At 72.1% G+C, this 56,520-nt stretch carries 47 protein-coding genes, 11 tRNA genes, 1 other RNA gene, 1 pseudogene and 1 riboswitch (1 of these 61 only partly in view); of the genes and pseudogenes, 30 read left to right on the forward strand and 30 right to left on the reverse strand.

Annotated features, from left to right (window positions below; all coding sequences use genetic code 11):
* Positions 1-255 precede the first annotated feature (255 nt).
* The 8 genes from AC0B9F_RS36140 to AC0B9F_RS36175 all read right to left on the reverse strand — a co-directional run bounded on the left by AC0B9F_RS36140 (position 256) and on the right by AC0B9F_RS36175 (position 5,018).
* Positions 256-1,173, reverse strand: a complete 918-nt coding sequence (locus AC0B9F_RS36140) for an RNA polymerase sigma factor SigF (RefSeq protein WP_472009815.1) — start codon at positions 1,171-1,173, stop codon at positions 256-258.
* A 386-nt stretch (positions 1,174-1,559) separates the two neighbouring features.
* On the reverse strand, positions 1,560-2,405 hold the full coding sequence (locus AC0B9F_RS36145) for an RNA polymerase sigma factor SigF (protein ID WP_472009817.1): 846 nt from the start codon (positions 2,403-2,405) through the stop codon (positions 1,560-1,562).
* Positions 2,406-2,592: 187 nt separating this feature from the next.
* On the reverse strand, positions 2,593-2,886 hold the full coding sequence (locus AC0B9F_RS36150) for a Dabb family protein (RefSeq protein ID WP_472009819.1): 294 nt from the start codon (positions 2,884-2,886) through the stop codon (positions 2,593-2,595).
* 15 nt (positions 2,887-2,901) lie between these two features.
* Positions 2,902-3,081: a hypothetical protein gene (locus AC0B9F_RS36155; protein ID WP_472009821.1), complete on the reverse strand. Its 180-nt coding sequence runs from the start codon at positions 3,079-3,081 to the stop codon at positions 2,902-2,904.
* A gap of 189 nt (positions 3,082-3,270) precedes the next feature.
* Positions 3,271-3,355 (reverse strand) — tRNA-Ser (locus tag AC0B9F_RS36160).
* A 45-nt stretch (positions 3,356-3,400) separates the two neighbouring features.
* Positions 3,401-3,832, reverse strand: a complete 432-nt coding sequence (gene tadA, locus AC0B9F_RS36165) for a tRNA adenosine(34) deaminase TadA (RefSeq protein WP_472009902.1) — start codon at positions 3,830-3,832, stop codon at positions 3,401-3,403.
* A 59-nt stretch (positions 3,833-3,891) separates the two neighbouring features.
* Positions 3,892-4,425 carry a tRNA adenosine deaminase-associated protein gene (locus AC0B9F_RS36170; protein WP_472009823.1) on the reverse strand — a complete coding sequence of 178 codons (534 nt, stop codon included), beginning with the start codon at positions 4,423-4,425 and terminating at the stop codon, positions 3,892-3,894.
* A gap of 392 nt (positions 4,426-4,817) precedes the next feature.
* Positions 4,818-5,018: a hypothetical protein gene (locus tag AC0B9F_RS36175; RefSeq protein ID WP_472009904.1), complete on the reverse strand. Its 201-nt coding sequence runs from the start codon at positions 5,016-5,018 to the stop codon at positions 4,818-4,820.
* Between the two features lie 163 nt (positions 5,019-5,181).
* Between AC0B9F_RS36175 and upp the strand changes: the two genes are divergently transcribed.
* Positions 5,182-5,817, forward strand: coding sequence for a uracil phosphoribosyltransferase (gene upp, locus AC0B9F_RS36180; protein ID WP_472009825.1), 636 nt, complete (start codon positions 5,182-5,184; stop codon positions 5,815-5,817).
* A 51-nt stretch (positions 5,818-5,868) separates the two neighbouring features.
* Here the strand turns inward: upp and AC0B9F_RS36185 are convergent, their stop codons facing one another.
* On the reverse strand, positions 5,869-6,504 hold the full coding sequence (locus tag AC0B9F_RS36185; protein ID WP_472009827.1) for a LytR C-terminal domain-containing protein: 636 nt from the start codon (positions 6,502-6,504) through the stop codon (positions 5,869-5,871).
* Positions 6,505-6,637: 133 nt separating this feature from the next.
* Positions 6,638-6,934: a type II toxin-antitoxin system VapB family antitoxin gene (locus AC0B9F_RS36190; protein WP_004943146.1), complete on the reverse strand. Its 297-nt coding sequence runs from the start codon at positions 6,932-6,934 to the stop codon at positions 6,638-6,640.
* 107 nt (positions 6,935-7,041) lie between these two features.
* Between AC0B9F_RS36190 and AC0B9F_RS36195 the strand changes: the two genes are divergently transcribed.
* Complete coding sequence (locus AC0B9F_RS36195) at positions 7,042-8,790, forward strand: helicase HerA-like domain-containing protein (protein WP_472009829.1); 1,749 nt, start codon at positions 7,042-7,044, stop codon at positions 8,788-8,790.
* A gap of 7 nt (positions 8,791-8,797) precedes the next feature.
* Here the strand turns inward: AC0B9F_RS36195 and AC0B9F_RS36200 are convergent, their stop codons facing one another.
* Positions 8,798-9,394, reverse strand: a complete 597-nt coding sequence (locus AC0B9F_RS36200) for an HhH-GPD-type base excision DNA repair protein (RefSeq protein WP_472009831.1) — start codon at positions 9,392-9,394, stop codon at positions 8,798-8,800.
* A gap of 536 nt (positions 9,395-9,930) precedes the next feature.
* Between AC0B9F_RS36200 and AC0B9F_RS36205 the strand changes: the two genes are divergently transcribed.
* The 4 genes from AC0B9F_RS36205 (at position 9,931) to AC0B9F_RS36220 (ending at position 14,384) form a co-directional block, all read left to right on the forward strand.
* Positions 9,931-11,580, forward strand: coding sequence for a copper resistance CopC/CopD family protein (locus AC0B9F_RS36205; protein ID WP_472009833.1), 1,650 nt, complete (start codon positions 9,931-9,933; stop codon positions 11,578-11,580).
* A 75-nt stretch (positions 11,581-11,655) separates the two neighbouring features.
* Complete coding sequence (locus AC0B9F_RS36210) at positions 11,656-12,471, forward strand: pyrroline-5-carboxylate reductase family protein (protein ID WP_472009835.1); 816 nt, start codon at positions 11,656-11,658, stop codon at positions 12,469-12,471.
* 78 nt (positions 12,472-12,549) lie between these two features.
* Positions 12,550-13,758, forward strand: coding sequence for a sensor histidine kinase (locus AC0B9F_RS36215; protein ID WP_472009836.1), 1,209 nt, complete (start codon positions 12,550-12,552; stop codon positions 13,756-13,758).
* A complete protein-coding gene (locus AC0B9F_RS36220; RefSeq protein WP_472009837.1) occupies positions 13,755-14,384 on the forward strand; it encodes a response regulator in 630 nt (209 codons plus the stop codon). Before AC0B9F_RS36215 ends, AC0B9F_RS36220 begins: the two co-directional genes overlap by 4 nt.
* A gap of 212 nt (positions 14,385-14,596) precedes the next feature.
* Here the strand turns inward: AC0B9F_RS36220 and AC0B9F_RS36225 are convergent.
* A tRNA-Ser gene (locus AC0B9F_RS36225) sits at positions 14,597-14,684 on the reverse strand.
* A 72-nt stretch (positions 14,685-14,756) separates the two neighbouring features.
* On the opposite strand from AC0B9F_RS36225, the gene ffs reads away from it, so the two are divergent.
* From ffs to AC0B9F_RS36255, 6 genes are all read left to right on the forward strand, one after another.
* Positions 14,757-14,855, forward strand: an RNA gene (gene ffs, locus AC0B9F_RS36230) — signal recognition particle sRNA small type.
* A gap of 80 nt (positions 14,856-14,935) precedes the next feature.
* A complete protein-coding gene (locus tag AC0B9F_RS36235) occupies positions 14,936-17,476 on the forward strand; it encodes a DNA polymerase III subunit gamma and tau (RefSeq protein WP_472009839.1) in 2,541 nt (846 codons plus the stop codon).
* A gap of 128 nt (positions 17,477-17,604) precedes the next feature.
* Complete coding sequence (purD, locus tag AC0B9F_RS36240; protein WP_472009841.1) at positions 17,605-18,858, forward strand: phosphoribosylamine--glycine ligase; 1,254 nt, start codon at positions 17,605-17,607, stop codon at positions 18,856-18,858.
* Between the two features lie 292 nt (positions 18,859-19,150).
* Complete coding sequence (locus AC0B9F_RS36245) at positions 19,151-21,031, forward strand: hypothetical protein (RefSeq protein WP_472009906.1); 1,881 nt, start codon at positions 19,151-19,153, stop codon at positions 21,029-21,031.
* 233 nt (positions 21,032-21,264) lie between these two features.
* Positions 21,265-22,767, forward strand: coding sequence for a N,N-dimethylformamidase beta subunit family domain-containing protein (locus tag AC0B9F_RS36250; RefSeq protein ID WP_472009843.1), 1,503 nt, complete (start codon positions 21,265-21,267; stop codon positions 22,765-22,767).
* Between the two features lie 105 nt (positions 22,768-22,872).
* Entirely contained in the window at positions 22,873-23,772 is a 900-nt protein-coding gene (locus AC0B9F_RS36255) for a phosphoribosylaminoimidazolesuccinocarboxamide synthase (RefSeq protein ID WP_472009845.1), read from the forward strand.
* A gap of 139 nt (positions 23,773-23,911) precedes the next feature.
* Here the strand turns inward: AC0B9F_RS36255 and AC0B9F_RS36260 are convergent.
* From AC0B9F_RS36260 to AC0B9F_RS36295, 8 genes and pseudogenes are all read right to left on the reverse strand, one after another.
* Positions 23,912-23,984: transfer RNA gene (locus AC0B9F_RS36260), tRNA-Gly, on the reverse strand.
* A 23-nt stretch (positions 23,985-24,007) separates the two neighbouring features.
* Positions 24,008-24,616: a response regulator gene (locus tag AC0B9F_RS36265; RefSeq protein ID WP_472009847.1), complete on the reverse strand. Its 609-nt coding sequence runs from the start codon at positions 24,614-24,616 to the stop codon at positions 24,008-24,010.
* Positions 24,613-25,887 carry a histidine kinase gene (locus AC0B9F_RS36270; protein ID WP_472009849.1) on the reverse strand — a complete coding sequence of 425 codons (1,275 nt, stop codon included), beginning with the start codon at positions 25,885-25,887 and terminating at the stop codon, positions 24,613-24,615. The genes AC0B9F_RS36265 and AC0B9F_RS36270 overlap by 4 nt, the downstream gene beginning before the upstream one ends.
* A gap of 31 nt (positions 25,888-25,918) precedes the next feature.
* Positions 25,919-26,698 carry an ABC transporter permease gene (locus AC0B9F_RS36275; RefSeq protein ID WP_472009851.1) on the reverse strand — a complete coding sequence of 260 codons (780 nt, stop codon included), beginning with the start codon at positions 26,696-26,698 and terminating at the stop codon, positions 25,919-25,921.
* Positions 26,695-27,644, reverse strand: a pseudogene (locus tag AC0B9F_RS36280) (ABC transporter ATP-binding protein). Before AC0B9F_RS36280 ends, AC0B9F_RS36275 begins: the two are co-directional and overlap by 4 nt.
* A 131-nt stretch (positions 27,645-27,775) precedes the next feature.
* Positions 27,776-27,848, reverse strand: a tRNA-Gly gene (locus tag AC0B9F_RS36285).
* Positions 27,849-27,928: 80 nt separating this feature from the next.
* A tRNA-Gly gene (locus AC0B9F_RS36290) sits at positions 27,929-28,000 on the reverse strand.
* A 412-nt stretch (positions 28,001-28,412) separates the two neighbouring features.
* The gene (locus AC0B9F_RS36295; protein WP_361636330.1) at positions 28,413-28,730 is read right to left on the reverse strand and encodes a histone-like nucleoid-structuring protein Lsr2; all 318 of its coding nucleotides are present in this window, start codon (positions 28,728-28,730) and stop codon (positions 28,413-28,415) included.
* A gap of 309 nt (positions 28,731-29,039) precedes the next feature.
* Here AC0B9F_RS36295 and purS point away from each other — a divergent pair, with 309 nt between their 5' ends.
* The 7 genes from purS to purM all read left to right on the forward strand — a co-directional run bounded on the left by purS (position 29,040) and on the right by purM (position 36,374).
* The gene (gene purS, locus AC0B9F_RS36300; RefSeq protein WP_103783996.1) at positions 29,040-29,303 is read left to right on the forward strand and encodes a phosphoribosylformylglycinamidine synthase subunit PurS; all 264 of its coding nucleotides are present in this window, start codon (positions 29,040-29,042) and stop codon (positions 29,301-29,303) included.
* Positions 29,300-29,980 (forward strand): phosphoribosylformylglycinamidine synthase subunit PurQ, encoded by a 681-nt coding sequence (purQ, locus tag AC0B9F_RS36305; protein ID WP_363268251.1) that lies wholly within the window; start codon positions 29,300-29,302, stop codon positions 29,978-29,980. Before purS ends, purQ begins: the two co-directional genes overlap by 4 nt.
* Positions 29,977-32,235, forward strand: a complete 2,259-nt coding sequence (gene purL / locus AC0B9F_RS36310; RefSeq protein ID WP_472009853.1) for a phosphoribosylformylglycinamidine synthase subunit PurL — start codon at positions 29,977-29,979, stop codon at positions 32,233-32,235. The genes purQ and purL overlap by 4 nt, the downstream gene beginning before the upstream one ends.
* Before the next feature lie 127 nt (positions 32,236-32,362).
* Positions 32,363-33,160: a maleylpyruvate isomerase family mycothiol-dependent enzyme gene (locus tag AC0B9F_RS36315; protein WP_472009855.1), complete on the forward strand. Its 798-nt coding sequence runs from the start codon at positions 32,363-32,365 to the stop codon at positions 33,158-33,160.
* A gap of 47 nt (positions 33,161-33,207) precedes the next feature.
* The gene (locus AC0B9F_RS36320; RefSeq protein WP_472009857.1) at positions 33,208-33,675 is read left to right on the forward strand and encodes an META domain-containing protein; all 468 of its coding nucleotides are present in this window, start codon (positions 33,208-33,210) and stop codon (positions 33,673-33,675) included.
* Positions 33,676-33,736: 61 nt separating this feature from the next.
* On the forward strand, positions 33,737-35,266 hold the full coding sequence (purF, locus tag AC0B9F_RS36325) for an amidophosphoribosyltransferase (protein WP_472009858.1): 1,530 nt from the start codon (positions 33,737-33,739) through the stop codon (positions 35,264-35,266).
* 43 nt (positions 35,267-35,309) lie between these two features.
* The gene (gene purM / locus AC0B9F_RS36330) at positions 35,310-36,374 is read left to right on the forward strand and encodes a phosphoribosylformylglycinamidine cyclo-ligase (RefSeq protein ID WP_472009860.1); all 1,065 of its coding nucleotides are present in this window, start codon (positions 35,310-35,312) and stop codon (positions 36,372-36,374) included.
* A gap of 153 nt (positions 36,375-36,527) precedes the next feature.
* On the opposite strand, the gene AC0B9F_RS36335 is transcribed toward purM, so the two are convergent.
* On the reverse strand, positions 36,528-36,785 hold the full coding sequence (locus AC0B9F_RS36335) for a DUF3073 domain-containing protein (protein WP_472009862.1): 258 nt from the start codon (positions 36,783-36,785) through the stop codon (positions 36,528-36,530).
* Between the two features lie 314 nt (positions 36,786-37,099).
* Positions 37,100-38,206, reverse strand: a complete 1,107-nt coding sequence (locus tag AC0B9F_RS36340; RefSeq protein ID WP_472009864.1) for a Leu/Phe/Val dehydrogenase — start codon at positions 38,204-38,206, stop codon at positions 37,100-37,102.
* A 243-nt stretch (positions 38,207-38,449) separates the two neighbouring features.
* Here AC0B9F_RS36340 and AC0B9F_RS36345 point away from each other — a divergent pair, with 243 nt between their 5' ends.
* Both AC0B9F_RS36345 and bldC read left to right on the forward strand, forming a co-directional pair.
* Positions 38,450-39,292: a DUF8083 family protein gene (locus AC0B9F_RS36345; protein ID WP_472009866.1), complete on the forward strand. Its 843-nt coding sequence runs from the start codon at positions 38,450-38,452 to the stop codon at positions 39,290-39,292.
* Positions 39,293-39,872: 580 nt separating this feature from the next.
* A complete protein-coding gene (gene bldC, locus AC0B9F_RS36350) occupies positions 39,873-40,079 on the forward strand; it encodes a developmental transcriptional regulator BldC (RefSeq protein WP_003949541.1) in 207 nt (68 codons plus the stop codon).
* 439 nt (positions 40,080-40,518) lie between these two features.
* Here the strand turns inward: bldC and AC0B9F_RS36355 are convergent, their stop codons facing one another.
* The 7 genes from AC0B9F_RS36355 to AC0B9F_RS36385 form a co-directional block, all read right to left on the reverse strand.
* On the reverse strand, positions 40,519-40,800 hold the full coding sequence (locus AC0B9F_RS36355) for a DUF6274 family protein (RefSeq protein WP_472009868.1): 282 nt from the start codon (positions 40,798-40,800) through the stop codon (positions 40,519-40,521).
* Positions 40,801-41,015: 215 nt separating this feature from the next.
* A tRNA-Asp gene (locus tag AC0B9F_RS36360) sits at positions 41,016-41,090 on the reverse strand.
* A 92-nt stretch (positions 41,091-41,182) separates the two neighbouring features.
* A complete protein-coding gene (gene hrpA / locus AC0B9F_RS36365; RefSeq protein WP_472009870.1) occupies positions 41,183-45,127 on the reverse strand; it encodes an ATP-dependent RNA helicase HrpA in 3,945 nt (1,314 codons plus the stop codon).
* Positions 45,128-45,364: 237 nt separating this feature from the next.
* A tRNA-Phe gene (locus tag AC0B9F_RS36370) sits at positions 45,365-45,438 on the reverse strand.
* 24 nt (positions 45,439-45,462) lie between these two features.
* Positions 45,463-45,537, reverse strand: a tRNA-Asp gene (locus AC0B9F_RS36375).
* A 60-nt stretch (positions 45,538-45,597) separates the two neighbouring features.
* Positions 45,598-45,670: transfer RNA gene (locus AC0B9F_RS36380), tRNA-Glu, on the reverse strand.
* Positions 45,671-45,751: 81 nt separating this feature from the next.
* Positions 45,752-47,293, reverse strand: a complete 1,542-nt coding sequence (locus AC0B9F_RS36385; RefSeq protein ID WP_472009872.1) for a metallophosphoesterase family protein — start codon at positions 47,291-47,293, stop codon at positions 45,752-45,754.
* Positions 47,294-47,376: 83 nt separating this feature from the next.
* Here AC0B9F_RS36385 and AC0B9F_RS36390 point away from each other — a divergent pair, with 83 nt between their 5' ends.
* The 4 genes from AC0B9F_RS36390 (at position 47,377) to AC0B9F_RS36405 (ending at position 51,235) form a co-directional block, all read left to right on the forward strand.
* Positions 47,377-47,727: a metallopeptidase family protein gene (locus AC0B9F_RS36390; RefSeq protein WP_363268238.1), complete on the forward strand. Its 351-nt coding sequence runs from the start codon at positions 47,377-47,379 to the stop codon at positions 47,725-47,727.
* A gap of 188 nt (positions 47,728-47,915) precedes the next feature.
* Positions 47,916-48,452, forward strand: a complete 537-nt coding sequence (locus AC0B9F_RS36395) for a hypothetical protein (protein WP_472009881.1) — start codon at positions 47,916-47,918, stop codon at positions 48,450-48,452.
* Positions 48,453-48,707: 255 nt separating this feature from the next.
* Entirely contained in the window at positions 48,708-50,873 is a 2,166-nt protein-coding gene (locus AC0B9F_RS36400) for a DEAD/DEAH box helicase (protein WP_472009882.1), read from the forward strand.
* Between the two features lie 289 nt (positions 50,874-51,162).
* Positions 51,163-51,235: transfer RNA gene (locus AC0B9F_RS36405), tRNA-Lys, on the forward strand.
* An 80-nt stretch (positions 51,236-51,315) separates the two neighbouring features.
* Here AC0B9F_RS36405 and AC0B9F_RS36410 read toward each other — a convergent pair.
* The gene (locus AC0B9F_RS36410; RefSeq protein ID WP_472009884.1) at positions 51,316-52,446 is read right to left on the reverse strand and encodes a dihydrofolate reductase family protein; all 1,131 of its coding nucleotides are present in this window, start codon (positions 52,444-52,446) and stop codon (positions 51,316-51,318) included.
* Positions 52,447-52,544: 98 nt separating this feature from the next.
* Between AC0B9F_RS36410 and AC0B9F_RS36415 the strand changes: the two genes are divergently transcribed.
* From AC0B9F_RS36415 to AC0B9F_RS36435, 5 genes are all read left to right on the forward strand, one after another.
* Positions 52,545-53,048, forward strand: coding sequence for a MarR family winged helix-turn-helix transcriptional regulator (locus AC0B9F_RS36415; protein WP_472009886.1), 504 nt, complete (start codon positions 52,545-52,547; stop codon positions 53,046-53,048).
* 137 nt (positions 53,049-53,185) lie between these two features.
* Positions 53,186-53,836 carry a GTP cyclohydrolase II gene (locus AC0B9F_RS36420; RefSeq protein WP_472009888.1) on the forward strand — a complete coding sequence of 217 codons (651 nt, stop codon included), beginning with the start codon at positions 53,186-53,188 and terminating at the stop codon, positions 53,834-53,836.
* Positions 53,837-53,989: 153 nt separating this feature from the next.
* Positions 53,990-54,063 (forward strand) — tRNA-Met (locus tag AC0B9F_RS36425).
* A 370-nt stretch (positions 54,064-54,433) separates the two neighbouring features.
* A complete protein-coding gene (locus AC0B9F_RS36430; RefSeq protein ID WP_472009908.1) occupies positions 54,434-55,555 on the forward strand; it encodes a PP2C family protein-serine/threonine phosphatase in 1,122 nt (373 codons plus the stop codon).
* A gap of 239 nt (positions 55,556-55,794) precedes the next feature.
* Positions 55,795-55,951: riboswitch (cyclic di-AMP (ydaO/yuaA leader) on the forward strand.
* 11 nt (positions 55,952-55,962) lie between these two features.
* On the forward strand, positions 55,963-56,520 hold the 5' portion of the coding sequence (locus tag AC0B9F_RS36435; RefSeq protein ID WP_472009890.1) for a M23 family metallopeptidase. 477 nt of this gene lie beyond the right edge of the window; only the first 558 of its 1,035 coding nucleotides appear in the window; its start codon is at positions 55,963-55,965; the stop codon falls past the right edge of the window.

The following is a 56,520-nucleotide window of genomic DNA, read 5'->3' on the forward strand; positions in this document are numbered from 1 at the left end:
GGTGTCCGCCCGCAGCGGCCGGCACCGGGCAACGGCACGTTCGTCGGAAACGGGCGGCCGGACCGAGGACGGACACCCCCCACCCCGGCCCCGACCCACAACGAACCGCAGGCGCGACGCACGCCACGACGTAACAGCAACGGGCCGCCGCAGGCATCAAAAGGGGCGCGGGGCTGTGCCGATATGCGGCTCCGCCGCGTGGGCGCGATCAGCCACCAGGCGCCCGCAGACGAACAGCCACCGCGCCGCAGACGCTCAGTCCGAGATAAGCCCGTCCCGCAGCTGCGCCAACGTCCGCGTAAGCAGCCGCGACACATGCATCTGCGAGATCCCGACTTCCTCACCGATCTGCGACTGCGTCATGTTCGCGAAGAACCGCAGCATGATGATCCGCCGCTCCCGCGGCGGCAGCTTGGCCAGCAGCGGCTTCAGCGACTCCCGGTACTCCACACCCTCCAGCGCGGTGTCCTCGTAACCCAGCCGATCGGCCAGCGACCCCTCGCCGCCGTCGTCCTCGGGCGCCGGCGAGTCCAGCGAGGACGCGGTGTACGCGTTCCCCACCGCCAGCCCGTCGACGACGTCCTCCTCGGACACGCCGAGCACGGCGGCGAGTTCGGCGACGGTCGGCGACCGGTCCAGCTTCTGGGACAGCTCGTCACTGGCCTTGGTCAGCGCCAGCCGCAGCTCCTGCAGCCGCCGCGGCACCCGCACCGACCACGACGTGTCCCGGAAGAACCGCTTGATTTCCCCGACGACCGTCGGCATCGCGAACGTCGGGAACTCCACGCCCCGTTCGCAGTCGAACCGGTCGATCGCCTTGATCAGCCCGATGGTGCCGACCTGGACGATGTCCTCCATCGGCTCGTTGCGGGAGCGGAACCGCGCTGCCGCGTACCGCACCAGCGGCAGATTCAGCTCGATCAGGGTGTCCCGGACGTAACCACGCTCCGGGCTGTTGGCGTCGAGGGCGGCGAGCCGCAGGAACAGGGAGCGGGACAGCGTGCGGGTGTCGATGTCCCCGGTGACCGGCGGGGCCGCGGGGGGCTCCGTCGGCAGGGCGGGGGCCGGCACGGCCTCGAGGGCCGAGGCGTCATCGAGAACGTCGAGCGTCTCCGGTGCTGTCTCGCCCTTCGTGAGCGTGAGCACCTTCGAGCTGCCCTGGTCTGCGGACATGCCACCCCCTTTGGGTCGCGGGACGGTCGCGGCGGACGCTCCCACACAAGGAACGCAGCCTTCACCTGAATACCGGAGCCGGAGCTTCGGCAAACGCTCTTCCCGCAGAATGTCACATGTCGGCAACGCGCCGTAGTGACATGTCGACATGCGAGACGCGAAACGCCCCTGGAAACAGGCGGCCTGACGGTCTGTCGGCCCGAAAACACGGCCATCAGCGCTGATGAGCGATTCGCTCGCGACGGTGACGGCTCGATCCGGCATTCGGTTGTGCGCCGGTAGCGCAAACGGGTGACGAAAACGCCCCACCCCGAACCAGACCCACCCCCCCCAGCCCCCCCCAGCCCCCCCAGACCCCTCAGACCCACCCACCCCCCGCGGAGCGGCTACGCCTCGATCCGGTTCGCCGACCGCAACCGCTGAAAACTGCGCGCCAGCAGCCGCGACACATGCATCTGGGAGACCCCGAGCTCGGCGCTGATCTGCGACTGGGTGAGGTTGCTGTAGTACCGCAGCAGCAGGATGCGCTGCTCGCGCTCCGGAAGCTGCACCAGCAGGTGCCGGACGAGGTCGCGGTGCTCGACGCCGTCCAGCGCCGGGTCCTCGTAGCCGAGCCGGTCGAGCAGCCCGGGCAGCCCGTCGCCCTCCTGCGCGGCCTCCAGCGAGGTCGCGTGGTACGACCGCCCGGCCTCGATGCAGGACAGCACCTCGTCCTCGCTGATGCGCAGCCGCTCGGCGATCTCCGCGGTGGACGGGGTGCGCCCGAACGCGGTGGTCAGGTCCTCGGTGGCGCTGTTGACCTGCACCCACAGCTCGTGCAGCCGGCGCGGTACGTGGACGGTGCGGACGTTGTCGCGGAAGTACCGCTTGATCTCGCCGATGACCGTGGGCATCGCGAACGTCGGGAACTGCACGCCCCGGTCGGGGTCGAAGCGGTCGATGGCGTTGATCAGTCCGATGGTGCCGACCTGGACGACGTCCTCCATCGGCTCGTTGCGGGAGCGGAAGCGGGCGGCGGCGTAGCGCACGAGCGGGAGGTTGGCCTCGATCAGCGCCCCGCGCACGCGGTTGTGCTCCGGGGTGCCCGGCGTGAGCTCCTTCAGCTGCGCGAAGAGCACCTGGGTGAGGGCCCGGGTGTCGGCGCCCCGGCTGCGCCGCGGGGCGGCGTCCTGGGGGGGTGCTTGAGGCGCAGTACTGGCCGGCACGGTCAACTCCACCTCGTCATCCGTCACTCATCCGAGAACTCATCCGTCAATTCATCCGTCAACTCATCCGTCAAAAGCGGTCATAGCATCACAAGACATGTCCACTGTGTGCAAGCACCGCATATCTACGTGTTGAGGTAAGAGGTGGGGCATAAAATGCCAAAACCCCGCACCCATGACGGGTGCGGGGCTGTCGGCGCGGGTGCCGGGTGGCTCAGTACGCGTAGTCGGCGATCACCCACGTGGCGAACTCGTGCCACAGGGCCACGCCCGCCTGGTGCTCGGGGTGCTCGACGTAGCGGCGCAGCGCGTCGGCGTCGTCGAAGCCGGAGTTGATCGCGAAGTCGTAGGCGATGGGGCGGTCGCTGATGTTCCAGCCCAGCTCCCAGAAGCGGATGTCGTCGATCTTGCTGTCGAGCGCCTCGAAGGCCTCGACGCCCTTGACGACTCGCGGGTCGTCGCGTTCGACGCCCTCGTTGAGCTTGAAGAGAACCAGGTGGCGGATCATGGGTACTCCCGGGTGTCAGCCCTTGCCTCCATGGGCGACCCACGTCATGAAGTCACCGATGGCCTTGGCGGCGTCCGATATGCCCTCGAACCCTATCTGGACGTAGTCCGCGGCTTTGGCGGGGTCCGTGATGATCAGGTACAGGACGAAGACCACGAGCGCATAGACGGCGATCTTCTTCGCGTTCACCGCCATCGCGGCCTCCCTGTCACCGATGTGTCCCGAGGGTCCCCTGTTGCCGGCGGTGAGTGTAACTTCACGTCGTATTTGAGGACCAACAGCCCGCGGGACACAGCAGAACCCGCACAGCAGAACCCGCACCAGCAGAACCCGCACAGCAGAACACCCCCTGTCCGTGATCCCACGGTCAGAGGGTGTTGTCAGCGGTAGCGGAGGGATTTGAACCCTCGGTGACTTGCGCCACACTCGCTTTCGAGGCGAGCTCCTTCGGCCGCTCGGACACGCTACCGAGGGAGACCTTACAGCACACCGGCCCGTGCTCAGAAATCGGTGTTCAGCGCGCGCGGAAGAAGGCCGTGAGCTGCTGCGCGCACTCCTTCGCCAGCACGCCCTCGATCACCTCGGGCCGGTGGTTGAGCCGCCGGTCGCGGATCACGTCCCACAGCGAACCGGCCGCGCCCGCCTTGTCGTCCCGGGCGCCGTAGACGACACGGTCCACCCGGGACTGGACGATCGCGCCCGCGCACATCGTGCACGGCTCCAGCGTCACCACGAGCGTGCAGCCGGTCAGCCGCCACTCCCCGAGCCGCTCGGCCGCCCGCCGGATCGCGAGGATCTCGGCGTGCCCGGTCGGGTCGCCGGTGACCTCGCGCTCGTTGTGCCCGGTGCCGAGCACGCTCGTGCCGTCGGGCGCGAGCACGAGCGCGCCGACGGGCACGTCACCGCTCCGGGCGGCGCGCTCCGCCTCGTCCAGGGCGAGCCGCATCGCGGGCCGCCAGGGGTCGCGCACCGGGTCCGGGGCCGGCGTGGTGTCGTACGGGACGGTCAGCGCACGGCCTCCAGGATGTCCGGGGCGCCCAGGGCGTCCGTGATCTCCGACAGGGCGTCGCCGTCCAGGGCCAGCAGCTCCTTGCCGCTGACGCCCAGGTCGTCCAGGAGCCCGGCGTCGCCCACCGGGCCGTTCGGCATGGCGTCGGCGCCGCCGTCCTCGTCCTTGGCGACGGCTTCCTCGGGCTCGCCGTCCTCGGTGCCGTCCAGGTCCAGGGAGTCCAGGTCGGTGTCGTCGTCACCACCCGGCTCCCGGCCCAGCAACTCGTCGGTGAGCAGCAGCTCGCCGTAGGAGCTGCGGGCGGCGACGGCGGCGTTCGAGACGAAGACCCGGGGGTCCTCCTCGCCGTCCACGCGGACGACGCCGAACCACGCGTCCTCCTGCTCGATCAGGACGAGCACCGTGTCCTCGTCGGGAGAGGATTCCCGGGCCAGGTCGGCCAGATCCGACAGGGTCTCCACATCGTCGAGCTCTGTGTCGCTCGCTTCCCACCCGTCTTCGGTGCGCGCGAGCAGTGCGGTGAAGTACACCGTGACTCTCCCACTGGTCTTAGGCGTGCCGGTTGGGGGTCCCCCCGGCGGAGGTCAGGGACGGGGAGAAGCTCGGGCTCCGAGCCCCACCCACTCGGAATCGTGGCAGAAACAAGGCGTTCAGGGGACGTCTTCGGCTCCCTGTGTCCGGCAGTTTTGCACGCGGGCCCGCGGGCACGTCCGTCCGGACTCACCAGCACACTCGTTGCCACCACCTGCGGATCGTACGCGGGTTTCACATCTCCTCCGCGCGTCCACCCCGGCAACGCGCGTACGGCCCACGGATCTTCCCGCGTGCGGCCCGCATCCGCGACGCGTCCGCGCGGTCGGCAGGCAGCGGGCGGTGGGCACGCGCCGGTCACGGCCGGAACAGGCCGGTCCGCTCGCGCGGCTCACCAGCGGAACGTGCGCATGCGCATCGCGTGGCGCAGCCGGGCCGCCTTGGCGCGGCGGGGCTGCACCCGGTCGCGCAGCTCCCGCGCCTCGGCCAGGTCCCGCAGGAACTGGGCGCGTCGGCGGCGGCGCTCGGTGTCGGTCTCGGGCGAGTCCCGCTGCGGGGGCTCGGGTGCGTTGCGGGACGTGCGGTCGGGCATGTCGGGTTCAGACAGGTCAGCCATGATTTCACCACCCCCGGTCCGTCTCCCCCACCTTCCCTCCGGCATGCGGTCCGATGCCAGCAGGCGGAAGAAAACGATCCGCAAAGGCTCACGCAGCGTGCGGACGCTGCGGCCGGTGCGCCCGGTTACTGTTGTGGACATGCGTCTCCACGTCGTCGACCACCCCCTGGTCGCCCACAAGCTCACCACGCTGCGCGACCAGCGCACCGACTCCGCGACCTTCCGCCGGCTCGCCGACGAACTGGTCACCCTGCTCGCCTACGAGGCGACCCGGGACGTGCGCACCGAGGCGGTCGACATCCAGACCCCCGTGGCCCGGACCACCGGTGTGAAGCTGGCCCGGCCGCGTCCGCTGGTGGTGCCGATCCTGCGGGCCGGCCTCGGCATGCTGGACGGCATGGTCCGGCTGCTGCCGACCGCCGAGGTGGGCTTCCTCGGCATGATCCGCAACGAGGAGACGCTGCAGGCCTCGACCTACGCCACGCGGATGCCCGAGGACCTCTCCGGCCGCCAGGTGTACGTCCTGGACCCGATGCTGGCCACGGGCGGCACCCTCGTCGTCGCGATCCGCGAGCTGATCAGGCGCGGCGCGGACGACGTCACGGCCGTCGTGCTGCTGGCCGCGCCCGAGGGCGTCGAGATCATGGAGCGCGAACTGGCCGGTGCGCCGGTCACGGTGGTCACGGCCGCGGTCGACGACCACCTCAACGAGCACGGTTACATCATCCCGGGCCTCGGCGACGCGGGCGACCGGCTGTACGGCGCAGCGGAGTAACACCGGGCGCGGAACGTAGGGGCTGCTGAGCACCGCCGTCCGGCGGAGCGTTCAGCAGCCCTTCTTCGTCCCGGTCGCCGCCGGCGTCCTCAGCTTCGTCAGGGCCTGGTCGGCGGCCGGCTTGGCGTCGAGGGACTTGAAGGCGTTGCCGAGGATGAGGTCGACCGCCGGGCCCTTGCGGGCGGCGTCGGTGCGGCGCTCGGCGCCGGCCAGCTGCGTGGCGAGTACCGGCAGTGAGCTGTTCAGGGACGACGCCGGGCCCAGCAGCACCGCGGCGCCGGGCACCTTCTTGTCGTACTGCTTGGCCGCGTTGCCCACTTCGCCGACGCGGAAGCCGCGCTTCTTCAGCTCGTCGGCGGTCTGCTTGGCGAGCCCGCTGCGGGGCGTCGCGTTGAACACGTTGACGGTGATCTGACCCGGCGCCGGCAGCGTGGCGGTGGTCCCGGGCGAGGCGCTCGCCCGGGCCGCGCAGGCCGCTTTGGTGCCGGCCGCCGTGGTCTTCTTGCCGCCGCCGGTGAAGACGTCGATGAGCTGCAGCGTGCCCCAGCCGATCAGGCCGAGCGCGGCGGCGCAGGCGACGGCGAGGAACACGAGCCTGCCGCGGCGCCGCGGGGGGCGCATGCGCGGGTACTTGTCTCCCGTGATCCGGTATTTACCGCCCATGCCGGGGGGAGTCAGCATGCTCATGGGCGCAGCGTAGTGCGCCCGGGCGGTGATTCCTACTAGATGATCATTCGATCCGCCCAGGAGAACCCGAAAGGGCCAAACCGTAACCGGACGGAGTCCCTCCGTCGGGTCGGTCACCGCTCCCGGGCGCTCGTCAGTCCAGTTCCAGGACGCGCGCGTGCAGCACCTGGCGCTGCTGGAGCGCGGCGCGGACCGCGCGGTGCAGACCGTCCTCCAGGTACAGGTCGCCCTGCCACTTCACGACGTGCGCGAAGAGGTCGCCGTAGAACGTCGAGTCCTCGGCGAGCAGGGTCTCCAGGTCGAGCTGCTGCTTGGTGGTCACCAGCTGATCGAGGCGGACCGGGCGCGGCGCGACGTCCGCCCACTGCCGGGTGCTTTCCCGGCCGTGGTCGGGGTACGGCCGGCCGTTTCCGATGCGCTTGAAGATCACACGGAAAGCCTACCGGTCCCGACGTTCCGGGCGCAGCCATGGAGGGGGAGTGCGACGCTGGAAAAGATGTTGCATAGCAGGGCGAAACGGAAACGAGGGGTCGGCCGATGAGCACCAGCGACGAGACCGGCGACGAGACCGGCGCGGCAGGCGCGAACGCCCCCTCCCCTTACCCCCGTTCGGGTGACGCCCCCTCCCCGCACCCTTCCCCGCCCCCTTCCTCGCCCTCGTCCCCCCACCCTTCCCCGCTCCCCGCCGAAGCCGCCGGGATCGCCGCCGGGTACGCCTTCACCGGTCCCGCGCTGGACCTCGGCGCCCTGCTGTGGGACGGCGCCTGTCAGCCGGACGCGCCGGTGCGCATCCCGCTGCCCGTGCTCAACCGTCACGGCCTGGTCGCCGGCGCCACCGGCACCGGCAAGACCAAGACGCTCCAGCTGATCGCCGAGCAGCTGTCCGCGCAGGGCGTCCCCGTCTTCCTCGCCGACGTCAAGGGCGACCTGTCCGGCATCGCCGCGCCCGGACTCGCGGGCGACAAGGTCCGCTCCCGCGCGGCCGAGGTCCACCAGGAGTGGACGGCGACCGGCTTCCCCGCGGAGTTCTACGCGCTCGGCGGCCAGGGGCACGGCATCCCCGTGCGGGCCACGGTCACCAGCTTCGGCCCGGTGCTGCTGTCGAAGGTGCTGCGGCTCAACCAGACCCAGGAGCAGTCCCTCGGCCTGATCTTCCACTACGCCGACACCAAGGGCCTGGAGCTGATCGACCTCAAGGACCTGCGCGCGGTCGTCGCCTTCCTGACCTCCGACGAGGGCAAGGCGGAGCTGAAGAACATCGGCGGGCTGTCCACCGCCACCGCCGGAGTGATCCTGCGCTCCCTGACCGCCTTCGAGGCGCAGGGCATGGCCGACTTCTTCGGCGAGCCCGAGTTCGACACGAGCGAACTGCTGCGTACGGCGTCGGACGGGCGGGGCGTCGTCTCCGTACTGGAGCTGGCCGCCGTGCAGGACAAGCCGCAGCTGTTCTCCACCTTCCTGATGTGGCTGCTCGCCGATCTCTTCCACGACCTGCCGGAGATCGGCGACGCCGACAAGCCGAAGCTGGTGTTCTTCTTCGACGAGGCGCATCTGCTGTTCCACGACGCCTCGAAGGCGTTCCTGGAGTCGATCACGCAGACCGTGCGGCTGATTCGCTCGAAAGGGGTCGGCGTCTTCTTCGTCACGCAGACCCCGAAGGACGTACCGTCCGACGTCCTCGCCCAGCTCGGCAACCGCGTCCAGCACGCGCTGCGGGCCTTCACACCGGATGACGACAAGGCGCTGAAGGCGACCGTGCGGACCTTTCCGGACTCCGCGTACGACCTGGAGGAGCTGCTCACCGGGCTCGGCACCGGGGAGGCCGTGGTGACGGTGCTGAGCGAGAAGGGCGCGCCCACGCCGGTCGCGGCGACGCGGCTGCGCGCGCCGGAGTCGTTGATGGCGCCCTACGAGACGGCCGCCCTCGAACGGGCGGTGACGTCCTCGCCGCTGTACGGGCGTTATGCACAGGCTGTGGACCGCGAGTCGGCGTACGAGAAGCTGACGGCTGCGGGGGAGGCGGGGGAGGCGGGGGATGCGGGGGATGCGGGGGCTGCGGGGGGTGGGGCGTCCGAGAGTCACCAGGAGGCGCCGGAGGCGCGGCGGGGAGAGAGGCGGGGGGCGGAGACGCGGGGGGCGCGGGGGGAGTCGTCGCGGGAGGAGCCTTCGGTGATCGAGCAGGTCGTGGGCAGCGGGATGTTCAAGTCTCTTGCGCGCTCCGTCGGCACGCAGATCGGCCGCGAGATCACGCGGTCCCTCTTCGGTACGGCGCGGCGGAGGCGGTAGCGCCTGCTCAACCGGTGGACGCCTGCTTCTTCGCCTTCGCCGCGGCCTTCATCTCCTGCTTGTGGGCGCGCACCTTCGCCAGCGACTCCGGGCCGGTGATGTCGGCGACCGAGCGGAAGGACTTCGGTTCGCCGTAGCTGCCGGCGGCCTCCTGCCAGCCCTCGGGGCGTACGCCGAGCTGCTTGCCGAGGAGGGCGAGGAAGATCTGTGCCTTCTGTTTGCCGAAGCCGGGGAGTTCCTCGAGGCGGCGCAGCAGCTCGCGGCCGTCGCCGACGCCCTTCCAGACGAGTTCGGCGTTGCCGTCGTAGTGGTCGACGAGGTACTGGCACAGCTGCTGGATGCGCTTGGCCATGGAGCCCGGGTAGCGGTGCACGGCCGGCTTCTCGGAGAGCACGGCGGCGAAGGCCTCCGGGTCGGTGGCGGCGATGTCGTGAGCGTCCAGGTCGTCGGCGCCGAGGCGGTCGGCGATGGTGCGGGGGCCTTTGAACGCCCACTCCATCGGGATCTGCTGGTCCAGCAGCATGCCGATCAGCGCGGCGAGCGGTGAGCGGCCGAGGAGCGCGTCGGCGTTGGCGTCCTGGGCGAGGTGCAGGGTGACGTCCATGTCTTCGATGATGTCGTGTGGGGGGTGGGTCGGCGCGTTGTGCCTGCGGCGCTGGGTTGTGTTTCGTCTGCGGGTTTCGTTGTGGCTGGTCGCGGTTGCCTGCGGCGCCGGGGCGTGTGTCGGGTGCGGGTGCCTGCGGCGCCGGGTGCCTGCGGCGCTGGGTCGTCGTTTGTCTGCGGGTTCGTTGTGGCTGGTCGCGCCGTTCCCCGCGCCCCTTTGATGCCTGCGGCGGCCCGTTGCGGTCCGGTGGGTGGTTGCTGTCGCGCCTTCTGTTCGTTGTGGGTCGGGGCCGGGGTGGGGGGTGTCCGTCCTCGGTCCGGCCGTCCGTTTCCGACGCGCTCGCTGTTGGTCGGTGCCGGCCGCTGCGGGCGGACACCCCCCACCCCGGCCCCTCGCCGCCGTCTGCGGGTGCAACGCCGTCGTGGCGCGCGGGGGCGGTGAGCGATTTCGTTCTCGTGCGCGTACCTGTGCGTGAGGGGTGCCGGTGGGAGGGGAGCGGGTGCGTGGGCGGTGGCGGGCGGCGGGTGGGGCGGGCCGTGCTGCTTGGTTTGCTGCTGGCGTTGTTCCTGGGGGGTGGCGCGGGGGTCGCCTTTGCGCATGCCGCGCTGCGGGACACCGACCCTGCCGACGGGTCCGTGCTGGCGACGGCCCCGGACCGGCTCACGCTGACCTTCACCGAGTCCGTGGCCCTGCTCGACGGCTCCTTCCGCGTTTTCGACCCCGGCAACCACCGGCTGCGCACCGGCGAGGCAGGGCATGTCCCTGGGCGTTCCGACACGGTGTTCGTCGCTCTGCCGGGCGGGCTGGGGCGGGGCACGTACACCGTGGCCTGGCGGGTGGTGTCCGCCGACAGCCACCCCGTCTCCGGCGCCTTCACGTTCTCCGTCGGCGCCCGCACCCCCGCTCCCCTGGACACCGGCACGACCGAGGACCGGGCCACCGGCGCGGTGTACGACCTTGCCCGCTGTGCCGCCTGCCTGGGCCTCGCCCTGCTCGTCGGCGGGGGCGTGTTCCGGGCGGTGTCGCCGGGGGCGGCGCGCGCTCCGGCGACGGCGGGGGCGTGGACACTGGCCGGCGCCACCGTCGTCCTGCTGCTCCTGCGCGCTCCCTACGAGGCGGGCACCGGGTTGTCCTCGGTCCTCGAACCGGCGGGGGCGGGGCGGACGCTGACCACGCGGCCGGGGCTCGCGCTGGGGGCGCGGCTGGGGCTGCTGGCGGCGGCCGCGGTGCTGCTGCGCAGGCGGCAGTGGGGGCGTGCAGGGCGGACGGTGGGCGCCGCTGTCGTCGTCGGCCTGGCTCTGACCTGGGCGCTCGTGGAGCACTCCGGTGCCGGGACGCAGGTTCCCGTCGCGGTCGTCTCGGCCGTACTGCATCTGCTCGCGATGTCGGTGTGGCTGGGCGGGCTGGTGGCGCTGTTGTGGACGCGCGAGGTGCCGGCGCCGGCCGTCGAGCGGTTCTCGCGGATCGCCTTCGGGTGCGTGGCCGTGCTGGTGGGGACCGGTGTCTACCAGTCCTGGCGCGGTCTGGGGTCCTTCGCTGCGCTCACCGGTACCGCGTACGGGCGGTTGCTGCTGGTCAAGCTGGTGGTCGTGAGTCTGTTGCTGGCGGGGGCGGCGTGTGCGCGGCAGTGCGCCGGGCGGCTGCGGGCGGCGGTCGTGGTGCCGGAGCGGGTGCCGGTCGTGGTGGGCGGGGCGCCGAGTCCGCCGGTGGCCGGGCGGCAGCGGCTGCGCCGGGCCGTGGCCGTCGAGGCGGGTCTCGGCTTTGTCGTCGTGCTGGTCTCGACGGTGCTCGCCGGTACGGCCCCGGGGCGGGCCGCGGCTGAGGCCGCCGTACCCGGACTGCCCGGCGCTTCGGTCACCGACGTGCCCTTCGACGTCGGCGCCCCGGGCGTCCACGGCAAGGTGCAGGTCACGCTGGAGGCGGGCCGGGTCGGCGACAACTCCGTGCAGGCGGTCGTCTACGGCCCCGACGGCGGTCTGGCTGCCGTACCCGAACTGCGGGTGTCCTTCACCCTGCCCGCGCAGCGGATCGGCCCCATCGACGCCCGGGTGACCGACCGGGGCGGCTACTGGACGGCCGACCGGGTCACCCTGCCGCTGGCCGGCACCTGGACGATGAAGGTGACGGTGCGGGTGTCGGAGACCGACCAGATCAGCGAGATACGTCCGGTGGAGGTCGCGCGGTGACGGCCGGGCCGGGCGCGGCACCCGGTCGGAGCACGCGCGGGCGCGCGGCGGCCCGGCGCCGGGGAGGCTGGGGGCATGCCCTCGCACCAGCGCATCGTCGTCGTCGGAGCCGGACACATGGGGTCCGTGCTCGTCCAAGGGCTGCGGGCGACCATGCCGGACGTGCCGCTGACCGTGGTCGAGGCGGCCGAGGAGCGGGCGGCGGCACTGCGGGCACAAGGGCTCGAGACGGCGCCGGAGTACCGGCCCCTGCCCGGTGACCTGGTCCTCCTCGCCCTTCCGCCGCAGGCCCTGGAGTCCTTCGCCGACGCCACGGCGCCCGGCACGTTCCGTGAGGTGACCGTCGTGTCGGTGATCGCGGGCGTGCCGATCGCCACGCTGAGCCGGCGGCTGGGCGCCCCGCACGTCGTACGGGCCATGCCGAACGTGGCCTCCCAGGTGTCCCAGGGCATGACCGTGCTGTGCGCCGGACCCGGTGTGGCGCCCGCCGAGGCCGCCCGCGCCGAAGGAGTGCTCGGCTCGATCGGCCGGGTGCTCGCCGTCTCCGACGAGGCGCTGCTGGACGACGCGACGGCCCTGACCGGCGGCGGGCCGGCGTTCGTGGCGTACATCGCGGCGGCGTTCCGCGACTTCGCCGAGGCCGCCGGCTTCACCGCCGAGCAGGGCCTGGACCTCGCCTGCCAGGTGCTGCGCGGCACCGCCGACCTGCTGGAACGCACCGGGCAGGACCCCGAGCAGGTCTACCGCTCCGTCATGACGCCGGGCGGCACGACGGAACAGGGCATCCTCGCCCTCCAGGAGCACGACCTGCACGGCATCCTCGTCACCGCGCTGCGGCGGGCGGCGCGGCGGGCACGGGAACTGGGGAACGGCAGTCAGCCGATCGGATGACCCCCAAGGCGCCGGGGCGGGGCGACAATGAAGGTGTTTGCCCAGTTCAGCGGCGTACCGGGGAGGTGAGGGACGGTCATGGACCCCACGGCCGCGGCCGCGTCCGGACTGCGGGGCGATCCCGGCACCCGCACCCTCGCCGTGATCATGCACACGGCGTTCTTCGTGCTGCTCGGCGCCTCGCTGGCCCGCTTCCTGCTGCGCCACCCCGGCGAGCCCCGCACCCCCTGGGTGCTGGCCCTGTCCCTCTTCCTCGCGTTGCTCTACGTCCTCGGTCCCGCCCTCGGTGCCCGCCTCACCGCACGCCGGCTGGCCTGGCTGACCGCGGTGGTCGCGGCCTGGGCACTGCTGGTGACGCTCGCCCCCAGCTTCGCCTGGTGCGCGGTGCCCCTCTTCTACACCGGGCTGCGCACCCTGCCGCCGCGCGCCGCGATCGTCCTCGTCGCCGGGCTCACCGCGCTCGTCGTCGCCGCCCAGCTGCGACTGGCGGGCTGGGCCGACCCGAACGTGCTGCTCGCGCCGCCGGCCGTCGCCGCGATCGCCACGGCCGTGTTCGTCGTCATGGAGCGCCAGGCGCGCCGTCAGCACGCGCTGATCGACGACCTGATCCGCACCCGCCGCGAACTGGCCGCCACCGAACGCCGCGAGGGCACCCTCGCCGAACGCGAGCGGCTCGCCCGGGAGATCCACGACACCCTCGCCCAGGGCCTGTCCAGCCAGCGGATGCTCCTCCAGGCCGCCGACCGGCTGTGGGACACCGACCCCGCCACGGCCCGCACCCACGTCCGCACAGCCGCCTCCGTCGCCGAACGGGACCTCGCCGAGGCCCGCCGCTTCGTGCACGACCTGGCCCCGGCGGACCTGGCGGAGGGCGGCGGACTGGTCACGGCCCTGCGGGCGGTCGCCGAACGCGCGGGCGAGGGGGAACTGACGGTCCGCGTGCACACGGAGGGCACCCCGGCGCACCCGCTGCCCGCCCTGGCCGAGTCGGCGCTGCTGCGCATCGCCCAGGGCGCACTCGCCAACGTCCGCGAACACGCCGGCGCCCGCACCGCGACACTGACCCTGACCTGCCTGGACGACCAGATCGTCCTGGACGTCGCCGACGACGGCCGCGGCTTCGACGCCTCCGCGACCGGTGAACGGCCGGCCGGCTCCGACCGCGGCCACGGCCTGCCCGCGATCCGCGCCCGGCTGCGCCAGCTGGGCGGCACCCTGACCATCGAGTCGACCCCGGGCGAGGGCACCGTGCTGTCGGCCGCGATCCCCCTGGAGCCGCCCGTATGAGCACCACCGTCCGTGTCCTGGTCTGCGACGACCACGCCGTGGTCCGCGCCGGGCTGCTCGCCCTGCTGGGCAGCGCCCCCGCCATCGAGGTGATCGGCGAGGCCGGCAGCGGAGAGGAGGCGATCGCCCTGGCCTGCAAACTGCGCCCGGACGTCGTCCTGATGGATCTCCAGCTCGGCGAGGGCATCGACGGCGTGGAGACCACGCGCCGCCTGGCCGCGGAGCCGGCCGCCCCGCACGTGCTGGTCCTCACCACCTACGACACGGACGCCGACATCACCCGCGCGATCGAGGCCGGCGCCACCGGCTACCTGCTCAAGGCCGAACGCCCCGAGGAACTGTTCGCCGCGATCCACTCCGCCGCGCAGGGCCGCACCACCCTGTCCGCCCCCGTCGCCGGCCGCGTCATGGCCCACCTGCGCAACCCGGCCCCCGCGCTCACCCCCCGCGAGGGGGACATCCTCACCCACCTCTCCCGCGGCCTCGGCAACCGCGACATCGCCCGCGCCCTCCACATCAGCGAGGCCACGGTCAAGACCCATCTGCGCCGCATCTACGACAAGCTCGGCGTCGACACCCGCTCGGGCGCGGTGGCGACGGCGAAGGAACGCAGGCTGGTCCCGTGAGCGTGCGGGCCTGTGAGCCCGTGACCACGGCGGCTGCGTCGAGCGTCCGGGCCGGCGGCGCACGCCGTACGGTCCGCCCGGCACCGCCCCCGCGTATGTGACCGCAGTCACGCTCCGCAGGGAAAACCGACGGAGGCGGAAGCCGGCACGGATACGTCGAAGGGCCCCACCGCGAACGGTGGGGCCCTTCGACATCGTGCCCGGTGAGGCACTGGCGGAGGATACGAGATTCGAACTCGTGAGGGGTTGCCCCCAACACGCTTTCCAAGCGTGCGCCCTAGGCCTCTAGGCGAATCCTCCGCCAGGAACATTACATGACCGAGGAGGGTGCTCGCGAACTCGTTCCCCCTGGCCCGCATCGGGTACGCTGTGCGCAGCCCCTCACGCGGCGCTATCTGACTGAACTCCCCCAGGGCCGGAAGGCAGCAAGGGTAGGTCGGCTCTGGCGGGTGCGTGGGGGGCGCTTGCGTTCGCCGGGTCCGGTGGTGCGGGACGGCTTCCGGTTCTGCGGGCGGAGCCCGTTGTCAGTGGGCGCCTATAACCTCGTAAGCGTGTCGTCTCTCGCGCTGTACCGCCGCTACCGACCGGAGACCTTCGCGGAGGTCATCGGGCAGGAGCATGTGACCGACCCGCTGCAGCAGGCGCTGCGGAACAACCGGGTCAATCACGCGTACCTGTTCAGCGGTCCCCGCGGCTGCGGCAAGACCACCAGCGCCCGCATCCTGGCCCGCTGTCTCAACTGTGAGCAGGGCCCCACCCCGACCCCGTGCGGGGAGTGCCACTCCTGCCAGGACCTCGCGCGCAACGGCCCCGGGTCCATCGACGTCATCGAGATCGACGCCGCCTCCCACGGTGGTGTGGACGACGCCCGTGACCTGCGCGAGAAGGCGTTCTTCGGCCCCGCCCGCAGCCGGTACAAGATCTACATCATCGACGAGGCCCACATGGTCACGTCGGCCGGCTTCAACGCGCTTCTGAAGGTCGTCGAGGAGCCCCCGGAGCATCTGAAGTTCATCTTCGCGACCACCGAGCCCGAGAAGGTCATCGGCACCATCCGGTCGCGGACCCACCACTACCCCTTCCGCCTGGTCCCCCCCGGCACGCTGCGCGAGTACCTCGGCGAGGTGTGCCAGAAGGAGGACATCCCCGTCGCGGACGGCGTCCTGCCGCTCGTCGTGCGGGCCGGCGGCGGTTCCGTGCGTGACTCCATGTCCGTCATGGACCAGCTCCTCGCCGGCGCCGGGGCGGACGGTGTGACATACGCCATGGCCACCTCTTTGCTCGGCTACACCGACGGCTCCCTGCTCGACTCGGTCGTGGAGTCCTTCGCCTCCGGTGACGGGTCCGCCGCCTTCGAGGTCGTGGACCGGGTCATCGAGGGCGGCAACGACCCGCGCCGCTTCGTCGCCGACCTGCTGGAGCGGCTGCGGGACCTCGTCATCCTCGCCGCCGTGCCGGACGCCGCCGAGAAGGGGCTCATCGACGCCCCGGCCGACGTCATCGAGCGCATGCAGGCCCAGGCGCGCTCCTTCGGCGCCGCCGAGCTCAGCCGCGCCGCCGACCTGGTCAACGACGGCCTGACCGAGATGCGCGGCGCCCACTCGCCGCGCCTGCAGCTCGAGCTGATCTGCGCCCGCGTCCTGCTCCCGGCCGCCTACGGCGACGAGCGCTCCGTCATGGCCCGCCTCGACCGCATCGAGCGCGGCGTGAACTTCTCCACGGGCGCCGGTATGCCGGCCATGGGATACGTTCCCGGGCCCGAGGCCCACGGGGGCGCGTTCCCCGGGGCCCAGGCGGGCGGGACGGGCGCGCTCGGCGCGCCTGTCGCGCCCGTCCCGCCCGGCGGCGGCCCGGCGGCGGCCCGCGCGGCGGTACGCGCTTCGGGCGGCGGCGGCGGTACGGGTCCGGGCGCCGTCCCTGGCTCGGGCGCGGTGCCCGGTCCGGGCGCGGTCCCGGCTCCGGGTCCCGGCGCGGGCGTCCCCGCTCCGGCCCCCGCGCAGGCCCAGGCTCCCGCTCCGCCCCCCGCCCAGGCCCCGGCTTCCGCTCCGGCCCAGGCTGCCGGTACGCCCGTGCGACCCGACGCCGAGGGCGCGCCCTCCGGCGGCCCCACCGCGCACGGCCCCACCGCGGCGCCTGCCGACTCCGGCGCCGCCCAGCACCCGCCCGCCGCTCCCGCCACTCCCGCGACCCCTGCGGCTCCCCCCGCCCCCGACGCGGCCTCGCCTCCTGCCACCCCCGCCCCGGCATCCGCTCCCGGTGCCTGGCCCACCGCCGCCTCGGCCGGTGGTGGGCGTCGTCCGGGCGGCTGGCCCACGGCCGCCCCGGCCGGCGGCGGCGCCCGCCCCGCGGCGGCTTCCCCCGGCTCCGGCGCCCCCGCTCCCACGGGCGGCGGCGGCACCGGTCACGCCGCCCCGGCCCCCGCCGCTCCCGCCGCCCCGGCCGCACCCCCCGCCGCGTCCCCGGCCGCCGGCGGGCTCGACCCGCGTGGGCTGTGGCCGAACATCCTGGAGGCGGTCAAGAACCGCCGCCGCTTCACCTGGATCCTGCTCAGCCAGAACGCCCAGGTCACCGGCTTCGACGGCACCACGCTCCAGCTCGGCTTCGTCAACGCGGGGGCCCGCGACAACTTCGCCGGCAGCGGCAGCGAGGACGTGCTGCGGCAGGCGCTGGCCGAGCAGTTCAACGTCCACTGGAAGATCGAGGCCGTCGTCGACCCCTCGGGCGGCTCGGCCCCGCCGCAGCCCGGCGGTCCGTCCGGCTTCGGCGGCGGCTCCTCCGGTCACGCCGGTGGCGGCTACGGCGGTGGTGGCGGCGGTGGTTACGGCGGCGGTGGCGGCGGCGCCACGGCCGTACAGCGTCCGGCGTCCGCGCAGTCGGCGGCCCCGTCGCCCGGAGCGGCGTCGTCCCCGCAGGGGTCCGCGTCGGCCCCGCCGGTACGGCGGTCCCCGGCGCCGGAACCGCCTCCGGTGTCCATCGAGGACGACATCCCCGAGGACGACGACCCGGACCTGAACGAGTCGGCGCTGTCCGGCTACGAGCTGATCGTCAAGGAGCTCGGAGCGACGGTCGTGGAGGAGTTCACCAACGAGTGAGCGGTCCGGCGGCGGGCGCGAGCGCCCAGCTCAGGGCCGTTCCTTCGGAGGAAAACACCAAGCGGGATGCCGTGGCCGCTCGGAAGCCCGCACAAGGCCGGCGCGCCGCCTGCCGTTAGGCTGACCCCGTGAAGGTCCTCGTCATCGGCGGCGGCGCCCGCGAACACGCCCTGTGCCGCTCCCTGTCCCTCGACCCCGCCGTGACCGCGCTGCACTGCGCTCCCGGCAACGCCGGCATCGCCGAGGTCGCCGAACTGCACCAGGTGGACGCCCTGGACGGCGCCGCCGTGAGCGCGCTGGCCGGTGAGCTGGGCGCCGACCTGGTCGTCGTCGGCCCGGAGGCTCCGCTGGTCGCGGGCGTCGCCGACGCCGTACGCGCGGCCGGCATCCCGGTCTTCGGTCCCTCCGGGGAGGCCGCGCAGCTCGAGGGCTCCAAGGCCTTCGCCAAGGACGTGATGGCGGGCGCCGGCGTTCCCACCGCGCGGTCCTACGTCTGTACGACCCCCGACGAGGTCGCCGAGGCCCTCGACGCCTTCGGCGCCCCCTATGTCGTCAAGGACGACGGGCTCGCCGCCGGCAAGGGCGTCGTCGTCACCGACGACCTCCAGACCGCCGTCCAGCACGCCGCGGCCTGTGACCGGGTGGTCATCGAGGAGTACCTGGACGGTCCCGAGGTCTCCCTCTTCGCCATCACCGACGGCCGGACCGTCGTCCCGCTCCAGCCCGCCCAGGACTTCAAGCGCGCGCTGGACGGCGACGAGGGCCCGAACACCGGCGGCATGGGCGCGTACTCCCCGCTGCCCTGGGCCGACCCCAAGCTCGTGGACGAGGTGATGCAGACGGTCCTGCAGCCCACCGTCGACGAGATGCGCCGCCGCGGCACCCCGTTCTCCGGGCTGCTGTACGCCGGTCTGGCCATCACCGGCCGTGGGGTGCGGGTCATCGAGTTCAACGCCCGGTTCGGCGACCCCGAGACGCAGGTGGTCCTGGCCCGGCTGCGGACGCCGCTCGCCGGGATCCTGATGGCCGCCGCCACCGGCACGCTCGCCGACCTGGCGCCGCTGCGCTGGAGCGACGACGCCGCGGTCACCGTGGTCGTCGCCTCCCACAACTACCCCGGCACCCCGCGCACCGGTGACCCGATCACCGGGCTCGACGAGGTGGCCGTGCAGGACGCCCCGCACGCCTACGTCCTGCACGCGGGCACCAAGCGGGACGGCGGCAGCGTGGTCAGCGCCGGCGGCCGGGTGCTGTCGGTCACGGCCACCGGCAAGGACCTCGCGGAGGCCCGCGAGCGGGCGTACGCCGCCGTCGGCCGGATCGGGCTCGACGGCTCCCAGCACCGCACGGACATCGCGGCGAAGGCGGCGGCAGAGGCGTAACGCCGCTCGCACCACCGCTCTCACCAGGCATGTTCAGGCCCCGGACTCCCTCATGGAATCCGGGGCCTGATCTTTGCTGTCCGTCACCCAGCTCTGACCAAAGCCATTCCATCGAGTGACCGATGGGCTTATCTGCTGACGTGAGGCGGGCCCCCAACTAGGGTGCGGCGCAATGGTTCCGGCACTTGGCCCACCGGCATTGCGATGTCAGTGGCGGGTGCCACAGTGGGGGAGTGAGCAAGTCCAGGAAGCCACGGCGACAGTCAGGGGGTGAGGTCCGGTCGTGACCGGTATGGGTGTGGAGGCAGGAGCGCAGGCCGCGCGGGCCCGGGCCCTGGCCGTGCTGCGGATCCGCAGCCGGGCGACCGCGGTGGCCCTGCTGCCCGCGGCCGTCGCGGTGATCCTCCTGGCCGGCGGTGCCACTGGGCATCTCGCGGGGCCCGGCTGGGACATCACCCGCTGGGTGGTCTCGGTGCCGGCGCTGCTCGTGCTGCTCGCCGCCGCCGGCATCGCCCTGGTGGTCACCCGCGCCCACCCCGCCGTCAGCCCGACCGTGCCGATCGCCGAGGACAGCGCGCCGGACCTGTACCGGCTGGTGCGCGACCTTGCCGACCGCCTGAACGTCCCGGCGCCCTCGGCCATAGCGCTCACCCCGGACTGCGACAGCTGGCTGGAGGAGCGCACCCACCCGCCGCACGGCCCGCCCGCGCCCGCCGCGGGCCCGGCGGACCGCGACGACCTCGCCGGGGCGGGAAAGCCTCTGCCCCACCGGCGCGCTCCCGGCACCGTCCTGGTCATCGGGTCGCCGTTCCTGTGGTGGATGCGGGTCGGCGAGCTGCGCGCCCTGCTCGCCCCGGTCGTCGCCGGTGCGGGGCCCGCGGCGCACCCCGACGTAGCCGCCGCCCGGCGCTTCGTGCGGGGACTCGACGCGGCGGTGGCCGTCGCCGCCACGCCGGGCCGGTGCCGGCTCCTCAAGGTTCCGTGCGCGCTCGTCGGCTGGGTGTCGCGCCTGCTGCTGCGCAGCTGCCGCGGGCACGCGGCGGAGATGGAGCGCGGGGTCGCCGCGGCGGCCGCCGAGCGGGCCCAGGCCGTGGACTACGGCCTCAGGATCGTTGCCCAGGAGCAGGTCGGCCTCGCCTACGCGGGCTGGGACCGTCTGCTCACCCGGGTCGCGCTGCCCGCATGGCGGATGGGCCGCTGGCCGGCCCGGCTGGACGCCGGTGTGGTGGCCGCGCTCACCGAGCTGTCCCGGCGCGACCGGCTGGCGGAGGGCTTCACCTCCCGGCTCGGCGAGCGCCCCGCCTGCGATCTGCTGGAGGAGCCCGGTCTGGTGGACGAGGCCGCCTCGCTGCTGGCCGCCCGGCTCTTCCACGGCGGCCCCGCCGCGCCGGGTCCGGACTGGTCGCCGGTGGACTGGCAGGCGTATCCGGAGGAGGTCGTCGACCGCAAGTGGCGCACCGACGCCGCCCGTCTGCACCGCGTCCTGGACACCCTGGGCGTGCGCCGTCCCGCCGACGGCGCCGCGCCCGACCCGGCCGGCCCCACGCTCGCCCGCGTCCTCGACCACCTGTCCGCCCGGCCCCCGGCCACCGCCCCCGCGCACCGAAGCGCCGGGGCCGGCCACACCCCGCCCGGCACCGGCGCAGCCCAGCTGCCGCCGCACGCGGACCCTCATCCGGACGCGGTCGAGCCGGCCGACCCGGCCGAGCTGGGCGCGCCGGCCGAGCTGTCCGACCCGGCCGACCCGGTCGTCCCCGACGGTGACGACCTGACGCACCCCCGCAGTGCGGCGCTCGCCGCGAGCCTGAGTGCGGAGCTGGCCGACGAGGAGACCGCCGCCCCGGGCACCCTCGTGGGCTCCGCGGAGCACGCCCCGGCCGCCCTGTGGGCCGACGCGGCGCTCCCGCTGTTCCCGCTCCAGCCTCCGCGCACACCGCGGGAGATCCTCACCGACCACGTCACGGCGACGGTGTGCTGCGCGGCCGTCGACACCGCCGGCGCGGCCCCCGGCCTGGACTGGCTCGACGGCCCCAGCCTCCTGATCAACGGCGAACGCGCCACCGACCTCACGCCGAGAGTGCTGAGCCTGATAGAGGACGGCGACGCCTCCCCGCTGCGGGAGTGGCTCACCGCGACCGGCATACGCCCCGAGAAGCCTTTGCGGCTCGTCTGACCGCACCCCGGGTCGGGCCCGTCCGGGTCTCCGACACACGCGCCGGCCGCCGACGGCTCAGCAGCCGGAGCACCCCATTCCACTTTCGGCCAATTCACAACGAATAGTGACAGCATGCGTGCGTAATGTGATGTGCTGGGACCGGTCACGCACATGGCAAGCGCGTGCGACATAAGACAGGTGAACGAGCACGACGTCAGGCGCGTACGGGGGCGTGAGGGAGGGGAACGGCCATGGGGTCGGAGCAGATGCGCCGCTGGGAGTCGGGAGCGCTGGCGCACGCCGTGACGGACCCTTTCGGTCAGGGCCCCGTCCCCTGGCTGCGCGGCAGCGAGACGTACTTCGACGACACCGGTCACGTCGTCCCCTGGTACGTCGACCCGGTCCCCCCGCAGAGCACCCGCAAGGGGGCCGCCCGCGTCCCCGCCCCCCGCGCCGAGCGGCACGACCTGCGCTCCGCCGACGACGTGCACCGCCAGATCAAGGGCTTCGCCTCCACCGGCGCCGCCGCCCCGGGCGAGGCGATCGACTTCCACGTCACGGTCGACCCGCCCCAGGAGTTCTTCGTCGACGTCTACCGCATCGGCCACTACGGCGGTGACGGCGCCGCCAAGATCACCACCAGCCCCCGGCTGTCCGGCATCGTCCAGCCGCCCCCGCTCGCCGCGGACCGCACGGTCTCCTGCCACCACTGGTGGCTGTCCTGGCGGCTGCAGATCCCGTCGTTCTGGAGCGTGGGCGCGTACGTGGCGGTGCTCACCACGGGCGACGGCCGGTACCGCTCGCACGTTCCGTTCACCGTGCGCGACGACCGGACCGCCGATCTGCTGCTGCTCCTGCCGGACGTGACGTGGCAGGCGTACAACCTCTACCCGGAGGACGGGCACACCGGCGCCAGCCTGTACCACGCGTGGGACGAGGAGGGCCGGCTGCTCGGCGAGGCGGACGCGGCGACCACCGTGTCCTTCGACCGCCCGTACGCCGGCGCCGGCCTGCCGCTGCACGTGGGGCACGCCTACGACTTCATCCGCTGGGCCGAGCGCTACGGATACGACCTCGCCTACGCCGACGCCCGCGACCTGCACGCCGGCCGCGTCGACCCGGCGCGCTACCGGGGCCTGGTCTTCCCGGGCCACGACGAGTACTGGTCCGTCCCGATGCGCCGGGCCGTCGAGCGGGCCCGCGACCACGGCACCTCCCTGGTGTTCCTGTCCGCCAACACCATGTACTGGCAGGTGGAGCTCGGCCCGTCCCCGTCCGGCGTCCCCGACCGCCTGCTGACCTGCCGCAAGCGCAAGGGCCCCGGCAGGCCCGTGCTGTGGCGGGAGGTCGACCGCCCCGAGCAGCAGTTGGTCGGCATCCAGTACGCCGGCCGGGTCCCGGAGCCCCACCCGCTGATCGTCCGCAACGCCGACCACTGGCTGTGGGAGGCGACCGGAGCGCATGAGGGCGACGCCGTGGACGGTCTGGTCGCCGGAGAGGCCGACCGCTACTTCCCGCGCACCGCGCTGCCCGAGCACGAGGAGCGCATCCTGCTGGCCCACTCCCCGTACGCCGACAGCGAGGGCGTCCTGCGCCACCAGGAGACGTCCCTCTACCGGGCCCCCTCCGGCGCCTGGGTGTTCGCCTCCGGCACCTTCGCCTGGTCCCCGGCCCTGGACCGCCCCGGCCATGTGGACGCGCGCGTCCAGCGCGCCACGGCGAACCTCCTCGACCGCATCTGCAAACGGGACTGAGCGGCCCCGGGGGGTTCGCCGGGGCCTCTCCCGCCGACCCGGCGTCCAGGGCGCGTCCCCCATACGGGACAATCAAGCCATTGGACAGACCCACGGGGAGGAACCGTGTCCGGATTCGTAGAAAAGCCCGAGCCCCTTCAGGTGCCGGGCCTGGTGCATCTGCACACCGGCAAGGTGCGCGAGCTGTACCAGAACGAGGCGGGCGACCTCGTGATGGTCGCCAGCGACCGCATGTCCGCCTACGACTGGGTGCTGCCCACGGAGATCCCCGACAAGGGCCGCATCCTCACCCAGCTCTCCCTGTGGTGGTTCGACCAGCTCGCCGACCTGGTCCCCAACCATGTGCTCAGCACCGAGCTGCCCGACGGCGCCCCCGCCGACTGGCGCGGCCGCACCCTGGTGTGCAAGTCGCTGAGGATGGTCCCGGTGGAGTGCGTGGCCCGCGGCTACCTCACCGGCTCGGGCCTCGTCGAGTACAACGCCTCCCGCACGGTGTGCGGCCTCGCCCTGCCCGAGGGCCTGGTCGACGGCTCGGAACTGCCCGCCCCGATCTTCACCCCGGCCACCAAGGCCGAGGTGGGCGAGCATGACGAGAACGTCTCCTACGAGGAGGTCGCCCGCCAGGTCGGCGCCGAGACCGCCGCGCAGCTGCGTCAGGCCACCCTCGCCGTCTACGCCCGGGCCCGCGACATCGCCCGTGACCGCGGGATCATCCTCGCCGACACCAAGTTCGAGTTCGGCTTCGAGGGTGAGCAGCTGGTCCTCGCCGACGAGGTGCTCACCCCGGACTCCTCCCGCTTCTGGCCGGCCGACCAGTGGCAGCCGGGCCGTACGCAGCCGTCGTACGACAAGCAGTTCGTGCGCAACTGGCTCACCTCGGCGGAGTCCGGCTGGGACCGCGCGAGCGAGCAGCCGCCGCCGGAGCTGCCCGGGCCGGTGGTCGAGGCCACCCGCGCCAAGTACGTCGAGGCGTACGAGCGCCTCACCGGCGTGCCCTGGAGCTGACGCGCGTCCCCTCCCCGGCGGAAGCCGGGGAGGGCCGGGCCGGCCGGGGGCCGGGAGGGGCCGACGGCGGAAACCCGAGGGCCGGAGCGGGAAACACGAAGAAGACCCCGGTCCGAAGAGGACCGGGGTCTCATTCCCGAGCGGACGACGAGGCTCGAACTCGCGACCTCAACCTTGGCAAGGTTGCGCTCTACCAACTGAGCTACGTCCGCACTGCGCCGTGACGCGAGAGCAACTATACCCAACCTCGCTCGCGTGCGAGACGCACTGCCGCATGCCGGTTCTCCGCCCCCAGTTTCGTCACGGCGGAGGAGAGGTAGTTCCGCACGGTTCCGGGCGACAGCGCGGCCCGCCCGGCGATCTCCGTGACGGGCGCCCCATCGGCGGCGAGTTCGAGCACCTCGGCCTCGCGCGCGGTCAGCGGCGAGTCCCCGGAGGAGATCGCGTCGGCCGCCAACTCGGGGTCCACATAGCGGTTTCCGGCGTGCACGGTACGGATGATCTCGGCGAGCCGCCGTGCGCTCACCGTCTTCGGCACGAAGCCGCGCACCCCGGCAGCGAGGCCTCTTTTCAGATGCCCTGGCCGGCCGTGACTGGTGACGATCAGGACCCGGCAGTCCGGCAGTTCGGTGCGCAGGGATGTGGCGACCTTCACACCGTCGGCCCCCGGCATCTGCAGATCGAGCACCGCCACATCGGGCTCGTGGGCCAGCGCCATCGCCAGCGCCTCCGGCCCGCTCGCCGCCTCCGCGACCACGACCAGATCGTCCTCCAGCGCGAGCAGCGCGGCCAGCGCGCCCCGGATGAGGTGCTCGTCGTCCGCGAGCAGCACCCGCACACTCACGCCGTGACCCCCTCGGCCGCGGCCGGCGCCGAGGCCCCGGGCGTCGCAATGGACGCCAGCGGCACCTCGGCCACCACCCGGAACAGGCCGCCGTCGACCGGTCCGGCCGCCAGCGTCCCGTCGACCTCGGCCAGCCGCTCCCGCAGCCCGGCGAGCCCCGAACCGCCCGCGCCGCCGTGCACCGCGCCCGCGCCGTCGTTCTCCACCGTCAGCACCACACGCCCCTCCGTCACCTCCACGGCCACCGCGCACCGCCCGGCGTCCCCGTGCCGCAGTACGTTCGTCGTCGCCTCGCGCACCACCCAGCCGAGCGCCGACTGCACCCCGGCCGGCAGCGCGCCGACCTCGCCCGACACCTCGCACGCGATCCCGGCCGCCGCCAACACACCGTGCGCACCGGCCAGTTCCACCCCTAGATCGGCCTCCCGGTAGCCGCGGACGACCTCCCGCACCTCGCGCTGCGACTCCTGCGCGATCCGCTGGACCTCGATCATCTGCTCCACGGCCTCCGGCCGGCCCCGCCGTGCCAGCTGCACCGCCAGCTCGCTCTTCAGCGCGATCACCGCGAGGTTGCGCCCCATCACGTCGTGCAGGTCCCGCCCGAACCGCAGCCGTTCCTCCGCGACGGCGAGGCGGGCCTCGATGTCCCGGGACCGCTCGGCCTCCCACAGCACGGACAGCGTCCAGGCGCCGCAGCGGCAGGCGGCCAGGGAGAACAGGAGGCTGAAGGCGACCAGGCAGCCGTCCAGCAGGACCCCGGCGCCGTCGCCTCCCGTGAGGGCCGACGCGGTCATGCAGACCACCCCGAGCGCGGCGCCGCGCAGCAGGAACACCCGTGGTGACGCCCAGAGCGCGTACACGAGCCCGAACGCCGTCAGGACGGCGCCCAGCAGCAGCCGGCCGACGAACGGCGGGACGGAGCCCATGCCCACAAGGGCCTCGATGAGCGCCACGCCCAGCCCCAGCAGCACGGCCGGGCCGATCAGCCGCCGCCCCGGCAGGGCACGACGCCCCAGGTAGTGATCGAGTGCGGGCCGGGTGAGCAGGTTGCCCCACAGGCACTGCGCCGCGCCGACCAGGGTCAGCAGCCCGCCCAGGACCAGGGAGACGGTGTCATGGCGCAGATCGCCGGTGAGAGGGAGGACGAGCCAGCACGCGGTGAACGCCCAGATGCTGATGTACCAGCTCACCAGAGACTGCAGCTCGACCCGTTCGGCCTTGCTCCGCTCCCGCCAGTGGCGCCGCTGCCATCCCCGTATACGGCCCAGCACCGCGTCCTCCCCTGTTCCTCGCCCGGCGTGGTCAGCGCCGCGGCTCCCACCGGAACCACCGGCGTACAGCAAACACCGCGACGACGATCCAGGCCAGTGCGGTCGCGGCGGCGCCCAGTGCCTCGGGCGCCGAGAGTCCACCGGTCCAGCCGCCGCGGATCAGGGTCATCACCGGGCTCAGCGGCAGCAGTTCGCACACCGAGGCCACCCGGTCCGGGAACAGCTCCAGCGGGACCACCATCCCGGAGCCGGCCATGGACACCAGGATCAGCGGCAGCGAGGTCACCTGGGCGCTCTCCACCGACCGCGAGAAGCTCGCGGTGAGCGCGGCGAGCGCGGCGCACAGCACCAGCCCGGCCAGCAGCCCCAGGACGGCCAGATACGGCGCCCTGGGCGCGTCCACATGGAGCAGGGCCGTGCAGGCCGCCACCAGCACCAGCGACTGCACCAGCCCGGTCAGGACGGCCGGCAGTGACGCACCGGCGAGGATCTCCGCGTCCCGCAGCTCGCCGGTGCGCAGCCGTTTGAGCACCAGTTCCTCCCGCCGGGATGCGAGGACGCCGACCAGCCCGGAGTACACCGCGAACAGCAGGGAGAAGCCGATGGCGGCCGGCAGCACCGCGAGTCCCACGTTCAGGCCGGCGCCCTTGAGGTCCATGTCCTTGACCGTCGACTGGGCGGTGAACGGCATCACCAGCGGCACGAAAACGGCCGTGACGATCACGCCCTTGCTCCGCCCGAGCAGCGTCAGCTCGGCCCGCGCCAGTGCCGCCATCCGGCCCGCGGGGGAAGTCGTCGTCGTACTGCTCATGCCGCGTACTCCTCGGTCCTCGATCCGGCCGCCTCCCGTGCGATCCCCAGGAACGCCTCCTCCAGGGAGGCCGACCGCACATCCAGCCTGCGCAGCTCCACCCGCGCTCCCCGCGCCCACACCAGAAGCTCGGTGGCCGTGCGCTGCAGCTCGTGCGTGCGCAGCCGGACGACCCGGCCGTCCACCTCGTGTCCGCACACACCCAGAGCGGGCAGCGACGGCAGATCGCCGAGGACGTACCCCTCGGGCAGTTCGAAGGTGATCCGCGACGGTTGCGCCGCGGTCACCTCGGCGGGGGTGCCGGCGGCCGCGATGCGCCCCTCGTGCAGGATCGCCAGCCGGTCGGCGAGGTCCTCGGCCTCCTCCAGGTAATGCGTGGTCAGCAGGACCGTGGTGCCGGTGGCGCGCAGCGCCCGGACCAGGTCCCAGGTGTCCCGGCGGCCCTCGGCGTCCAGACCGGTCGTCGGCTCGTCCAGGAACAGCACCTCGGGACGGCCGAGCAGCGCGAGCGCCAGGTCGAGCCGGCGCCGTTCGCCGCCGGAGAGCTGCTTCACCCGCACCGAGGCCCGCCCGGTCAGTCCGACCAGCGTCAGCGCCTCGTCCACGGGCCGGGCCCCGCTCACACATCCCGCCCACATGCGTGCCGTCTCGGCCACGGTCAGCTCGGACGGGAAGCCGCCCTCCTGGAGCATCACGCCGGTGCGCGGCCGTACGGCGTCGCGTTCGGTGCAGGGATCGTGGCCGAGGATGCGTACCTGGCCGCCGGAGGGCCGGGCGAGCCCCTCCAGCAGTTCGACGGTGGACGTCTTGCCGGCGCCGTTCGTGCCGAGCAGGGCGAAGACCTCCCCGCGTTTCACGTGAAACGTGATCCGCCTACCGCCTGGAAGCCGCCCCCGTACACACGCCGGAGGTCGGTGACCTCAATCACGTGTTCGTTCGTGTCCATGACTTCAGCGTCCCGGCACGCCTAAGCGTCCGGCAGTGCGCGCTGTCATCACTGCTCATGACAAATGTCAGAAGGGGGACGGGAAACACGAAGAAGACCCCGGTCCGAAGAGGACTGGGGTCTCATTCCCGAGCGGACGACGAGGCTCGAACTCGCGACCTCAACCTTGGCAAGGTTGCGCTCTACCAACTGAGCTACGTCCGCATTGCGGCCGACCGGCTCCCACCGATCGGTGCGTGCACCAGCCTACCCGATCCACAAGTGTGGTCATGACGGCGGTACAGAGCGGGTGACAGGAATCGCACACTGCGCCTTCCCCCTGGAAGGGGGATGTTCTACTACTGAACTACACCCGCACGGCCGGTATGAGCTGGGCCTTTCGGCTTTGCCCCGCGGCGTGCTCAGACTTTAGCCGACCGGGAGGGGTGCAGCGCAAGTCGGCTTCGCCCGGGGGAGGCTGACCGGGCGTCGGGCAGCGCGATGCGCCGACCCCCCGGCGCCCACGCCGAAGCCCGCCTGAAGCAGCGGGGCACCGCCGGCCCGCTGCCCCGCCGACCGCTGCCCCCCGACCCACTGCCCGCGCCGCCGTCACGGCTGCGGGCGCGTGAGCGAGTGCCCCCCACCCCCGAAGCCCCGCGCCGGCCGGCCCACCGCAGATCCGCGCCGGGCGGCCCACCGCAGGTCCGGCAGGTCCGCGACGGGGGTCCACCGCAGATCCGCGCCGGGCGGCCCCCCCCGCAGGTCCGGCAGCTCCGCGCCGGGTGGCGTTCAGCGGGCCGCGGCGAACGCCTCGTAGACCTTCTTCGGGATCCGGCCGCGGGCCGGGACGTCCATCTTGTTGGCCTGCGCCCAGGCCCGGACGGCCGCCGGGTCGGGGGCGACCTCGGTCTGCTGGTACGCCTTGCCGGACCGCGAGCGCTTGCGGCCGGCCTCCACGTAGGGCGCGAGCGCCTTGCGCAGTTTCTTGGCGTTGGTTTCGTTCAGGTCGATCTCGTACGACTTGCCGTCGAGTCCGAAGGCGACCGTTTCCGCCGCTTCCGAGCCGTCCATGTCGTCAAAGAGCGTGACCACGACCTTCTGCGCCACGAATATCGGTCCCTTCTGCGGCACCTTGATACAGCTCATCTGCGATGACGTGCCGAGTATCGGTTATTGGCATTTCATTTGTACAGGGCGTGCCATTGGAAAGTGAAGCCCGACTAAATCGCCCCGCGTGTCCCGGTGCAATAGGCATCGCGAGGCGATCGGGGATCTTTCCCAGAACTTTTCGCGAGCGTACCCGCCCGCTACCGGATCGTGATGAGGGTCACGTAGTTTCCTACAACTCTACCCGCGTAGAAATTTTGTACGGGTAGTCTGAAGGAACCTGCTCAGCACCACACACCGGGAGTGCCAGTGGCACGCGTCGTAGTCGACGTCATGCTCAAGCCGGAGATCCTCGACCCCCAGGGCCAGGCGGTCCAGCGTGCGCTGCCGCGCCTGGGATTCGAGGGGATCTCGGACGTCCGCCAGGGAAAGCGATTCGAACTGGAAGTGGAGGGCCCGGTCGACGAGGCCGCCCTCGCCCGCATTCACGATCTTGCGGAGTCCTTCCTCGCCAACACCGTGATCGAGGACTTCACCGTCAAGGTCGAGGAAGTCGCGGAGGCGGCGAAGTGACCGCTCGTATCGGCGTCGTCACTTTCCCGGGTTCTCTCGACGACCGGGACACGCAGCGCGCGATCCGCCTCGCGGGCGCCGAACCCGTCGCCCTGTGGCACAAGGACAAGGACCTCCACCAGGTCGACGCCGTGGTGCTGTGCGGTGGCTTCTCCTACGGCGACTACCTGCGCGCCGGTGCGATCGCCCGCTTCTCGCCGGTGATGGACACCGTCATCGAGCAGGCGAAGGCCGGCCTGCCGGTCCTCGGCATCTGCAACGGCTTCCAGATCCTCACCGAGGCCCACCTCCTCCCCGGCGCGATGCTCGGCAACGACCACCTGCACTTCATCTGCCGCGACCAGAAGCTGCGGGTGGAGAACGCGGAGACCTCCTGGACCAGCGACTACAGCGCCGGTCAGGAGATCCACATCCCGCTGAAGAACATGGACGGCCGGTACGTCGCCGACGAGTACACCCTCGACAAGCTCGAGGCGGAGGGCCGCGTCGCCTTCCGTTACGTGGACTTCAATCCGAACGGCTCCCTGCGGGACATCGCCGGCATCACCAACGAGGCGGGCAACGTCGTCGGCCTGATGCCGCACCCCGAGCACGCCGTCGAGCCGCTGATCGGTACGGGCCGTACCGACGGCCTGCCGTTCTTCACCTCGATCCTCAAGAAGCTGGTCAACGCATGAGCCGGACGCCTCTGGACACGGTCGAGCACGCGGCCGCGACCCCCGACGTCGAGCTGCCCTGGGCCGAACTCGGCCTGAAGAAGGACGAGTACGAGCGTGTGGTCGAGATCCTCGGCCGCCGGCCCACCGGCGCCGAGCTCGCCATGTACTCGGTCATGTGGTCCGAGCACTGCTCGTACAAGTCCTCCAAGGTCCACCTCCGCCAGTTCGGCGAGAAGGCCCCCGAGAACGACGCCCTGCTGGTCGGCATCGGCGAGAACGCCGGTGTCGTCGACGTCGGCCAGGGCTACGCGGTCACCTTCAAGGTCGAGTCGCACAACCACCCGTCGTACGTCGAGCCCTACCAGGGCGCCGCGACCGGCGTCGGCGGCATCGTCCGCGACATCATCGCGATGGGCGCCCGCCCGGTCGCGGTCGTGGACCCGCTGCGCTTCGGCGCGGCCGACCACCCCGACACCAAGCGCGTCCTGCCGGGCGTCGTCGCCGGCATCGGCGGCTACGGCAACTGCCTCGGCCTGCCCAACATCGGCGGCGAGGTCGTCTTCGACGCCTGCTACCAGGGCAACCCGCTGGTCAACGCCGGTGCCATCGGCGTCATGCGGCACGAGGACATCCACCTGGCCAAGGCGTCCGGCGCGGGCAACATGGTCATCCTGTACGGCGCCCGCACCGGCGGCGACGGCATCGGCGGCGCGTCGATCCTCGCCTCGGAGACCTTCGACGACGCCAAGCCGTCCAAGCGCCCCGCGGTGCAGGTCGGTGACCCCTTCCAGGAGAAGCTCCTCATCGAGTGCACCCTGGAGGCGTTCAAGGAGAAGCTGGTCGTCGGCATCCAGGACCTCGGCGCGGCGGGCCTGTCCTGCGCCACGTCCGAGCTGGCGTCCAACGGCTCCGGCGGCATGCGCGTCACCCTCGACGACGTACCCCTGCGTGACTCCACGCTCTCGCCCGAGGAGATCCTCATGAGCGAGTCGCAGGAACGCATGTGCGCGGTCGTCGAGCCGGCCAAGGTCGGCCGCTTCCTCGAGATCTGCGAGAAGTGGGACGTCATCGCCACCGTCATCGGCGAGGTGACCGACGGCGACCGTCTGGAGATCTTCTGGCACGGCGAGAAGATCGTCGACGTCGACCCGCGCACGGTCGCCCACGAGGGCCCGACCTACGAGCGCCCGTACGCCCGCCCGTCCTGGCAGGACGAGCTGCAGGCCGACGACGCGAACAAGCTGCCGCGCCCGGGGACTTCCGCGGAGCTGAAGGACCAGGTCCTGAAGCTCGTCGCCTCCCCGAACCAGGCGTCGAAGAAGTGGATCACGTCCCAGTACGACCACTTCGTGCAGGGCAACACCGTCCTCGCCCAGCCCGAGGACTCCGGCATGATCCGCATCGACGAGGAGACCGGCCTCGGCGTGGCCATCGCCACCGACGGCAACGGCCGCTACGCCAAGCTCGACCCGTACACGGGCGCGCAGCTGGCCCTCGCCGAGGCCTACCGCAACGTGGCGACGACGGGCGCCAAGCCCCTCGCCGTCTCGGACTGCCTGAACTTCGGCTCGCCCGAGGACCCGGCGGTCATGTGGCAGTTCGCGGAGGCCGTGCGCGGTCTGGCCGACGGCTGCCGGCAGCTCGGCACGCCGGTGACCGGCGGCAACGTCTCGCTGTACAACCAGACCGGCGAGGCCGCCATCCACCCGACCCCGGTCGTGGCGGTCCTCGGCGTGATCGACGACGTCGCCCGCCGTACGCCGGTCGCGTTCCAGGAAGAGGGCCAGCTCCTCTACCTGCTCGGCGACACGCGTGAGGAGTTCGGCGGTTCGGCCTGGTCGCAGGTGATCCACGACCACCTCGGCGGGCTGCCGCCCAAGGTGGACCTGGAGCGCGAGCGCCTGCTCGCCGAGATCCTGATCTCCGCCTCCCGCGACGGCATGATCGACTCCGCGCACGACCTGTCCGACGGCGGTCTGATCCAGGCCGTGGTCGAGTCGGCGCTGCTCGGGGAGAAGGGCGCCCGGCTGATCGTCCCGGACGGTCTGGACGCGTTCACCTTCCTCTTCTCCGAGTCGGCGGGCCGCGCGATCGTCGCGGTGCCGCGTTCGGAGGAGGTCCGCTTCAACGACATGTGCGGTGCCCGCGGCCTGCCGGCCACCCGCGTCGGCGTCGTGGACGGCGACACCATCGAGCTCCAGGGCGAGTTCGAGCTGTCCCTGGAGGACCTGCGCCGGGCCCACGAGGACACGATCCCGGCGCTGCTGAAGTAACACCGGTCGTACGACGAGGAAGGCCCCGCCCGTTGCGAACGGGCGGGGCCTTTCCGTTGGGTCCACGGGAACGGGCGGTGGACGTCCGGCCCGAGCCGGTACGCCGTCACGGCATAGGCTCGCCGTCATGCCCCCGGTGAAGAAGCGCGCCCGGACCTATGACCCGGCCAAGATCCGCACCGCCGTTCACGCCCAGTTCGGGCATGTGCGCGTGGCGGTGCGCACGCTGACCCCCGAGCAGCTCGCGCTGCCCACCCGGCTCGGCGAGTGGACCGTGCGCGAGCTGGTCGCGCACCTCGGCATGACCCTGGGCGCGGCCACCCGGCTGCTCGGCCTCCCGGCGCCGGCCGGCCCGCAGGGGGCGCTGCTCGACTGGCCGTCCGCGATCGCGGCCGAGGCGCCCGGCATCGCCGGGTACGCGCGCCGGCTCGCCGAGGAGCACCCGGACCTCGACGCCTACCTCGCGGCCACCGAGGAGCGCTTCAGCGCCGGCCTCGCCGCCCACCCCGGCACCCGGCTGCTGGACACCAGCGCCGGCCCGCTGACGCTCGACGCCTACCTCGTCACCCGTACCGTCGAGCTGATCGTCCACACCGACGACCTGAACGCGGCCGTCCCGGGCCTCGACGTGCCCTTCGACCGGCAGGCGCTCGCCGCGTGCACCCGGCTGCTCGCCGACGCCCTCGCCGCGAAGGCGCCCGGCGGGGCGACCGAGGTGCGGATCCCGCCGTACGCCGTCGTGCAGTGCGTCGAGGGGCCCCGGCACACCCGGGGCACCCCGCCCAACGTGGTCGAGACGGACCCGCTCACCTGGATCCGGCTCGCGACCGGGCGGCTGGCGTGGAAGGACGCCGTCGCCGACGCGAAGGTCAGCGCGAGCGGGGAGCGGTCCGACCTGAGCGGGCTGCTGCCCCTGTCGGCCTGAACCCGCGCACTGCGGAACCGGCCGCTCCGCAGTCCCGTCCCACCGGCATGGACAGGTACAAGCAGCGCCTGACCCTCCTGGCCGCCGCCCTGCTCGTCCCCCTGGTCACGGTGGCCTGCGGCAGCGAACACGCGGGAGCGGGGCAGGCCGGCAGCGGCACCGTCAGCCCCGGGCCGTCCGTCACCGGCACCGAGTGGCGCATCGAGAGCATCACCGCGCACGGCAGCACCCAGCACCCCGGCAGCACCGCGTACCTGAGTTTCGACGCCAGGACCGGTAAGGCCGGCGGCCGTCTCGGGTGCAACCATTTCAGCGCCACCGCCACCGTGCGCGACGGGCATATCACCCTCGGGTCGCCCCTCACGACCCGGATGATGTGCGACGCCTCACTCATGCGCACCGAGCGGACCCTGCTCGGCGTCTTCAACAGCACGCTCACGTACCGCGTCGAGCCCGGAATCCTCACCCTGACCTGCGCAAACGGAACGATCATCCAAGCCGTGGCACGGCAGTGATCCGTAGGGTCCGCGTATCCCCAATTCGGACCAGTGGTCGATCTCGCCTACACTCGGGAACGTGCCACGTGGTGACGGTCGACTCAATCACGATCTGCTTCCCGGCGAAAAAGGCCCCCAGGACGCTTGCGGCGTCTTCGGCGTCTGGGCTCCCGGTGAAGAGGTCGCAAAGCTCACGTACTTCGGGCTCTACGCCCTCCAGCACCGGGGTCAGGAATCCGCGGGAATCGCGGTCAGCAACGGCTCCCAGATCCTCGTCTTCAAGGACATGGGCCTGGTCTCCCAGGTCTTCGACGAGACCTCGCTCGGTTCGCTCCAGGGTCATATCGCGGTCGGACACGCCCGCTACTCGACCACCGGGGCCTCCGTGTGGGAGAACGCCCAGCCGACCTTCCGTGCCACCGCGCACGGCTCGATCGCGCTCGGCCACAACGGCAACCTGGTCAACACCGCGCAGCTCGCGGAGATGGTCGCCGACCTGCCGAGTGACAACAACAGCCGCTCCACCCGGGTCGCGGCCACCAACGACACCGACCTGCTGACGGCCCTGCTGGCCGCCCAGGTCGACGAGGACGGCAAGCCGCTGACCATCGAGGAGGCGGCGCACGTCGTCCTCCCGAAGGTGCAGGGCGCCTTCTCGCTCGTCTTCATGGACGAGCACACCCTCTACGCCGGCCGTGACCCGCAGGGCATCCGCCCGCTGGTCCTCGGCCGTCTGGAGCGCGGCTGGGTGGTCGCCTCCGAGTCCGCCGCCCTCGACATCTGCGGCGCCAGCTACGTCCGCGAGATCGAGCCGGGCGAGTTCATCGCCGTCGACGAGAACGGCCTGCGCTCCTCCCGATTCGCGGAAGCAAAGCCCAAGGGCTGTGTCTTCGAGTACGTCTACCTGGCCCGCCCGGACACCGACATCGCCGGCCGGAACGTGTACCTCTCCCGCGTGGAGATGGGCCGCCGCCTCGCCAAGGAGGCCCCGGCCGAGGCCGACCTGGTGATAGCGACGCCGGAGTCCGGCACTCCGGCCGCCATCGGCTACGCGGAGGCCTCCGGCATCCCGTTCGGCGCCGGCCTGGTCAAGAACGCCTACGTGGGCCGGACCTTCATCCAGCCCTCGCAGACCATCCGCCAGCTCGGCATCCGCCTGAAGCTGAACCCGCTCAAGGAAGTCATCAAGGGCAAGCGGCTGGTCGTCGTCGACGACTCGATCGTCCGCGGCAACACCCAGCGCGCCCTGGTGCGCATGCTCCGCGAGGCCGGCGCCGCCGAGGTCCACATCCGGATCTCCTCGCCGCCCGTGAAGTGGCCCTGCTTCTTCGGCATCGACTTCGCCACGCGCGCGGAGCTCATCGCCAACGGCATGACCATCGACGAGATCGGCACGTCCCTGGGCGCCGACTCGCTGGCGTACATCTCCATCGACGGCATGATCGAGGCGACCACCATCGCCAAGCCGAACCTGTGCCGCGCCTGCTTCGACGGCGAGTACCCGATGGAGCTGCCCGACCCGGAGCTGCTCGGCAAGCAGCTGCTGGAGACCGAGCTGGCCGCCGGTCCCGCGGCCACAGCGGCGACCGACGCGATCCGCCGCCCGTAATTCCCGCTGTTTCACGCGGTACGACACGAAAGTTCTCAAGGTCATGTCTGAGACTGCTGGTGCCAGCTACGCGAGCGCGGGCGTCGACATCGAAGCGGGCGACCGCGCCGTCGAGCTGATGAAGGAATGGGTGAAGAAGACGCAGCGCCCCGAGGTCCTCGGCGGCCTCGGCGGCTTCGCCGGGCTCTTCGACGCCTCCGCCCTCAAGCGCTACGAGCGGCCGCTGCTCGCCTCCGCCACCGACGGCGTGGGCACGAAGGTCGACATCGCCCGCCAGATGGGCGTCTACGACACCATCGGCCACGACCTGGTCGCCATGGTCATGGACGACATCGTGGTGTGCGGCGCCGAGCCGCTGTTCATGACCGACTACATCTGCGTCGGCAAGGTCCACCCGGAGCGGGTCGCCGCGATCGTCAAGGGCATCGCGGAGGGCTGCGTGCTGGCCGGCTGCGCCCTGGTGGGCGGCGAGACGGCCGAACACCCCGGACTGCTGGGCGCGGACGACTTCGACGTCGCGGGCGCCGGTACGGGCGTCGTGGAGGCCGACCGGCTGCTCGGGCCGGATCGCATCCGCACGGGTGACGCCGTCATCGCCATGGCGTCCTCCGGGCTTCACTCGAACGGGTACTCGCTGGTGCGGCACGTCCTGCTGAACCAGGCCGGTCTGTCCCTGGACGCCCGGATCGAGGAGCTCGGCCGCACCCTCGGCGAGGAGCTGCTGGAGCCCACCAAGATCTACTCGCTGGACTGCCTGGCGCTCACCCGCACGGCCGAGGTGCACGCCTACAGCCACATCACCGGCGGCGGCCTCGCCGCGAACCTCGCCCGGGTGATCCCGGACACGCTGCACGCCGTGGTCGACCGCTCCACCTGGACGCCCGACCCGGTCTTCGACCTCGTCGGCCGCACCGGCAAGGTGGAGCGGCTGGAGCTGGAGAAGACGCTGAACATGGGCGTCGGCATGATGGCGATCGTCCCGCAGGAGTCGGTGGACGTGGCCCTGGCCACGCTGGCCGACCGCGACGTGGAGGCCTGGGTCGCCGGCGAGATCACCGGCCGCGGCGAGCACACCACCGGCGCGGAACTGGTCGGCGACTACGCGTGACGTCCGGCCCCTACGGCCCCGCCGCTCGCTGAGCGCGGGGTCCGTACGGGGCGGGAAGCCCGGATCCGTCAGGTGACGGCGCCCGCACGGCAGCACGAAACCCGGTCCGGAGCTGAGCCCCGGACCGGGTGAAACGGCGAATGCCGCGCAGCCTTATGCGCCGCGACGGTGCTGTGAGGACGGGCCGTCCTCGTCCTCCTCGTCGTCGTCCTCGTCATAGAGGTCGGCGTAGCGGGAGTACAGATCGTCGTCGTCGTGCTCATCGTCCTCGAAGCGGTCACCGTTCGGTGACTGATTCGACGTCGATGCGCCCAGCTCCTCGGCCAGGCGTGTGAGGTCAGTCCCACCGCTGTTGTACTTCAGCTGGCGGGCGACCTTCGTCTGCTTGGCCTTGGCCCGGCCGCGCCCCATGGCTCGACCCCCTCAACGACGGGGCTCGACGGCCCCAGAGTCTGACACGCGTTCATGTTCCGGCACGGACTCTCCGCGGAGAGGCCGGTCCGTAGGGCTTCCACGGTACCTGAGCCCGCGCCCATACGGTACGTCGCCCGCAGCACGCGCGTGTGCACAGGACCACCGAGGCGCCCTGTCCTCGCTGGTCAATGGCGATTTTAACCACTTATCCGAGGACGACCCGCCGGTGGAAGTGAGAGTTCTCTCGAAGTCTCCACCGGCAGGTACCGCGTGCCCGCCTGCGCGCCGGGTGGCGCCGGCGGTGCGGAACGTCAGCGTCCGCGCCTGGCCGCGGCCGCGTCGGCCATCCGCTGCTCGGCGATCCGGTCGGCCGCCGCGGCCGGCGGAATGCCGTCTTCCTTCGCACGAGCGAATATGGCCAGCGTGGTGTCGAAGATCTTCGCCGCCTTCGCCTTGCACCGCTCGAAGTCGAAGCCGTGCAGCTCGTCGGCGACCTGGATGACGCCGCCCGCGTTCACCACGTAGTCCGGCGCGTAGAGGATCCCGCGGTCGGCGAGGTCCTTCTCCACCCCCGGGTGGGCGAGCTGGTTGTTCGCGGCGCCGCAGACGACCCGCGCGGTCAGCACCGGCACGGTGTCGTCGTTCAGCGCCCCGCCGAGCGCGCAGGGGGCGTAGATGTCCAGGCCCTCGGTCCGCACCAGCGCCTCGGTGTCCGCGACGGCGGTGACGCCCTCGGTGTACCGGTCGAGGATGCGGCGTACGGCGGCCTCGCGCACGTCGGTGACGACGACCTCGGCGCCCTCCGCGCGCAGATGCTCGACCAGGTGGTGGCCCACCTTGCCGACACCGGCGACGCCGACCCTGCGGCCGCGCAGCGACGGGTCGCCCCACAGGTGCTGCGCGGAGGCCCGCATGCCCTGGTAGACGCCGAAGGCGGTGAGCACCGAGGAGTCGCCGGCGCCGCCGTTCTCCGGGGAGCGGCCGGTGGTCCAGCGGCACTCGCGGGCCACGACGTCCATGTCGGCGACGTAGGTGCCGACATCGCAGGCGGTGACGTACCGGCCGCCGAGCGAGGCGACCATACGGCCGTAGGCGAGCAGCAGCTCCTCGGTCTTGTCCCGCTCCGGGTCGCCGATGATCACGGCCTTGCCGCCGCCGTGGTCCAGCCCGGCCATGGCGTTCTTGTACGACATCCCGCGCGCGAGGTTGAGGGCGTCGGCGACGGCCTCCTCCTCGGTGGCGTACGGGTAGAAGCGCGTGCCGCCGAGGGCGGGGCCCAGCGCGGTGGAGTGGAGGGCGATGACGGCCTTCAGGCCGCTCGCGCGGTCCTGGCAGAGCACGACCTGCTCATGGCCGCCCTGCTCCGAGTGGAACAGGGTGTGCAGTACACCGACAGGTGCGCCGGTTACATCGGTCACGGTGGTGACTCCTGAGTAAGTAGCGGCGAGTGACGCGGGGCTCCATGGGGGTGGCGGGGCCCCGTGGCATGAGGGTAGAGCCTGTCACCGGCCATGCACCGCGCAGTGCCCCAGATCACCTTCTCAGGGAGTACGGGCACGTACGCGCGTGCGCGGCCGTGCGACGATTTGCATGGATTTCCCGCAGGGTGCGGGCGCGGGCCCGCCAGGTTTCCGCAGCGGCCCGCGGGGGAGGGAGCAGGCGTGCCCAAGGTGTCCTCGGTGATCGTCCCGTACGCGGCGTATCTGCGGGTGTACGAGCCGCTGGCCGCCTTCCCTGAGCCGGAGCGCGGCCACTGGGCGCGCTATGCCCGCCGCCCCGAGCGCCCCTCCTACCAGGACGAGCTGCGCCGCTCCCTGGCCGACCTGCTGCCCGTGCCCCCCGTCGCCGTGCCGGTGCACGAGAGCGACGACGCCTTCGTGCTGGAGGTGGACGGCGTGGTGTGCGTGTGCCCGTGGCGCACCCGGCTGCGCGGCTGGCAGGCGCTGGCCGGCCTGGGCGAGGAGCTGCCGAAGCCGGTGCTGGAGGCCGTCCTGCCCGAGGTGGTGCGCCGCCAGGCGGCCCAGGACTACGAGCGCTGGCGGGAGCGCAACCCCGACGCCCGGCCGTGGATCCGCACGGCCACCTGGCAGGTGCCGCTGAACTGGTTCGTGCTGGTCTCCGACGAGGAGCGCCAGTACGACAAGGGCTCCGCCGACCTGCCCCCGGTGCTGCGCTACCGCACGCCGATGGTCCAGGCCCGGCGCCGGGTGGCCCGGGCGCTGCGCACCCTGAAGGACACGATGGACGAGGGGCCGCTGGTCGAGGGCGTCGTGGACGTGGGGCGCTGGCTGGAGGAGTTCCACCCGCGCTCGCTGGTGGAGCTGGACTACGGCGGCCTGGTGCACGCGCTGCCCGCGGGGTCGCTGGAGGACGACCACTCGGCGGCCGATGTGGCCGAGGGGATCGCGGCGCTGCGGCGCGGGGACGGGGCGGCGGCCGGCGCGGCCTACGGGCGGCTGGTGGAGCGCTGGCGGTCGGTGCGGGACCTGCGGTCGGCGAACTGACATACCGCCAGCCCGTGCGACGGATGATCCGACAGAGGTTCGAGTGAAGTGATCTGCGTCACGGCCGTGACGCCGGTCACCGCGTACGGTCTACACACCGGACGGACTCCGCACTACGCGAGTTGACGGGACGTAGGCCCCGATCCGGGCGTTTGTGTCAAGCGTGACAGAACGCACTTACACCCCCCTTGCGCCCGTTACCCGCCCTCGTGCCAAAATAGGACAAGGAGTCCGGGGAGGGCTCCGTCCGCCCAACTATGCTCCACTGTGGGCGGAATCTCAGCATTGCACGCTTTGGGGGGTCTGGTATCTCCTGACGCCACTGTGACTGATCGTCACAGTGGCGTGACTGTCCGCTATGGCATGGTCCATCGGCTTCCGTCGCTGATGAACACCTGGGAGGGCAATTCCATCGGTTTGGCCGACGCGGCTGGACAGATGGTGTAGTTGTAGTGCCGAGGACAAGCCGTTCGTCCTATAACCGACTCGACTCGCGTCCGCCATTTCGGGCAACGCGGGTCAAGGTGCAGAATTTAGAGGAAAGAACCGAGAAGGTTCGGTTCTCCCGAGGAGGCCGCTCATGACCGCTCGCACCCCTGATGCCGAGCCGCTGCTGACCCCGGCTGAGGTCGCCACCATGTTCCGCGTCGACCCGAAGACGGTCACGCGCTGGGCGAAGGCCGGCAAGCTCACGTCGATCCGCACGCTCGGCGGGCACCGCCGCTACCGCGAGGCCGAGGTCCGCGCTCTGCTCGCGGGCATCCCGCAGCAGCGCAGCGAGGCCTGAACAACCGAATAACGGGCGAAACGCCAGGTCCCCCAACCTGTCGGACCGCCCGGAACCACAGCTCCAAACGACGCGGGGACTGCCCCAACAGGCCCCACGCCCACACGGAACGCAAGGGTGCGTCGTCGATCGCGCTGGACTCCGCCGGGTCCAGCGCGATCTTTTTTGTGCGCGGTGCGCCCACCGTGCGCGTCCTGGCGGGGGTCTGTGCGCGCCCTTGTCGGAGTCTGGTCGGACTCCGCGGGGATGCCCTGACGCTGGTGCAATTGCACATATTAAATTGACGGGTTGTAGGAGCGGGGTAAGAACGGGCCCTCCGCAAACTCATGCGGTGACTCCCGTCACATGCCACTGTCCTTGTTGCCCGGCACCGGAGTGCGCTAGTGGAACCGCGGGTTCCAGCATCCCCTGCGGGCAGGGGTGTTGGGCGGGTGTGCGCTCACGCCGCGCCGGGAGAGCCGGGAGGGCCCGGAGATCCGGGAGGGCCGGGAGGTTCGTCCTCCGCGGCCTCGCAGGCGGGTTGCGGGTTCGCCGGGGTCAGGACCGGGGTTGGGGCCGGCGCCGGGGGCTGGCCCTGGGCTGGTGCCGGGGTCGTGGTCAGCGCCAGCCGCAGCAGGTGGTGGCAGATCGGACAGTGGCGGGTCAGATGCCGGTACGACGAAGCGGCCGACAGATGCGCCCGGAGCAGCGCCCGCGTCTCGTGCTTCGCCGCTGCCGCCATACGCCACCTCCGTCAGCCCCGCGGGGAACGGGTTCCGTGCTTCTGGGGTACTGGCGGAATGTGACGCCGTCAAGGCCGCGTGAGCCACGCAGGGCCGCGGCGGGGCTTGTGCGACGCCCCGGAGCCTTGGAACGCACGAGGGCCCGGGTCGTCCGACCCGGGCCCTCGCCCCAAAGCAAAGGGCCCGTCCACTATCGGACGGGCCCTCATTATTGCGGTCCTGACGGGATTTGAACCCGCGGCCTCCACCTTGACAGGGTGGCGAGCACTCCAAACTGCTCCACAGGACCAGGCGTTGCGGCGCTTGCCGTGCTTGCGCTGCGAGAAGGACTGTACAGGAGGGTGAGCCCACTGGTCGAACTCACCCTCCGCGCACACCCCGCTACGGCGCGGCCGCGTCGATCGCCTTCACGATCCGCTTGTCCGAGACCGGGTACGCCGTGCCCAGCGCGTGGGCGAAGTAGCTGACCCGCAGTTCCTCGATCATCCAGCGGATGTCCAGGACCTGCTGCGGAACCGGCCGCCCCTGCGGCATCTGCTCCAGCAGCCACGCGTACTCGTCCTGCATCTCGTGGACCTTCTCCATGCGCGTGGTGTCCCGCTGCACGGCCGTCGGCATCTGCTGGAGCCGCCGGTCCGCCGCGATCAGATACCGCATCAGGTCCGGCAGCCGCCGCAGCCCCGCCGCAGTCACGAAGCCCGGCTTCACCAGGGCGTCCAGCTGCCCGCGCACGTCCTGCAGGTTCGCCAGCAGCACCGGGCTGCGCACGGCCTTCAGACGGCGCTCACAGGCCTGCCAGGCGGCCAGCACCTGCTGGACCTGGCCCACCGTGCGCACGGTCGTGTCCACGATCTCCGCGCGCACCTTGTCGTACAGCTTCCGGTAGGACTCCTCGTCCCAGGCCGGGCCGCCGAAGTCGGCGATCAGCTTGTCCGCCGCCGCCATCGCGCAGTCGTCGAACAGCGCCTGGATCGAGCCGTGCGGATTCGCCGACAGCGCGAGCTTCTGGGCGTTCGTCAGCTTTTCGGATGCGAACTTCGCCGGGTTGACCGGGATGTTGCGCAGGATCAGCCGGCGGGTGCCCTTCCACATGGCCTCCGCCTGCTCCGCCTCCGTGTCGAAGAGGCGAACGGAGACCGTGTCGCCGTCGTCCACCAGCGCCGGGTACGCCTTCACCGGCTGGCCGGCGCGGCGGGTCTCGAAGACGCGGGTCAGCGTGCCGATCGTCCAGTCCGTCAGCCCCTTGCGCTCCAGCGACTCCCCGCCCTGCCGGGACGCGGTCGCCGCGGCGGCCTGCGAGAGGGCCTTGCGGGCCTTCGGCTTCAGCTGGAGCCTCAGCGCCTCGAGATCCTTGTCCTCGGCCAGCTTGCGGCGCCGCTCGTCGACGATCCGGAACGTGATCTTCAGGTGGTCGGGGATCCTCGCCCAGTCGAAGTCCTCCGCCTCGAAGGGCACCCCCACCATGCGCTTCAGCTCACGGGCCATCGTCGTGGTCAGCGGCTCCTGAAGGGGCACCGCCTTCTGCAGGAACGCCTTCGCGTAGTTCGGCGCGGGCACGTAGTGGCGGCGGATGGGCTTGGGAAGGGACCGGATCAGCTCGGTGACCAGCTCCTCCCGCAGGCCCGGGATCTGCCAGTCGAAGCCCTCGCCGGTGACCTGGTTGAGGACCTGGAGCGGGATGTGGACGGTCACACCGTCCGCGTCCGCGCCCGGCTCGAACTGGTACGTCACCCTGAACTTCAGATTCCCCTGCTGCCAGGAGTCCGGATAGTCGGCCTTCGTCACCGACTCCGCCGCCTCCCGGACGAGCATCTCCCGCTCGAAGTCCAGGAAGTCCGGCTGCTCGTGCCGCTTGTGCTTCCACCAGGAGTCGAAGTGCGCGCCGGACACGACGTGTTCGGGCACCCGCTGGTCGTAGAAGTCGAACAGCGTCTCGTCGTCCACGACGATGTCACGGCGGCGGGCCCGGTGCTCCAGCTCCTCGACCTCGCTCAGGAGCCTGCGGTTGTCCGAGAAGAACTTGTGGTGCGTGCGCCAGTCGCCCTCCACCAGGGCGTTGCGGATGAACAGCTCGCGGCTGGCCTCGGGGTCGATCCGGCCGTAGTTCACCTTGCGCTGGGCGACGATCGGCACGCCGTACAGCGTGACCTTCTCGTACGCCATCACCGCGGCCTGGTCCTTCTCCCAGTGCGGTTCGCTGTACGTCCGCTTGATCAGGTGCCCGGCGAGCGGCTCCACCCACTCGGGCTCGATCTTCGCGTTGACCCGGGCCCACAGGCGCGACGTCTCGACGAGCTCCGCGGACATCAGGAAGCGAGGCTGCTTCTTGAACAGCGCCGAGCCCGGGAAGATCGCGAACTTCGCGCTGCGGGCGCCCACGTACTCGTTCTTGTTGCCGTCCTTGACGTCCTTCATCCCGATGTGGGACAGCAGACCGGCGAGAAGCGACACGTGCACGCGGTCGGCGGGCGCGTCGTCCTCGTTGACGTGGATGCCCATCTGCTTGGCGACCGTGCGCAGCTGCGCGTAGATGTCCTGCCATTCGCGAATGCGCAGGAAGTTCAGGTACTCCTGCTTGCACATACGGCGGAAGGAGCTGGACCCGCGCTCCTTCTGCTGCTCGCGGAGGTACCGCCACAGGTTGAGGTAGGCGAGGAAGTCGCTGGTCTCGTCCTTGAAGCGGGCGTGCTGCTGGTCTGCCTGGGCCTGCTTGTCGGCGGGGCGCTCACGCGGGTCCTGGATGGACAGCGCCGCCGCTATGACCATGACCTCGCGGACACAGCCGTTCTTGTCGGCCTCCAGCACCATCCGGGCCAGACGCGGGTCGACGGGCAGCTGGGCGAGCTTGCGGCCGGTGTCGGTCAGGCGCTTGCGCGGGTCCTTCTGGGCCGGGTCCAGGGCGTGCAGCTCCTGCAGCAGCTGGACGCCGTCACGGATGTTGCGGTGGTCCGGCGGGTCGATGAAGGGGAACTTCTCGATGTCGCCGAGGCCGGCCGCGGTCATCTGCAGGATGACGGAGGCCAGGTTCGTACGGAGGATCTCGGCGTCCGTGAACTCCGGGCGGCCCTCGAAGTCCTCCTCGCTGTACAGGCGGATGCAGATGCCGTCGGAGGTACGGCCGCAGCGGCCCTTGCGCTGGTTGGCGCTGGCCTGGGAGACCGGCTCGATCGGCAGCCGCTGCACCTTGGTGCGATGGCTGTAGCGGCTGATGCGGGCGAAGCCGGGGTCGATGACGTACTTGATCCCGGGGACGGTCAGGGAGGTCTCGGCGACGTTGGTCGCCAGAACGATCCTGCGCCCGGTGTGCGGCTGGAAGACCCGGTGCTGCTCGGCGTGCGAGAGGCGGGCGTACAGGGGAAGGATCTCGGTGAACCTGTACTGCTTCTTCGTCAGCGCGTCCGCGGTGTCCCGGATCTCCCGCTCACCGGAGAGGAAGACGAGGATGTCGCCCTTGCCCTCCGCCATCAGCTCCTCGACGGCGTCCGTGATCGCGGTGATCTGGTCGCGGTCGGCGTCGTCGCGGTCCTCTTCGAGCAGGGGCCGGTAGCGCACCTCCACGGGATACGTCCGGCCGCTGACCTCGATGATCGGAGCGTTGCCGAAGTGCCGGGAGAAACGCTCCGGGTCGATGGTGGCCGACGTGATGACGACCTTGAGGTCGGGGCGCTTGGGCAGGAGCTGGGCGAGATAGCCGAGCAGGAAGTCGATGTTCAGGGACCGCTCGTGGGCCTCGTCGATGATGATCGTGTCGTAGGCGCGCAGCTCGCGGTCGGTCTGGATCTCGGCGAGCAGGATGCCGTCCGTCATCAGCTTGACGAAGGTGGCGTCCGGGTTCACCTGGTCGGTGAAGCGGACCTTCCAGCCGACGGCCTCGCCCAGGGGAGTCTTCAGCTCCTCCGCGACGCGCTCGGCGACGGTGCGGGCGGCGATCCGGCGCGGCTGGGTGTGCCCGATCATGCCGCGCACGCCCCGGCCCAGCTCCAGACAGATCTTCGGGATCTGCGTGGTCTTACCGGAACCCGTCTCACCGGCGACGATGACGACCTGGTGATCGCGGATGGCGGCCGCGATGTCGTCCTTCTTCTGGCTGACGGGCAACTGCTCGGGATAGGTGACCGCGGGCACACGCTCGCGGCGGGCGCTCATCCGCTCCGCGGCCTTGCCGACCTCGGCCTCGATCTCGGCGAGGACGGCGGCGCGGGCCTCCGGCTTGCGGATCTTGCGCGCACCTTCGAGCCTGCGCCCGAGCCGGTGCGCGTCACGCAGGGACAGCTCGGTCAGACGGGGCGCGAGGGCGCCGAGGGCGGGGGCAGGGTGCGTAGACATACGCGATCCAGGATCTCACCTCGCCCAAAAGACTGGCGAACGATTTGCTCCGGGCGACCGGTGGGCGGGGCCGACGGGGTGTGGACAGCGTCACATGGCCGGAAGTTGATCACCCGGTGACCGGACCTGAGCACGCCGCCGCCCACTTGGTCGCGGGCTGCACCGAGACCCGCTGACCCATACGAGAACACCCCCTCCGGAATCCCGGAGGGGGTGTGGGCCCTGAAAGGGCTGTTGTGGCTGGGGCCGGGGTCGAACCGGCGACCTTCCGATTTTCAGTCGGACGCTCGTACCAACTGAGCTACCCAGCCACGAGGTTTCACGTGAAACCTCAGCGGTCCTGACGGGATTTGAACCCGCGGCCTCCACCTTGACAGGGTGGCGAGCACTCCAAACTGCTCCACAGGACCAAGTGGTGTCTGCGCTTGCCTTCGGCTGACGCCTAGGACAGTGTCGCACACGATACTGCGTGCCCCCAACGGGATTCGAACCCGTGCTACCGCCTTGAAAGGGCGGCGTCCTAGGCCGCTAGACGATGAGGGCTATCGGCCCGCCTGGGCGCTTCTCAGCGCGTCGGGGACGTGAGAAGCATATGGGATGGCGGGGGGTATCGCCAAAACGGTTTCAGCGGCGGGCGGGCGACGGCGACGACGGGGTGGCGGCCGGCGGGGACGACGGGGCGGGTGAGCCGCCGGGCTGGTTCTCCTTCGGCAGGTGGCGGCTGACCTCGGCCGTCGTCAGGCCCAGTCCGCCCAGTTCGATCTCGTCCCAGGCCTGCAGGCGGTGGGTGTCGCGGTCCAGGTAGAGGATCGACGCCTCGATCGGGTCCGGGTGCTTTCCCTCCACCGCGCGCAGTCCGCTGCCGCCCGTGGATCCCTCGACGCGCAGACGCGTGCCGTAGGGGAGCAGCTCGGTCGCCTCGTGGTGGATGTGACCGGCCAGGACCAGCGGCACCTCGCCGTCCGTCTGGCGGGCCGCGACCGGTTCGTGGGCGATCGCGATGTCCACCGGCGTGCCCTTGGCCTTCTGGTCGCGCAGGGCGGAGGCCAGGCGCGCGCCGGCCAGTTCCTCCGCCGCGTCGCCGCCCGGCTCGACCGAGCGGTCGGGGGTGTACTGCGGATCGCCGGTGCCGGCGAAGCGCAGTCCGGCGACGGACACGGCCCGGCCGTCGTCCAGGACATGGACGTTCTTCATCCGCTCCAGGTAGTGCTGCGTGGTGGCCGAGTCGTGGTTGCCCCGCACCCAGATGTAGGGCGCGCCGAGGTCCCGTACGGGGTCCAGGAAGCCGTTCTCGGCGGCCGTGCCGTGGTCCATGGTGTCGCCGGAGTCGACGATCACATCGACCTTGTACTGCTGCACCAGCGAGCCGATGATCTTCCAGCTCGCCGGGTTGAGGTGGATGTCGGAGACGTGCAGGACGCGGATGGTCGTCGGGTCCGGCTGGTAGGCGGGGAGGGTGGAGGTGACGTCGTACAGCTTGGTCACGTTCGTCACCAGGCGGGCCAGTTCCTTCTGGTAGACGTCGAATTCGGTCACGATGCTGCGTGCGTTGCCGACGACCGAGGGCGCGGAGGAGAGCAGGCCCGAGAATTTCGGCTCCAGCACGGACTTGGGGTTCCAGGTCGCGTACGCCGTCACTCCGCAGGCGGTCAGCAGGGCGAGGGCGAGGCCGCCGGCGGCCAGGGCGCGGCGGGGGCGGCGGTAGACCGCCAGGCCCAGAGCCGTCGCGCCGATGACGACGGCCACGCAGGAGCGGACGGCCAGGTCGAGCGTGCCGTGCTCGACGTCCCGGGCGACCTCGTCCTGGAGGCCGGAGATGCGCTCGGGGTGGTCGACGAGGGCCTGGGCGCGGTCCGGGTCGAGCTGGTCGACGTTGACGTCCAGGCGGACGGGGGCGATGTGGCTGTCCAGGTGGAGCGCGCCGAGCGGCGAGACGTTGATCTTCGTGCCGCCGTCCAGGGACGGGCGCAGCGTCATGGTCGTGTCCATGGGGCCGACAGGCACCCGGACGTCGCCGACGACCAGCAGGCCCAGCCAGGCGCCGAGCAGTACGACCGCGATCATGCCGCAGGCGCGCAGCCAGGGGGAGGGCTGGTCGTCGAGGGTGAGCGGGGTGGGGCGGGGTCGTTTCGTGCGGTGACGGGCTGCGGCGAGGACGCGGACCATTGGTGCCGTATGCCCAGGTGCGGGTGCGGATATGCGGCGCCGTACGGCGGTCGCGGGAGGGTGTCGTACCGGACAATGGCGGTGTGCTGGAGATGACGCGCGAGGAGTTCGAGGAACTGGTCGCCGAGGCGCTGGACCGGATCCCGCCGGAGTTGACGCGGCTGATGGACAACGTGGCGGTGTTCGTCGAGGACGAACCGCCGGCGGACGATCCCGAGCTGCTCGGGCTGTACGAGGGCACCCCGTTGACCGATCGCGGGGAGTGGTACGCCGGGGTGCTGCCGGACCGCATCACCGTCTACCGGGGGCCGACCCTGCGGTTCTGCGAGAGCCGTGCGGAGGTCGTGAAGGAGGTCGAGATCACCGTGGTCCACGAGATCGCGCACCACTTCGGGATCGACGACGCCCGGCTGCACAGCCTGGGCTACGGGTAGGTCCCGCCGGCGCGCGGCCCACGGCCGAGGGGAGACCGCTCACGGCGCCGATCCGTGCCGAGCGGCGGCGGCGAGCGCGTCCTGCCGTGCACCTGCTCGCCTCCGGACGGCAGGGGCCCGGGCGTGTCCTCTTGTGGGCGGCGGGAGTTGGGCACGTCGACTCTCCCTCATCCCGGAGGTGGCTGCCCGTGCGCCCCTTGTACGTACCCGTCCGCCTGGCCGCCGCGGTCATCGCCGTGGCCGCGGCCGCCGGCTGCATGAGCGTGAGGGACGAGGACGGAAGCCGGGCCAGGCCGTCGCACTCGGCGGGGGCGCGGGGCGGTGAGGCGCCCGACGGGGGCGCGGGGGTGTCCGGTGGCGGAGGGGGCGGCGCCGGGGCCGGACGCGACGCGCACGGGCACGGGCACGGTGACGCCAAGGACGGCCCGAGCGCGTCCGGCGACCGGGCCACGGCGTCGGCCGCAGCGACGGCCACGCCGTCGCAGGCGGTGAGCGGCCTGCCCTCGGCCGTGCCGCAGCCCCCGCGCCCGCCTGCGCCGTCGCCCACCAGGGCGCAGCCGACCCCGACGCACGCCACGCCGGAGCCGGAGCCCACGCCGGAGCCGTCGCAGCCGCCCGCGACCTCCGAGCCGCCGGCCCCGCAGCCCTCCTCGTCCGCGCACGAGGAGACCGGCCCGCAGCTGGCACAGCGGGAGCCGGCGCCCGAGGCCGGGGTGCCGGTGTGAGCCGTGGCCAGGGGCCGGCGCCCGGCTTCCCGTACCGCCGGTGTGAGCAGCGGCTCATCCACGCGGTTTGCCTTCAGGGGTAAGAGGTGCGTATGGTGGTAGATCGTTTGATCCCATTTGCCCGGCGCCAACGCAGAAGCGCGCCGTGTGGCGCGTACTCTCCCTTGCCGTGGCGGACCGCATCGAGGCGGTCGTGTGCGAATCACGGAGTTGACGGGCGCGTGCCGACGAGACTCCGGAAGGTTTCGCATTCGCATGTCCATCGCCAGTACTGATCACGTCGTCGTGTCCGAGGACAACGACCCCCAGGACACCCCTCAGGACACCACCCCCGAGATCACTTTCTCCGACCTCGGTCTGCCCGAGGGCGTCGTGCGCAAGCTCGCGCAGAACGGCGTGACCACCCCCTTCCCGATCCAGGCCGCGACCATCCCGGACGCCCTGGCCGGCAAGGACATCCTCGGCCGGGGCCGCACCGGCTCCGGCAAGACCCTCTCCTTCGGTCTGCCGACCCTGGCCCGCCTCGCCGGCGGCCGCACCGACAAGCACAAGCCGCGCGCCGTCATCCTCACCCCGACCCGTGAGCTCGCGATGCAGGTCGCGGACGCCCTCCAGCCGTACGGCGACGTCCTCGGCCTCAAGATGAAGGTCGTCTGCGGCGGTACGTCGATGGGCAACCAGATCTACGCCCTGGAGCGCGGCGTCGACGTCCTCGTCGCCACCCCGGGCCGTCTGCGCGACATCATCAACCGCGGCGCCTGCTCCCTGGAGAACGTCGAGGTCGCCGTCCTCGACGAGGCCGACCAGATGTCCGACCTGGGCTTCCTGCCCGAGGTCACCGAGCTGCTCGACCAGATCCCGGCCGGCGGCCAGCGGATGCTGTTCTCGGCCACGATGGAGAACGAGATCTCCACGCTGGTCAAGCGCTACCTGAGCGACCCGGTCACGCACGAGGTCGACAGCGCCCAGGGCAACGTCACGACCATGTCGCACCACATCCTGATCGTGAAGCCCAAGGACAAGGCGCCGGTCACCGCCGCGATCGCCTCCCGCAAGGGCCGCACCATCATCTTCGTGCGCACCCAGCTCGGCGCGGACCGCATCGCCGAGCAGCTGCGCGACGCCGGTGTGAAGGCCGACGCGCTGCACGGCGGCATGACGCAGGGCGCCCGCACCCGGACCCTGGCCGACTTCAAGGACGGTTACGTCAACTGCCTGGTCGCCACCGACGTCGCCGCGCGCGGCATCCACGTCGACGGCATCGACCTGGTGCTGAACGTCGACCCGGCCGGCGACCACAAGGACTACCTGCACCGCGCGGGCCGCACGGCGCGTGCCGGCCGCACGGGCACGGTCGTCTCCCTCTCCCTGCCGCACCAGCGCCGTCAGATCTTCCGCCTGATGGAGGACGCCGGCGTGGACGCCGGGCGTCACATCATCCAGGGCGGCGACGCCTTCGACCCGGAGGTCGCCGACATCACCGGCGCCCGGTCGATGACCGAGGTCCAGGCCGAGTCCGCGGGCAACGCCGCGGCCCAGGCCGAGCGTGAGGTCGCCCAGCTCACCAAGGAGCTGGAGCGCGCCCAGCGGCGTGCGACGGAGCTGCGCGAGGAGGCCGACCGGCTCGTCGCCCGGGTGGCGCGCGAGCGGGGCGAGGACCCGGCCGCGGCCGTCGAGGCCGCCGCGGCGCAGGCCGTGGCCGAGGTGTCGGTGCCGGAGCAGCCGGGCGCCGAGGACGTGGACCGCGCCGAGCGCGCGGAGCGTCCGGCGGCGTCGTCGTACGAGCGTCGCGAGCGCCGGGACGGCGACCGTGGCGGTGACCGCGGTGGCTTCCGCCGTGACGACCGTCGTTCCTTCGACCGTGACGACCGCCGTCCGCAGGACCGTGACGACCGTCGCTCCTTCGACCGCCGGGACCGTGAGCGCGGTTTCGACCGCCGGGACGGCGAGCGCGGTGACCGCGGCGGTGACCGTGGCGGCTTCCGCCGTGACGAGCGTCGTCCGTTCGACCGCGACCGCGGTGGCCGTTCCTTCGAGCGCCGGGACGGTGAGCGCGGCGAGCGCGGTGACCGTGGTGGCGACCGTGGCGGTTTCCGCCGTGAGGACGACCGTGGCGGTTTCCGCCGGGACGACGACCGTGGCGGCTTCCGCCGGGACGAGCGTCGTCCGGTCGACCGCGACCGTGGTGGCCGTACCTTCGAGCGCCGTGACGACCGCGGTGGCTTCCGCCGTGACGAGCGTGGCGGGCACCGTGGCAACGACCGCCCGTTCAACCGCGACCGTCGCGACGACCGCCCGGGCTTCCGCACCGGCGGCCACGAGCGCCCCAACGGCCGCCGTGACGACCACCGTGGTGGCCCCTCCTCTTCCTCCTCCTTCGGCCGCCGCGACGACAAGCCGCGCTGGAAGCGCAACGGCTGATGCCCGCACGGCTGACGCCCGCAACGGCTGAGGCCCGCAACGGCTGAGGCTCGCAACGGCTGAGGCCCGCAACGGCTGACGCCGGCGCACCCGTTGACGGTGTCGCAGGACTGACGTGAAGGCCCGTACGACTTCGGTCGTGCGGGCCTTTCCGCGTCCCGCCGACCGTCGCGAACCGGTCGACAGCCGACACTTCCGGCCCCCGCCGGCCGTCCGACGCGGCCGCGTGGGCGATACCCGATCGGCGACGCGGGCTCGTCCCGCTATGCTCGGGGAGGCAACATCGCCCGGGCCCTTAGCTCAATTGGCAGAGCAGTGGACTTTTAATCCATTGGTTGTGGGTTCGAGTCCCACAGGGCCTACGCCCGCGGGGGAGGGGTTCACCCCCCTCCAGCCCGCTCTCAGCGCCCGGACCGGTCCGACCGGCCCGGGCGCTGTCGTGTCAGGCCGGCAGATGACGGTTCGGCTCCCGCGCCGCCCTCTCGAACTCCGGTAGCACCACCACGTCCACTCCCGCCGCCGTCAGGGCGCCGGTTCCGTCGGCGTCCTTGACGAAGGTGTCCGGCTCGCGCCACGCCGTGACCACCCGGCGTACGCCTGCCCGGAGGATCAGCTGGGCACAGGGGTGGGGGCGGGAGGCGCGGCGGGTGCAGGGCTCCAGGCTGCTGTACACCGTGGCGGTGGGCAGGCGGGGGTCGTCCGCGGGGATCTTGGCGAGGGCGGCCTCCTCGGCGTGGACCGCGGGGTCGCCGGCCTCGCGGGAGTGGCCGCGGGACAGTTCGGTGCCGTCGGCCGCGACGACCACCGCGCCGACGCTGAACGCCGTGCGGGAGGGCGGGCACCGGTGGGCCAGCTCGCAGGCCAGGCCCAGCCAGTGGCGGTCGGCGGGGGCGGCGCCGGTGCCCGTGCCGGGGGCGGTGGGCACGTAGCGCATGAGGACGACGTCCTCGATCCGCCGCGTCTCCAGCAGGCGCAGGCGGCCCTTCTGGTACGCACCGGGGCCGAAGAGGCGGGGGGCGGCGGGGTCGCCGACGAGGAGCGGGGAGAGGACCAGCTGGAGTTCGTCGGCCAGCTGCTGCTGGAGCAGTTGGGTGTGGATCGTGCCTCCGCCCTCGACCATCAGCCGGCGTACGTCCCGGGCGTCGTGGAGGTGGTCGAGGAGGCGGGGCCAGTCCAGGGTGTCGCCGAGGGGGACGATGTCCGCGCGGACGCCGGCGCGGCGCGCGCGTTCGGCGCCCCGCTCCGTCGTACAGAGGACCTTCTCGCCGCCCGTGTGCCAGAACGTCGCCGCCGGGTCCAGGTCGCCGGAGGCGGAGACCGCGACCTTCAGGGGGTACTCCGGCCGGCCGGCCGCCACGCGGGCCGCCCGCCGCTCGGGGGAGTTGACCAGCAGCCGCGGGTTGTCGGCGCGCAGGGTGCCGGCCCCGATGAGGATGGCGTCGACGGACGCGCGGACCTCGTCGACACGGTCGAAGTCGGCCGGACTGGACAGCAGCAGGCGTTCGGGGCCGGTGTCGTCCAGGTAGCCGTCGAGGGAGACGGCCGCGGACAGCAGGACGTACGGGTGGGGCATCGCGCTCCCCGGCGAATGAGGTGACGGTCGAGGTGACGGTCACGGCTTGGTTCAGGTCACCGCTTGGTTCAAGTTTGAAACAAACTTACACTGGCGTCATGACGACCCGCTGGCTCACCCCGGACGAGCAGCGCGCCTGGCGCGCCTATGTCGCCGCGACGCACCTCCTGGAGGACGCGCTGGACCGGCAGCTCCAGCAGGACGCCGGCATGCCGCATCTGTACTACTCCATCCTGGCCACCCTGTCCGAGGCGCCCGAGCGGCGGCTGCGGATGACCGGCCTCGCCGAGGCGCTGAAGATCACCCGCAGCCGGCTGACGTACGCGGTGACGCGGCTGGAGAAGGACGGTCTGGTCGCGCGCGAGAGCTGCCCCTCGGACAGGCGGGGCAGCATCGCCGTACTGACCGGCGAGGGGCTGGCCCACGTCGAGCGCGCGGCCCCCGGCCATGTGGAGACGGTCCGGGCGGCGCTGTTCGACCATCTCGGCGGGGAGCAGGTCGGGCAGCTGGAGGAGATCTGCGCGGGGATCGCGCGGGCGCTCCAGGGACCGGCTGCGGAGGACGTTCCCTGGCGCCGGCGGTCCGCACCCCCGTGCGGGTGAGGCACGTCACACGCGGTCCATCCGGCGGGTTCGCGGCGCCACGCGTTGCTTTAACTTTCAAGCAGGAGTAGGGTCCCGGGTCAAGGCACTGCTTCAAATCTGAAGCAGTGGTATCGATCGGAGCTCGGAGCACCCGTATGGCCGACGCCCTTGTTGTCCCCGCCGCCACCCCGCGCGCCCGCGTCCGGGTCCCGCTGCGCTTCGCCGACGGCTACCGCGCCGACGCCGAGCTGGTCACCTTCCACGGCCTCACCGACGGCCGGGAGCACGTGGCCGTCGTCCTCGGCGAGCCGGGCGAGGTCCCGCTCGTCCGGCTGCACTCCGAGTGCCTGACCGGCGACGTCTTCGGCTCCGCCCGCTGCGACTGCGGCCCCCAGCTGCGTGAAGCCGTCGAACGCATCGCCGGCCGCGGTGGCGTCCTGCTCTACCTGCGCCAGGAGGGACGCGGCATCGGCCTCTACAACAAGCTCGACGCCTACGCCCTCCAGGACCAGGGCCTGGACACCTACGCCGCCAACGCCGCCCTCGGCCTGCCCGAGGACGCCCGCGACTACACCGCCGCCGCGCAGATGCTCACCGCGCTCGGGATCGGGTCGCTGGACCTGCTGTCCAACAACCCGGACAAGGCCGGTCAGCTGCGCGCCCTCGGGCTCGACGTCCGCGACCGGGTGCCGACCGGCGTCTTCTCCACCCCGCACAACGCGCGCTACCTGCGCGCCAAGGTGCTCCAGACCCAGCACACCCTGCCGCTGGCCGAGCTCGGACTCGCGGAACGCGGCGTGGGCTGAGTCCAGAGGGGCGCGAAGGGGCGCGAAGGGACGCGGAGCGCGCGAAGGGGCGCGGAGGGGTGCGCGAAGGGGGGTCGGCGGGGCGCTCCGGTGGCTGGTGGGGAACGTGGTCGTCGGGTGCCCCGCGGATGACGTACACTGGAGTCACAACGACGCGGGGTGGAGCAGCTCGGTAGCTCGCTGGGCTCATAACCCAGAGGTCGCAGGTTCAAATCCTGTCCCCGCTACTGAAGGCCGAGGGCCGGAAGCCGAAAGGTTTCCGGCCCTCGGTTTTTTCGTCGTCAGCCTCCTCTTCTCTCCGCGCCCGGCGTCATCCGGTCGGCCCTCACCGCTCGCCGCCCCCGCCCGCACCGGAAAACCTGTACGGGCGGGACGACGGCGGACAGGGACGGTGGGAGAAGAGCGGTGCGGCCTGGTGACGCGACGGACGACGGGCCGTACCCCGGCGCCGAGAGGTACGTCCCCGAGGCCGGGGAGGGCTCCCCGGCCGACGGGTGGGCGCCCGGCGCCGGGGCCGCCCCGGAGGCCGACGCACGCGCCTCCGCCCTCGGCCTCGGGTCCGGTCCCCGCGCCGCCGTGCGGCCGGCGGGCGGCCCGGTGCCGGACCCCGGGCCCGGGGACGGCGGCGAGCCGCGGCCCACGGAGGGCCGGAGGATCTCCGCCGCGCGGGCCTTCGTACGGATCCTGCCGGTGCTGCTCATCGCGGCCGGCGCGGTCTACGACTACTGCACGCCGTCCGACTTCACCGCGGCCCCCTTCTTCACCGCCGCGCCCCTGGTCGCCGCCCCGCTCTACAGCCGCCGCGGCACGCTGCTCACCGGGCTCGCCGCCGTCGCCGTCATGCTCGGTCTGCACCTGACGATGGGCATCGTCTGGCACACGGACGCCGTCACCGAGCTGGTGACCGTCGCCACGGTCGCCGTCCTGGCCGTCCTCATCAACGCCCTCGCGCGCCGCAGCAGCGAGCAGCTCGCCTCCGCGCGCGAGGTCGCCGAGGCCGCCCAGCGCGCCGTACTTCCCGAACCCGCCGAGCGGATCGGCGGGTTCCAGATCGCCGCCTGCTACGAGGCCGCCCGCGCCGACGCGTTCATCGGCGGCGATCTGTACGCCGTGCAGGACAGCCCGCACGGCGTCCGGCTGATCGTCGGGGACGTGCGCGGCAAGGGCATGGGCGCGGTGGCCGCCGTGGCCGTGGTCATCGGCGCGTTCCGCGAGGCCGCCGAGCAGGAGGCCACGCTGGAGGCGGTCGCCGAGCGGCTGGAGCAGGCCCTGAGCCGCGAGGGCGCCCGGCGCGAGGGCCTGGACGCGTTCGAGGGGTTCACCACCGCCGTCCTCGCCGAACTCCCGCACGGCGACGGTGTCGTCCGCGTCGTCAACCGCGGTCATCCGCCACCGGTGCTGCTGTACGCCGACGGCACCCTGCGCACGCTGCTGCCCGCCGAACCCGCGCTGCCGCTCGGCATGAGCGAGCTGGGCCCGTGGCCCGACCGCGCGGAGGAGGCCGTCTTCCCCGGCGGGGCCACGCTGCTGCTGTACACCGACGGCCTCTCCGAGAGCCGCGACCGCCACGGCCGCTTCTACGACGTCGAGGCGCGGCTCGCCGGACGGGTCGTCACCGCGCCCGGCGCGTTGCTGGCCGCCGTCGCGAAGGAGGTGCGCCGGCACTCTGGCGGCGGGATGGCCGACGACATGGCGCTGCTCGCCGTACGCCGTCCGTGAGGTCACCATGCGTGAGCGGATGACCGCCCTGCGCATAACAATTGACGCACCATCATCAAAACGAGGTTTTGGACGTGACGCCTGAGAGGCGGTCAACTGCCCCTTTTGCGGCGGTCGTGGCGTGTAAGTCCTGGCCAGGAATGTTAATGATCAAGCCGAACGGCTTGGAATCCGACCTCCGGGTCTATTAACGTTCGATAACGCAGCGCGGTCGTCCCAGCCGTCACGAGAGGCGGCTCCGTGCTCACGCGCCGAATCCCGTAGGGAACCGGGGAACCACCACCTTGGGGTGAATCTCGCGTCAGCCGCCGTCGTCCGACGGCCGGTATACGCGCGTAGGAGACCTTCCTGCTCCGAACCCGTCAGCTAACCCGGTAGGCGAGACGGAAGGAAAGGAGTACGCCCGCGTGGCGTCCAACCAGCCTGCCCCGACAGCCCCGTTCGTGCCGAGTCAGCAGGGCCCCGAGGCCCTTGTCTACGGCGGACACCGCACCGACGAGGGCCCGTGGGAGGAGTGGAACCCCACCGAGGACTCCGTCCGTCCCGTCCGTGGCCGGCACCGCGTCGCCAAGCAGCGCGGCGGACTCGCCCGCAGCTCCACCGTCCTCGGCGTCGGCGTCATCGCCGCCGTCGGCGCGGGCGGCATGGCCAGCGCGCAGACCGGCAAGCCGCCGGTGTCCATCTCCCTGCCCGATCTGCCCTCGGTCGGCTCGCTGATCTCCGACCACGCGGACGCCGGGCCGCAGGGCTCCGCCACCCCGCTCAGCGACATCGGCGTCGCCTCCGAGAATGACGGGCAGCACACCACCGACGCCGGTGAGGCGCTGCGCAACCGGATCATGGCTCAGGCCGAGTCGCAGCAGGTCCAGGTCGACGTCAAGGCGCAGGCCGCCGCCGAGGCCGCCGTCACCCGGCAGGCCGCCGAGACCGCCGCGCGGGCCGCGAAGGAGGCCGCCGCCAAGGCC

This window comes from Streptomyces sp. NPDC097129, from assembly GCF_055668065.1.

What these genes read in the sequence shown, in the direction of transcription:
- AC0B9F_RS36140 (WP_472009815.1), bottom strand. Translation starts at nt 1,173, where the DNA reads ATGTCCGCAGACCAGGGCAGCTCGAAGGTGCTCACGCTCACGAAGGGC.
- AC0B9F_RS36150 (WP_472009819.1), bottom strand. Translation starts at nt 2,886, where the DNA reads ATGATCCGCCACCTGGTTCTCTTCAAGCTCAACGAGGGCGTCGAACGC.
- AC0B9F_RS36155 (WP_472009821.1), bottom strand. Translation starts at nt 3,081, where the DNA reads ATGGCGGTGAACGCGAAGAAGATCGCCGTCTATGCGCTCGTGGTCTTC.
- tadA (WP_472009902.1), bottom strand. Translation starts at nt 3,832, where the DNA reads ATGCGGCTCGCCCTGGACGAGGCGGAGCGCGCCGCCCGGAGCGGTGAC.
- AC0B9F_RS36175 (WP_472009904.1), bottom strand. Translation starts at nt 5,018, where the DNA reads ATGCCCGACCGCACGTCCCGCAACGCACCCGAGCCCCCGCAGCGGGAC.
- upp (WP_472009825.1), top strand. Translation starts at nt 5,182, where the DNA reads ATGCGTCTCCACGTCGTCGACCACCCCCTGGTCGCCCACAAGCTCACC.
- AC0B9F_RS36185 (WP_472009827.1), bottom strand. Translation starts at nt 6,504, where the DNA reads ATGAGCATGCTGACTCCCCCCGGCATGGGCGGTAAATACCGGATCACG.
- AC0B9F_RS36195 (WP_472009829.1), top strand. Translation starts at nt 7,042, where the DNA reads ATGAGCACCAGCGACGAGACCGGCGACGAGACCGGCGCGGCAGGCGCG.
- AC0B9F_RS36200 (WP_472009831.1), bottom strand. Translation starts at nt 9,394, where the DNA reads ATGGACGTCACCCTGCACCTCGCCCAGGACGCCAACGCCGACGCGCTC.
- AC0B9F_RS36210 (WP_472009835.1), top strand. Translation starts at nt 11,656, where the DNA reads ATGCCCTCGCACCAGCGCATCGTCGTCGTCGGAGCCGGACACATGGGG.
- AC0B9F_RS36215 (WP_472009836.1), top strand. Translation starts at nt 12,550, where the DNA reads ATGGACCCCACGGCCGCGGCCGCGTCCGGACTGCGGGGCGATCCCGGC.
- AC0B9F_RS36220 (WP_472009837.1), top strand. Translation starts at nt 13,755, where the DNA reads ATGAGCACCACCGTCCGTGTCCTGGTCTGCGACGACCACGCCGTGGTC.
- AC0B9F_RS36245 (WP_472009906.1), top strand. Translation starts at nt 19,151, where the DNA reads ATGGGTGTGGAGGCAGGAGCGCAGGCCGCGCGGGCCCGGGCCCTGGCC.
- AC0B9F_RS36250 (WP_472009843.1), top strand. Translation starts at nt 21,265, where the DNA reads ATGGGGTCGGAGCAGATGCGCCGCTGGGAGTCGGGAGCGCTGGCGCAC.
- AC0B9F_RS36275 (WP_472009851.1), bottom strand. Translation starts at nt 26,698, where the DNA reads ATGAGCAGTACGACGACGACTTCCCCCGCGGGCCGGATGGCGGCACTG.
- purL (WP_472009853.1), top strand. Translation starts at nt 29,977, where the DNA reads ATGAGCCGGACGCCTCTGGACACGGTCGAGCACGCGGCCGCGACCCCC.
- AC0B9F_RS36315 (WP_472009855.1), top strand. Translation starts at nt 32,363, where the DNA reads ATGCCCCCGGTGAAGAAGCGCGCCCGGACCTATGACCCGGCCAAGATC.
- AC0B9F_RS36320 (WP_472009857.1), top strand. Translation starts at nt 33,208, where the DNA reads ATGGACAGGTACAAGCAGCGCCTGACCCTCCTGGCCGCCGCCCTGCTC.
- purM (WP_472009860.1), top strand. Translation starts at nt 35,310, where the DNA reads ATGTCTGAGACTGCTGGTGCCAGCTACGCGAGCGCGGGCGTCGACATC.
- AC0B9F_RS36335 (WP_472009862.1), bottom strand. Translation starts at nt 36,785, where the DNA reads ATGGGGCGCGGCCGGGCCAAGGCCAAGCAGACGAAGGTCGCCCGCCAG.
- bldC (WP_003949541.1), top strand. Translation starts at nt 39,873, where the DNA reads ATGACCGCTCGCACCCCTGATGCCGAGCCGCTGCTGACCCCGGCTGAG.
- AC0B9F_RS36355 (WP_472009868.1), bottom strand. Translation starts at nt 40,800, where the DNA reads ATGGCGGCAGCGGCGAAGCACGAGACGCGGGCGCTGCTCCGGGCGCAT.
- hrpA (WP_472009870.1), bottom strand. Translation starts at nt 45,127, where the DNA reads ATGTCTACGCACCCTGCCCCCGCCCTCGGCGCCCTCGCGCCCCGTCTG.
- AC0B9F_RS36385 (WP_472009872.1), bottom strand. Translation starts at nt 47,293, where the DNA reads ATGGTCCGCGTCCTCGCCGCAGCCCGTCACCGCACGAAACGACCCCGC.
- AC0B9F_RS36400 (WP_472009882.1), top strand. Translation starts at nt 48,708, where the DNA reads ATGTCCATCGCCAGTACTGATCACGTCGTCGTGTCCGAGGACAACGAC.
- AC0B9F_RS36410 (WP_472009884.1), bottom strand. Translation starts at nt 52,446, where the DNA reads ATGCCCCACCCGTACGTCCTGCTGTCCGCGGCCGTCTCCCTCGACGGC.
- AC0B9F_RS36415 (WP_472009886.1), top strand. Translation starts at nt 52,545, where the DNA reads ATGACGACCCGCTGGCTCACCCCGGACGAGCAGCGCGCCTGGCGCGCC.
- AC0B9F_RS36420 (WP_472009888.1), top strand. Translation starts at nt 53,186, where the DNA reads ATGGCCGACGCCCTTGTTGTCCCCGCCGCCACCCCGCGCGCCCGCGTC.